47 protein-coding genes, 1 tRNA gene, 2 pseudogenes and 1 other annotated feature (1 of these 51 running past the window's edge) are annotated in these 47,366 nt (G+C 45.0%); of the genes and pseudogenes, 49 read left to right on the top strand and 1 reads right to left on the bottom strand.

All coding sequences use genetic code 11. The annotated features are described in order from the left end of the window. Positions 1 to 242 precede the first annotated feature (242 nt). Positions 243 to 467 (bottom strand): transposase domain-containing protein, encoded by a 225-nt coding sequence (locus LKD36_RS06445; protein WP_308459121.1) that lies wholly within the window; start codon positions 465 to 467, stop codon positions 243 to 245. Positions 468 to 902: 435 nt separating this feature from the next. Between LKD36_RS06445 and LKD36_RS06440 the strand changes: the two genes are divergently transcribed. From LKD36_RS06440 to LKD36_RS06200, 49 genes and pseudogenes are all read left to right on the top strand, one after another. Then, complete coding sequence (locus LKD36_RS06440; RefSeq protein WP_308459120.1) at positions 903 to 1,286, top strand: IS66 family insertion sequence element accessory protein TnpB; 384 nt, start codon at positions 903 to 905, stop codon at positions 1,284 to 1,286. Beyond that, positions 1,279 to 1,635 (top strand): IS66 family insertion sequence element accessory protein TnpB, encoded by a 357-nt coding sequence (gene tnpB, locus LKD36_RS06435; protein ID WP_308459119.1) that lies wholly within the window; start codon positions 1,279 to 1,281, stop codon positions 1,633 to 1,635. Before LKD36_RS06440 ends, tnpB begins: the two co-directional genes overlap by 8 nt. Before the next feature lie 273 nt (positions 1,636 to 1,908). After that, positions 1,909 to 2,310 (top strand): transposase, encoded by a 402-nt coding sequence (locus LKD36_RS06430; protein ID WP_308459118.1) that lies wholly within the window; start codon positions 1,909 to 1,911, stop codon positions 2,308 to 2,310. 6 nt (positions 2,311 to 2,316) lie between these two features. Further along, positions 2,317 to 3,336 (top strand): annotated as a pseudogene (gene tnpC / locus LKD36_RS06425) (IS66 family transposase); the annotation flags it as partial. Then, positions 3,319 to 3,543, top strand: a complete 225-nt coding sequence (locus LKD36_RS06420; RefSeq protein ID WP_308459130.1) for a transposase domain-containing protein — start codon at positions 3,319 to 3,321, stop codon at positions 3,541 to 3,543. The pseudogene tnpC and the gene LKD36_RS06420, both read left to right, overlap by 18 nt. 273 nt (positions 3,544 to 3,816) lie before the next feature. Further along, positions 3,817 to 4,344, top strand: coding sequence for a shikimate kinase (locus LKD36_RS06415; protein ID WP_308459117.1), 528 nt, complete (start codon positions 3,817 to 3,819; stop codon positions 4,342 to 4,344). Positions 4,345 to 4,399: 55 nt separating this feature from the next. Then, positions 4,400 to 5,629 carry a BaiN/RdsA family NAD(P)/FAD-dependent oxidoreductase gene (locus LKD36_RS06410; protein WP_308459116.1) on the top strand — a complete coding sequence of 410 codons (1,230 nt, stop codon included), beginning with the start codon at positions 4,400 to 4,402 and terminating at the stop codon, positions 5,627 to 5,629. A gap of 15 nt (positions 5,630 to 5,644) precedes the next feature. Continuing rightward, the gene (gene cmk, locus LKD36_RS06405) at positions 5,645 to 6,301 is read left to right on the top strand and encodes a (d)CMP kinase (protein ID WP_308459115.1); all 657 of its coding nucleotides are present in this window, start codon (positions 5,645 to 5,647) and stop codon (positions 6,299 to 6,301) included. Next, positions 6,292 to 7,144: pseudogene (gene ispH / locus LKD36_RS06400) on the top strand (4-hydroxy-3-methylbut-2-enyl diphosphate reductase). The gene cmk and the pseudogene ispH overlap by 10 nt, the downstream one beginning before the upstream one ends. Continuing rightward, entirely contained in the window at positions 7,125 to 8,204 is a 1,080-nt protein-coding gene (gene rpsA, locus LKD36_RS06395) for a 30S ribosomal protein S1 (protein ID WP_118769409.1), read from the top strand. Before ispH ends, rpsA begins: the two are co-directional and overlap by 20 nt. 130 nt (positions 8,205 to 8,334) lie before the next feature. Further along, on the top strand, positions 8,335 to 9,195 hold the full coding sequence (locus LKD36_RS06390; protein ID WP_118769410.1) for a YitT family protein: 861 nt from the start codon (positions 8,335 to 8,337) through the stop codon (positions 9,193 to 9,195). 2 nt (positions 9,196 to 9,197) lie between these two features. Continuing rightward, on the top strand, positions 9,198 to 9,710 hold the full coding sequence (locus tag LKD36_RS06385) for a transcription repressor NadR (RefSeq protein ID WP_308459113.1): 513 nt from the start codon (positions 9,198 to 9,200) through the stop codon (positions 9,708 to 9,710). A gap of 142 nt (positions 9,711 to 9,852) precedes the next feature. Next, positions 9,853 to 10,818: a DnaJ C-terminal domain-containing protein gene (locus LKD36_RS06380; protein ID WP_308459112.1), complete on the top strand. Its 966-nt coding sequence runs from the start codon at positions 9,853 to 9,855 to the stop codon at positions 10,816 to 10,818. Further along, positions 10,815 to 11,141: a NusG domain II-containing protein gene (locus tag LKD36_RS06375; RefSeq protein ID WP_308459111.1), complete on the top strand. Its 327-nt coding sequence runs from the start codon at positions 10,815 to 10,817 to the stop codon at positions 11,139 to 11,141. Before LKD36_RS06380 ends, LKD36_RS06375 begins: the two co-directional genes overlap by 4 nt. Positions 11,142 to 11,226: 85 nt before the next feature. Further along, positions 11,227 to 11,838 (top strand): Holliday junction branch migration protein RuvA, encoded by a 612-nt coding sequence (gene ruvA, locus LKD36_RS06370; RefSeq protein WP_118769414.1) that lies wholly within the window; start codon positions 11,227 to 11,229, stop codon positions 11,836 to 11,838. A 25-nt stretch (positions 11,839 to 11,863) separates the two neighbouring features. Further along, on the top strand, positions 11,864 to 12,865 hold the full coding sequence (gene ruvB / locus LKD36_RS06365; RefSeq protein ID WP_118769415.1) for a Holliday junction branch migration DNA helicase RuvB: 1,002 nt from the start codon (positions 11,864 to 11,866) through the stop codon (positions 12,863 to 12,865). Between the two features lie 48 nt (positions 12,866 to 12,913). After that, the gene (locus LKD36_RS06360; protein ID WP_308459110.1) at positions 12,914 to 13,342 is read left to right on the top strand and encodes a cell division protein ZapA; all 429 of its coding nucleotides are present in this window, start codon (positions 12,914 to 12,916) and stop codon (positions 13,340 to 13,342) included. A 68-nt stretch (positions 13,343 to 13,410) separates the two neighbouring features. Continuing rightward, positions 13,411 to 15,609 (top strand): U32 family peptidase, encoded by a 2,199-nt coding sequence (locus LKD36_RS06355; RefSeq protein ID WP_308459109.1) that lies wholly within the window; start codon positions 13,411 to 13,413, stop codon positions 15,607 to 15,609. A 2-nt stretch (positions 15,610 to 15,611) separates the two neighbouring features. Continuing rightward, positions 15,612 to 16,961 (top strand): FtsW/RodA/SpoVE family cell cycle protein, encoded by a 1,350-nt coding sequence (locus tag LKD36_RS06350; protein ID WP_308459108.1) that lies wholly within the window; start codon positions 15,612 to 15,614, stop codon positions 16,959 to 16,961. After that, positions 16,918 to 18,357, top strand: a complete 1,440-nt coding sequence (locus tag LKD36_RS06345) for a peptidoglycan D,D-transpeptidase FtsI family protein (RefSeq protein ID WP_308459107.1) — start codon at positions 16,918 to 16,920, stop codon at positions 18,355 to 18,357. The genes LKD36_RS06350 and LKD36_RS06345 overlap by 44 nt, the downstream gene beginning before the upstream one ends. Before the next feature lie 84 nt (positions 18,358 to 18,441). Beyond that, complete coding sequence (locus LKD36_RS06340; protein WP_118769420.1) at positions 18,442 to 18,888, top strand: NUDIX hydrolase; 447 nt, start codon at positions 18,442 to 18,444, stop codon at positions 18,886 to 18,888. A 13-nt stretch (positions 18,889 to 18,901) separates the two neighbouring features. Continuing rightward, positions 18,902 to 19,270 carry a hypothetical protein gene (locus tag LKD36_RS06335; protein WP_308459106.1) on the top strand — a complete coding sequence of 123 codons (369 nt, stop codon included), beginning with the start codon at positions 18,902 to 18,904 and terminating at the stop codon, positions 19,268 to 19,270. An 18-nt stretch (positions 19,271 to 19,288) separates the two neighbouring features. Then, complete coding sequence (locus LKD36_RS06330; protein WP_308459105.1) at positions 19,289 to 20,194, top strand: DUF2953 domain-containing protein; 906 nt, start codon at positions 19,289 to 19,291, stop codon at positions 20,192 to 20,194. 12 nt (positions 20,195 to 20,206) lie between these two features. After that, positions 20,207 to 20,605 carry a GerW family sporulation protein gene (locus tag LKD36_RS06325; protein ID WP_118769423.1) on the top strand — a complete coding sequence of 133 codons (399 nt, stop codon included), beginning with the start codon at positions 20,207 to 20,209 and terminating at the stop codon, positions 20,603 to 20,605. Positions 20,606 to 20,732: 127 nt separating this feature from the next. Continuing rightward, a complete protein-coding gene (rpmB, locus tag LKD36_RS06320) occupies positions 20,733 to 20,918 on the top strand; it encodes a 50S ribosomal protein L28 (protein WP_118769424.1) in 186 nt (61 codons plus the stop codon). Positions 20,919 to 21,283: 365 nt separating this feature from the next. Then, a complete protein-coding gene (locus LKD36_RS06315) occupies positions 21,284 to 21,640 on the top strand; it encodes an Asp23/Gls24 family envelope stress response protein (protein WP_118769425.1) in 357 nt (118 codons plus the stop codon). A gap of 11 nt (positions 21,641 to 21,651) precedes the next feature. Then, on the top strand, positions 21,652 to 23,319 hold the full coding sequence (locus LKD36_RS06310; RefSeq protein WP_308459129.1) for a DAK2 domain-containing protein: 1,668 nt from the start codon (positions 21,652 to 21,654) through the stop codon (positions 23,317 to 23,319). A 63-nt stretch (positions 23,320 to 23,382) separates the two neighbouring features. Continuing rightward, complete coding sequence (locus LKD36_RS06305) at positions 23,383 to 24,075, top strand: MBL fold metallo-hydrolase (protein WP_147356841.1); 693 nt, start codon at positions 23,383 to 23,385, stop codon at positions 24,073 to 24,075. Further along, positions 24,072 to 24,548, top strand: coding sequence for a ribonuclease HI (gene rnhA / locus LKD36_RS06300; RefSeq protein ID WP_118769428.1), 477 nt, complete (start codon positions 24,072 to 24,074; stop codon positions 24,546 to 24,548). The genes LKD36_RS06305 and rnhA overlap by 4 nt, the downstream gene beginning before the upstream one ends. A gap of 151 nt (positions 24,549 to 24,699) precedes the next feature. Continuing rightward, complete coding sequence (locus LKD36_RS06295) at positions 24,700 to 25,569, top strand: DUF5688 family protein (protein WP_308459104.1); 870 nt, start codon at positions 24,700 to 24,702, stop codon at positions 25,567 to 25,569. 85 nt (positions 25,570 to 25,654) lie between these two features. Then, positions 25,655 to 25,728 (top strand) — tRNA-Arg (locus tag LKD36_RS06290). 85 nt (positions 25,729 to 25,813) lie between these two features. After that, on the top strand, positions 25,814 to 26,878 hold the full coding sequence (locus LKD36_RS06285) for an SH3 domain-containing protein (RefSeq protein ID WP_308459103.1): 1,065 nt from the start codon (positions 25,814 to 25,816) through the stop codon (positions 26,876 to 26,878). 74 nt (positions 26,879 to 26,952) lie between these two features. After that, complete coding sequence (locus LKD36_RS06280; protein WP_308459102.1) at positions 26,953 to 27,390, top strand: hypothetical protein; 438 nt, start codon at positions 26,953 to 26,955, stop codon at positions 27,388 to 27,390. A 116-nt stretch (positions 27,391 to 27,506) separates the two neighbouring features. After that, positions 27,507 to 28,277 (top strand): pseudouridine synthase, encoded by a 771-nt coding sequence (locus LKD36_RS06275; RefSeq protein WP_308459101.1) that lies wholly within the window; start codon positions 27,507 to 27,509, stop codon positions 28,275 to 28,277. Continuing rightward, on the top strand, positions 28,267 to 30,237 hold the full coding sequence (gene ligA / locus LKD36_RS06270; protein ID WP_308459100.1) for an NAD-dependent DNA ligase LigA: 1,971 nt from the start codon (positions 28,267 to 28,269) through the stop codon (positions 30,235 to 30,237). The genes LKD36_RS06275 and ligA overlap by 11 nt, the downstream gene beginning before the upstream one ends. Before the next feature lie 17 nt (positions 30,238 to 30,254). Continuing rightward, positions 30,255 to 31,076, top strand: coding sequence for a mechanosensitive ion channel family protein (locus LKD36_RS06265; protein ID WP_308459099.1), 822 nt, complete (start codon positions 30,255 to 30,257; stop codon positions 31,074 to 31,076). A 68-nt stretch (positions 31,077 to 31,144) separates the two neighbouring features. Then, positions 31,145 to 32,689, top strand: a complete 1,545-nt coding sequence (cls, locus tag LKD36_RS06260) for a cardiolipin synthase (RefSeq protein WP_308459098.1) — start codon at positions 31,145 to 31,147, stop codon at positions 32,687 to 32,689. A 43-nt stretch (positions 32,690 to 32,732) separates the two neighbouring features. Next, positions 32,733 to 33,161 carry a CBS domain-containing protein gene (locus LKD36_RS06255; protein WP_118769434.1) on the top strand — a complete coding sequence of 143 codons (429 nt, stop codon included), beginning with the start codon at positions 32,733 to 32,735 and terminating at the stop codon, positions 33,159 to 33,161. Continuing rightward, entirely contained in the window at positions 33,158 to 33,595 is a 438-nt protein-coding gene (locus LKD36_RS06250; protein ID WP_118769435.1) for a GatB/YqeY domain-containing protein, read from the top strand. The genes LKD36_RS06255 and LKD36_RS06250 overlap by 4 nt, the downstream gene beginning before the upstream one ends. A 1-nt stretch (position 33,596) precedes the next feature. Then, a complete protein-coding gene (locus LKD36_RS06245) occupies positions 33,597 to 34,103 on the top strand; it encodes an NUDIX hydrolase (protein WP_308459097.1) in 507 nt (168 codons plus the stop codon). 112 nt (positions 34,104 to 34,215) lie between these two features. After that, positions 34,216 to 34,581 (top strand): hypothetical protein, encoded by a 366-nt coding sequence (locus tag LKD36_RS06240; RefSeq protein WP_118769437.1) that lies wholly within the window; start codon positions 34,216 to 34,218, stop codon positions 34,579 to 34,581. A gap of 259 nt (positions 34,582 to 34,840) precedes the next feature. After that, positions 34,841 to 35,084: a binding site (T-box leader), on the top strand. 102 nt (positions 35,085 to 35,186) lie between these two features. Next, complete coding sequence (locus tag LKD36_RS06235; RefSeq protein WP_308459096.1) at positions 35,187 to 36,266, top strand: ABC transporter substrate-binding protein; 1,080 nt, start codon at positions 35,187 to 35,189, stop codon at positions 36,264 to 36,266. Positions 36,267 to 36,269: 3 nt separating this feature from the next. Beyond that, positions 36,270 to 37,184 carry an ABC transporter permease gene (locus LKD36_RS06230; RefSeq protein WP_118769439.1) on the top strand — a complete coding sequence of 305 codons (915 nt, stop codon included), beginning with the start codon at positions 36,270 to 36,272 and terminating at the stop codon, positions 37,182 to 37,184. Between the two features lies 1 nt (position 37,185). Beyond that, entirely contained in the window at positions 37,186 to 37,992 is an 807-nt protein-coding gene (locus tag LKD36_RS06225) for an ABC transporter ATP-binding protein (RefSeq protein ID WP_118769440.1), read from the top strand. Positions 37,993 to 38,208: 216 nt separating this feature from the next. Then, positions 38,209 to 38,601, top strand: coding sequence for an A24 family peptidase (locus LKD36_RS06220; protein ID WP_308459095.1), 393 nt, complete (start codon positions 38,209 to 38,211; stop codon positions 38,599 to 38,601). 12 nt (positions 38,602 to 38,613) lie between these two features. After that, the gene (locus LKD36_RS06215) at positions 38,614 to 39,384 is read left to right on the top strand and encodes a PP2C family protein-serine/threonine phosphatase (protein ID WP_308459094.1); all 771 of its coding nucleotides are present in this window, start codon (positions 38,614 to 38,616) and stop codon (positions 39,382 to 39,384) included. Positions 39,385 to 39,401: 17 nt separating this feature from the next. Next, complete coding sequence (locus tag LKD36_RS06210) at positions 39,402 to 41,093, top strand: serine/threonine protein kinase (RefSeq protein WP_308459093.1); 1,692 nt, start codon at positions 39,402 to 39,404, stop codon at positions 41,091 to 41,093. A gap of 11 nt (positions 41,094 to 41,104) precedes the next feature. Beyond that, positions 41,105 to 41,359 (top strand): hypothetical protein, encoded by a 255-nt coding sequence (locus tag LKD36_RS06205; protein WP_308459092.1) that lies wholly within the window; start codon positions 41,105 to 41,107, stop codon positions 41,357 to 41,359. Positions 41,360 to 41,372: 13 nt separating this feature from the next. After that, positions 41,373 to 47,366: the 5' portion of a hypothetical protein gene (locus LKD36_RS06200; RefSeq protein ID WP_308459091.1), read on the top strand. The gene runs 189 nt beyond the window's last position; only the first 5,994 of its 6,183 coding nucleotides appear in the window; the start codon lies at positions 41,373 to 41,375; its stop codon lies beyond the right edge, outside the window.

Below are 47,366 nucleotides of genomic sequence, written 5' to 3'. Positions count from 1 at the left end.
TGCCGAAAGGGATGTCTGGGAATGAACTGTGTTTATAAGGGATGGGGCAAATCACAACCGATTTCGCCCCCATTTGGGCATAAAGCAGGGCTGCCGCCCAGCAAAAAATATTTGCTAGTGCGACAGCCCCTAATATACATAAACATGCAAACGGATTATTGTTGTATAGGGAAAGATATGGAGGGCTATCACGTACGCGTCAAATCCTGCGCTTACCTATAAATGAACGCCGCTAGCAGATATCAGCGGCGTGGTTTTCTGCATTCAGCCGGTAACTCTTTTGCCCATGGCAATAAATGAGTCAGCTTCGCAGAATCTATATTTTCTTTTTCATCACAAAGTTTGGGAAGCTCTGCGAGTAAATGCTTAAAATAATAATAAGGTCTCAGGTTATTGAGCTTTGCGGTTTCCGAAATACTGTAGATGGTGGCGCTTGCCTGTGCTCCCTGAATGGAGTCGTGGAACATCCAGTTCTTTTTGTCGATACAAAAAGCCCGGATAGAACGCTCTGCCTGTTATCCTTATATGAAGATAGATTTCTAAGGAAAGAACCGAAGGTGGGTTGAGTAAGAGGGCAACTTTCGGTGCCCCCTTATTCAGCACACTTTTGGTTTTTCCGAATTGAACAAAGTTGCGTCCGGTATATGGGGATTCAAAACATCATCTTTCCACAAACTGGACGCTGTGAAATTTTTTCTGTAAATTCAGATCTTCTATGATAATTGATGTGGCTTGACGGCAGTTTTCTGCTGTTAAGCCATATTTATTTAATAGTAAAAATAAGCTGGTATGTCAAGAACACCCAGAAAATCGTAAAGGTCAAACCACCCGCCTTTCACTAAATTCATTTTTAGTGCATACTTGAGAAAAACAATAGATTTTTTCAAGGAGGACTAAAGACTATGGATCAGTGCACTCATGAAGTCCGTGCAGAGTGCTGGAAAAAGATCATTCAAGCCTGTGGGCAGAGACCAGCAGGCCAGTCAGCCAAAAGCTGGATGGATGAGAATGGCATTAGTGAACAAAGCTATTATCACTGGCAGAGACGGTTTCGAAAACAGGCGTATGAAGAAATGAAGGAAAACACTTCAGTTCCTGCCGTGACAGAGAAAACAGAACTGACTTTTGTTGAAATTCCGTGCCACACTTCTGAGAGAACAAATACACACATGGCTTCCGACAAACTTGTTGCAACGATAAGGACGGCAACGTTACAGATTGATATTTCCAATGAAATCTCGGATGCTCTTCTGACCCGGATTATTCGGGAGGTGTCCCATGCTTGAAGATGCTGCGGGTATTCGGCGTGTTGTTCTTGCCTGTGGCACAGTTGATCTTAGAAAAGGCATTGATGGGCTGGCAACGATCATCGGCGATAAGTATGGTCAAAATCCGTTCGAAAAGGGAACGCTCTTTTTGTTTTGCGGAAAACGTTCCGATCGGTGCAAAGGACTCCTGTGGATGGGGACAGAATTTTTGCTTCTGTATAAACGCTTTGAAGCAGGACGGTTATCCTGGCCAAGGAATACCCGGGAAGCAGCGGACCTAACCGAAGAACAGTACAAGTATCTTATGATGGGGTTAAATCCCCTGGATCCCAAAATCAAAGATGTCGATCCGAAAAATATCTATTGAAACGTTTGTACAAAACAGAGAAATATATTTTCTGTTTTGGTACTGAAAAGAACAGCTATCATTTACAATGGATGACCGGATCAGAACAATTCGTTCGCCTGCTATCAGACAGGAACGATGCAATTACACCTTGAAAACACTATATTTTCAAAGGCTGATATAAGGATTCTGATGCTTTCCGTAACAGGAAAAAATGACGAACCCTGCAGGAGCACTGATTGGTATTTGCCAGGGATTTCTGTTATACTTCTCTTATGAAGAAAGGCGGATATCATGTGTAAAAAATTCACTCCAGATGAACTGAACAAGATGGACCATGAAGCCAAAAACGATGTCATCTACCAGATGCAGGATCGGCTTGACCGGTTGGAACAGAACTACGAAAACCTCGTTGAGCAGGTTCGACTTGCAAATCAGCAGCGTTTTGGTCGTCATACGGAAAAACTGGATGATATCGCCGGACAGCTTTCTTTTTTTAATGAGGCTGAAGCGAACTACGATGAAAAAGCAAAAGAACCAACTGTGGAAGAAGTCATTGACTCATCCAGAAAGATGCCGCGAAAGCCTAAGAAAAAAGGGCAGCGTGAAGAAGATCTGAAGGATTTTTCACAAGAAGTAATCCCTCATGATATACCGGAACAGGAACTGAATGAAGCTTTCGGTGAAGGAAACTGAAAAAGTATGCCGGATGAGATTTTCTGGCAGCTTCGTTTTGAACCGGCCAAATGGATTGCTGAAAAACACATCATAAAAGTGTATGTTGGAACAGATGGTGCGCATCAGGATGAATTTCTCCGTGGCGATCATCCGGAAACGATGTTCAGGGGAAGCATTGCAACATCTTCTCTCGAAGCCGCAATCATCAATGCCAAGTATGTAAACAGCAATCCTCTTGACCGTATTTCCAGAGACTTCCAGGTAAACGGTCTGAACCTGTCCAAACAGACGATGTCGAACTGGACGGTGTGGACAGCTGAACGTTATTTATCGCCAGTGTGTGATTTCATGAGAAAGCATCAGCTGGAAGCACACGTAAATCAGAGTGATGAAACACCTGTGGATGTAATCCATGATGGCAGACCTGCAGGCAGTAAAAGCTATATGTGGGTTCACATCACCGGAGAATTAAGTCCGGTGCCGCCGATCATTGTGTATGAATATCAGAAGACCCGACACAGCGATTACCCGAAAGCGTACTATAAGGACTTTGATGGTGTTCTTATAACAGATGGTCTGGAACAGTATCATAAGCTGGAGCGGGATCTGACCGGTGTAAAGAATGCGAACTGCATGGCTCATGCGAGACGTCACTTTGCAAATGCGATTAAGGCGATTGGAAAAAGCAATCCGAAAGCAGTCGAATCATCCGTTGCGTATAAAGCACTTGTACGAATCGGTGCTATTTATGATCTGGAGGGAGCTTTGAAGGAACTGGCTCCAGAAGAACCTTTAAAAGAGCGTCAGGCTTTCATCAAACCTCTGGCTGAAGAATTCTTTTCCTAGATCCGGAAGATACAGGCGGACCGGTTGGTGCTTCCAAAGAGTGAAACCGCCAAAGGCATCAACTATTGACTGAATCAGGAAGAATACCTGAAGGTGTTTCTGTCAGACGGAGAAGTGCCGATTGATAACCTGGCCAGTGAACGCGCGCTGAGAACTTTTACGATTGGCCGAAAGAACTGGATGACCATCAATACAGTACGAGGGGCCGATGCCAGCGCAATCATCTACAATGTTACGGAGACTGCCCGGGCAAATGGTCTGAATGTTTACTACTACATGAAGCATTTGCTGACAGAGCTGACGCAGGTTGTTCGTGCCGATGGAAGTATAGATGAAAAAGATTTAGAACCACTCATGCCGTGGTCAAAAGACCTTCCGGCTGAGTGTTACAAGCGCCGCAAATAAGCGGCACTGTATTTGGCGTGGAGCGAAAGATTTGACCTTTACTGTAAATCCAGCGTATCTGTTGCATTATAGCCCTTATAAATAAAGCAATCGAGCTATATCATTCTAGAAAGTAACTGCAAAAGTGTGGAGGAGGTGCGTTAAATAGTTGTCAAATTGTACCCGTATTTTGTAAAAATGACTTGAAAAATATCAGTTATATTGTTACAATTATTCTCTGCAGAAATTGGTTTTACTATCAAATATATGTGGAGGACGAAAAAGAAGAAACAGATGGATCAGTTTAATATTTTTCTGATTGGATTTATGGGAACTGGAAAAACGACCATTGCGAACTGTCTGAGCAGAAAACTGGACAGAAAAGTGGTGGAGATGGACCAGATCATTTCAGAACGTGCGGGCATGAGTATTTCCGATATATTTAAAACATATGGAGAACAGCATTTTCGTGATCTGGAGACAGGCATTCTGGTGGAAACGCAGTCCTGCATGCCTGTAATCGTATCTTGCGGTGGAGGGACTCCTATGCGGGAATGTAATGTGCGGGAAATGCGAAAAAATGGACGGATTGTACTTCTTACGGCAAAACCTGAGACAATTTTGAAGAGAGTAAAGAGTAATCACGATCGACCATTGCTTGAGAACAATAAAAATGTTGCTTATATCAAGGAACTTTTGGAGCAGCGTCGTGAAAAGTATGAGGCTGCCGCAGATTTGATAATAGAAACAGATGAAAAAACAGCAGACCAGATTTGCGAAGAAATGTTGAGTCGTCTAAGGAAAGACATCTCAGAACATTGACAAACCTTCCTATAGATAGTAGAATCTCCTTGTATTTTAAGGAGATTCTTTTTTTATGGATAAAATTGCGATTATCGGCGGCGGAGCCGCCGGCATGATGGCTTCCATCTTCGTGGCAAGACGGGGAGCGGAAGTACATGTGTATGAAAAAAATGAAAAGACAGGAAAGAAGCTGTATATCACAGGAAAGGGCCGGTGTAATCTGACCAATGCCTGCGATATGGAAGAACTTCTGGAAAGTGTGAAAAGCAATAAAAAGTTTCTGTACAGTGCTTTTTATGGATTTACCAATGAAAATGCCATGGATTTTTTTGAAAAAGAAGGGCTTAAATTAAAGGTAGAACGCGGAAATCGCGTATTCCCGCTGTCAGATCGTTCTGCGGATGTACTGGATACTTTGAGAAGATCCATGAAACAGGCAGGAGTCCGGGTACATCTGAATACAGAAGTAAAAAAAGTGTTTAAAAATGATACGGGATTTATTCTGCAGCTGGCAGATGGTACCAAAGATATGGCAGATAAAGTCATAGTGGCCACAGGAGGTATTTCTTATGAGAGTACCGGTTCCACAGGCGATGGTTACCGGTTTGCGGAAGAATTCGGATTGAAAGTGACAGAATGCTGTCCTTCGCTGGTACCTTTTAATGTGAGGGAAGATTGGGTGAAGGAACTGCAGGGACTTTCATTGAAAAATGTCTCAATATTGATAAAAGACGGGAAAAAGAAACTTTTCAGTGACTTTGGAGAAATGATGTTTACTCATTTTGGTGTGACGGGGCCGTTAATTCTGACAGCCAGCAGTGTCTGTGCCAGAAAAATCCGGGAGAAAGAGGTAAAGCTTTATCTGGATCTCAAACCAGCACTGACAAAGGAACAGCTGGATGCGAGAATTTTAAGAGAGTTTGATGCCAATGCCAACAAGCAGTTTCGAAATGTATTGCCGTCCTTCCTGCCGTCCAAACTCGTATCGGTCATGTATGAACTGTGCGGAATTGCACCGGAAAAGCGGATTCATGATATAACAAAGGAAGAAAGAGAACGTTTTCTATCCTGTTTAAAAGAACTGGAATTGACCGTAACAGGTTTAAGAGGATATAATGAGGCTATCATTACAAAAGGCGGTGTGTCGGTAAAAGAGATTGATCCGTCCACCATGGAATCAAAAACGGTTCCGGGACTTTATTTTATCGGTGAGGTGCTGGATCTGGATGCAGTAACCGGTGGATTCAATCTGCAGATTGCCTGGTCTACAGCAGTAGCCGCAGCTAATGCTGCTACAGAATAAATGGGGGAAAGACAGATGAGTTATAATATTGCTATTGACGGACCGGCAGGAGCCGGAAAAAGCACCATTGCAAAACTGGTTGCAAAAAAGTGTGGATATATTTATGTGGACACGGGAGCCATGTATCGAGCGATGGCCCTGTATCTTCTGAGAACCGGAGTGGATATATCTGATAGGGCTGCGATCGCAAAAGCCTGCCAGAATGCAGATATTTCCATTGCTTACCAGAAAGGAGAGCAGGTCGTCCTTTTAAATGGAGAGAATGTAAATGCTTATCTGAGAACCGAAGAGGTGGGGAATATGGCCTCCGTCTCCTCTGCGGTACCGGAAGTTCGGAAAAAACTGGTAGAGCTGCAGCAGGAGCTGGCAGCGAAAGAAGACGTGGTAATGGATGGCCGGGATATTGGAACCGTTGTGCTTCCAAATGCGGATGTAAAAGTATATCTGACCGCCAGCACTCATACCAGAGCCATGAGACGTTTTCTGGAACTTCAGGAAAAGGGACAGGTGGCAGATCTTGAGAAGATTGAGGCTGACATTGCAGACCGCGATTACCGGGATATGCACCGGGAGACTTCCCCGCTTCGTCAGGCGGAGGACGCAGTTTTAGTGGATTCTTCCGAGATGACGATTGAGCAGGTGGTAGAAAGGATTCTTTCATTATGCAGGTAACAGTGGCAAAGAGTGCAGGATTTTGTTTCGGTGTACAGCGTGCGGTAGATACGGTCTATGAGCAGGTGGAAAAAGGAGTTCGGCCAATTTATACTTATGGACCGATTATTCACAACGAAGTTGTCGTACAGGATCTGGAAGAAAAAGGGGTTCAGGTTCTGGAGAATCAGGAAGATCTGGAGCAGTTGAACGAAGGAACCGTGATTATCCGTTCTCATGGTGTGGGAAAAGAGATCTATGATCAGATCAGTGCTAAAGGATTAAATTGTGTGGATGCTACCTGTCCCTTTGTGAAAAAAATCCATCGTACCGTGGAAAAAGAAAGTGCAGCAGGACGGCAGATTATTATTATTGGAAATGATAACCACCCGGAAGTAGAGGGAATCAAAGGTTGGTGCCGTCATCCGGCTCTGGTCATTGAATCTGCGGAGCAGGCAGAGGCACTCAATCTGCCGGAAGGAACGAAAGTCTGTGTCGTGTCACAGACGACATTTAACTACAAGAAATTTAAAGATTTAGTTGAAATTCTTGACAAAAAGAGGTATGATAGGATTGTTGTAAATACAATTTGCAATGCGACGGAAGAGCGGCAGACAGAAGCGCGTCAGATTGCAGGAAAAGTAGACGCCATGATTGTGATTGGCGGCAGCCACAGTTCAAATACGCAGAAGCTATTTGAAATTTGTAGAAAAGAATGTGAGAATACTTACTATATACAGACAGTTCATGACCTGGATTTAGAAGTATTACGATCTACTGGGCTTGTAGGTATTACAGCAGGGGCTTCCACCCCAAAGAAAATTATCGAGGAGGTTCAAAAACGATGTCAGAATTAAGTTTTGAACAGATGCTGGAAGATTCATTAAAAACTATCAGAACAGGAGAAGTCGTAGAGGGCACGGTCATTGATGTCAAAGAAGATGAGATCATCTTGAACATAGGATACAAATCCGACGGTATCGTATCCCGTAACGAGTATACCAACGTACCGAACGCTGATCTGAGAACCATGGTAAATGTTGGTGACAAGATGGAAGTAAAAGTTCTGAAAGTCAATGACGGAGAAGGACAGGTACAGCTCTCTTATAGAAGAGTTGCAGCTGAAAAAGGCAGCAAGAGACTTGAGGAAGCATTTGAGAATAAAGAAGTGCTGACTGCAAAGGTATCTCAGGTACTGGATGGCGGACTGAGCGTAGTTGTGGATGAGACCAGAATCTTTATCCCGGCAAGTCTTGTATCCGATACTTATGAGAAGAATCTTGCAAAATATGCAGATCAGGAGATCGAATTTGTAATTACTGAGTTCAATCCGAAGAGAAGAAGAATTATCGGTGACAGAAGACAGCTTCTCGTAGCTAAGAAAGCTGAGATGCAGAAAGAACTGTTCGAGCGCATCCACGAGGGTGACGTTGTAGAAGGAACTGTTAAGAACATTACCGATTTCGGTGCATTCGTAGACCTTGGCGGAGCAGACGGTCTGCTTCACATCTCCGAGATGTCCTGGGGACGTGTTGAGCATCCGAAGAAAATGTTCAAAGTTGGCCAGAAGCTGAATGTTCTGGTGAAAGAGATCAGAGATACCAAGATTGCTCTGAGTCTGAAATTTGATGATACCAATCCGTGGCTGAATGCTGCTGAGAAATATGCAGTAGGCAACGAGGTAGAGGGAACTGTTGCTCGTATGACTGACTTTGGTGCATTCGTAGAGCTGGAGCCGGGTGTTGATGCACTGCTTCACGTATCTCAGATTTCCAGAGATCATGTAGAGAAACCGTCTGATGTACTGAAGGTTGGACAGGTTATCAAAGCAAGAGTCGTAGATTTTAATGGTGAGGATCGCAAGATCAGCCTGAGCATGAAAGCTCTGGAAGCACCGGTTGAAGAGGAAGCTGTAGAAGAGTAATTTTACAGACAGAATGACAGGAGACATGCAGAATGATTCTGCATGTCTCTTTTTTGCCTCAAATTATTGATGAAGATGGGTGTTTTATAGTACAATAAAAGAAAACTGAGACACTAATGGGGGAAGGATAATGAAGTTTGGCTGGAAAGAGGATGGAAAAAGAGTTTGCATTGTATGTCTGGCAGCGCTGATGATGGCATTGAATATCAAGACGTTCGTACAGACAGGTGGTCTGTATCCGGGCGGAGCTACTGGCCTGACGATTTTGATTCAGCGATCTGCAAAGATGTTTTTAGGGATTTCCATTCCTTATACGTTAGTGAATGTGATTTTGAATGCAGTTCCTGTCTATATTGGATTTCGGTTTATAGGAATAAAATTCACAGGCTACTCATGCCTGATGATTTTGCTTTCGGGTATTCTGACAGACTTGATTCCTGGATATTCCATCACATCAGATACGTTGTTGATCAGTATTTTTGGAGGAATTATTAACGGCTCAGTGATGAGTCTTTGCCTGTTCGGGAATGCAACAACCGGAGGAACCGATTTTATAGCAATCTTCCTTTCTGAACGAAAGGGTATGGATGCGTGGAATATTGTCCTTGGATTGAATGTCCTGATCCTGGGTGCTGCGGGTTACCTGTTTGGCTGGGACAAGGCTCTGTATTCCATTATTTATCAATATGCTTCCACGCAGGTGTTGCACACACTGTATAAAAAGTATCAGCAGCAGACTCTGTTTATTGTGACAGATCATCCGCGGCAGGTGTGTGAGGCAATCTCGGAAGTCAGTCACCATGGGGCAACGATTCTTCATGGTGAGGGTTCCTATGAATTGAAGGAACATGATATGGTGTATTCGGTGGTATCCAGCGCGGAAAGCAAGCATGTAATCAATGCGGTGCGGACGGTAGATCCGAAAGCATTTATCAATTCGATCAAGACGACGGAGTTGTCTGGAAGATTTTACCATAAACCGGAGGATTAACAGTGAGTGAAGGAGACAGAAGACGGGCACAGATCCTGGAAATTTTAAAAAAAAGTGAGCAGCCGGTGTCCGGAACGGATCTGGCAGGCAGACTGCATGTGAGCAGGCAGGTGATCGTGCAGGATGTGGCCCTTTTGAGAGCGGAGAACAGAGAGATCCTGTCGACTTATAAAGGCTATGTGCTTCCATCAGCAGAGAAGCAGAGCAGCTGTGTCCGGGTGTTCCGGGTGAATCATACAATGGAAGAGACGTTGGACGAGCTTCAGACGATGGTGGATTATGGAGGTACTGTTCTGGATGTATTTGTGGAACATCCACTCTATGGGCAGATCCGGGCGGACTTAATGGTGCATAACCGTCTGGAAGTGAGCCAGTTTGTGGAGAAAATGGCAGCCTGCAAAGCACATCCCCTGAATATGCTGACGGACGGCTGGCATTATCATACGGTGGCAGCACCGTCAGAGAAACACCTGGATCTGCTGGAAGAAGAACTTCATAAGAAACACTATCTTTAAATGTGAAAAATATATGAAAATAGCTTCTGGTGCTTGAAAATATAAAATACATATGTTATAGTTCATATAGAACAATAACAATCCCGGTCCTGTGACCGGGATTTTGTAAAGCCGGAAACGGCCGCGCCAGGAGGTGGCAGATATGAAAAGAGATTATTATGAAGTACTGGGAATTAATCGCAGTGCCGATGAAAAAGAAATAAAACATGCATACCGGAAGCTTGCAAAACAGTATCATCCGGACACCAATCAGGGAAACACACAGGCAGCAGAAAAATTTAAAGAGGTCAACGAGGCATATGATGTCCTCGGAGACGAGAAAAAAAGAAAACTCTACGATCAGTACGGATTTGCTGCATTTCAGGAAGGCTTTGATCCGGAAGCGGCAAAGAGAGCTTCTTCCGGTGGATTCCGTAGTGGTTTCGGTCGGGGTGGCTTTGGTCAGAACGGTTATCAGGAATTCCATTTTGAAGGCAATGATATGGATGACATGGGAGATATCTTCGGCGATATGTTTGGAGGAATGTTTCATGGCAGAGGCGGAAATTCAAGGCGGAGCAGCTATCAGATGAAAGGCGAGGACCTGCATGCAGATGTAATGGTCAGCTTTGATGAAGCTGCTTTTGGCGGTGAGAAACTGATTCATATTGGGACACAGGATGGCTCCGGACAGGTGCAGTCGCTGCAAGTCCATATTCCGGCAGGAATTGAAGACGGCAAGAGTATTCGGCTGCGGGGAAAAGGTATGCCGGGTATGAATGGCGGAGAAGCGGGAGACCTGCTTTTGAAGGTTCATGTGGGGACAAAAGCCGGATTCGAACGGAAAGGACAGGATGTCTATGCCAAAACGGAGATTCCGTTTACAACAGCAGTCTTTGGCGGAGAAGCAAAGGTAAGAACACTGGATGGAAATGTGATGTGCAGGATACCTGCAGGGACACAGTCCGGCAGCAAGATCCGTCTGAAGGGAAAAGGAATCCAGAAGATGGGAAATGCATCTGTTCATGGTGATTTTTATGTGGAAGTGCAGATTGAAGTGCCGAAAAATCTGAATGAGGCTTCCAAACAGAAATTAAGGGAATACGAAGAGTGTCGAAAGGCAGGATGATGAAAAAAATTGATAAAATGCTGGCGGCCGGATTACTTCTGGCCGCTGTTCTACTGGGAATCTTTTTGTTTGCGGGAAAAGAGGAAGGAACACGGGCAGTAGTGACTATAGACGGAACAGAATATGGAAGCTACGCTCTTGATAAGGAACAGACGATTGATCTGGGAACGGGCAATCATCTGGAGATCAGAGGTGGAGAGATTCGTATGACGGAGGCAGACTGCCCGGATCAGATCTGCGTGCAGACAGGCAGTATCTCCAAAGAGCATGAGATGATCGTATGTATGCCCCATAAGGTGATTGTAGAGATTCGAAAAGAATAAGTATCTGAAAATCGAACATATGGTTGCAGTTCTTCGGAATCCGTGGTATGATTTTGAAGAATGAGAAAACAGGAGAAATCATAAAATGATCGCGTTTTTAAAAGGAACCATAGAAGATATCACGGAAAACAGTCTGGTGCTGGATGTAAATGGCATCGGCTATGAGGTATTGGTGCCAGGACAGCTTCTCGACATGCTGGAGGGAATCGGTCAGGAACTGAAGGTTTATACTTATATGCAGGTGCGGGAGGACGCAGTGGTACTGTTTGGCTTCCTGACCAGGGATGATCTGGCCATGTTTAAAATGCTGATCGGAGTAAACGGTGTGGGACCAAAGGCGGGACTTGGCATCCTGTCTGCATTGGGAACGGAAGAACTCCGGTTTGCGGTGCTGGCAGATGATGCGAAGAGGATTGCAAAAGCTCCCGGTATCGGGGCAAAAACGGCGCAGAAAATTATTCTGGAGCTGAAAGACAAGCTGGATCTTGCAGAAGTATTTGAACAGAAGCTGAATGCTGACCGTCAGCAGGAAGCGGCTGTATCAGCAGGAAGTGGCATGGTTCAGGATGCTGTGGAGGCGCTTGTAGCGCTTGGCTATGGAAGTACAGAGGCGCTCCGCGCAGTACGTGCGGTGAAAGCAGATACAGTGGCAGACAGTGAGCAGCTGTTAAAAGAAGCATTGAAACATATGCTGTAGAAGAAACAAGGCGGTAGCAAAAGGGATGAATAATCGCAGAATTATCACAACAGAGGAATCAGAAGAGGATATCCGAATAGAAGGAACCTTACGTCCGCAGCATCTGAGTGAGTACATCGGGCAGGAACGGGCCAAAAGTACTCTGAAGATTTACATAGAAGCGGCAAAGTCCAGAGGAGAGGCACTGGATCATGTGTTGTTTTACGGTCCTCCCGGACTTGGTAAGACGACGCTTGCGGGAATTATTGCCAATGAGATGGGAACGCACATGAAGGTAACCAGCGGTCCGGCTATTGAAAAACCGGGTGAGATGGCGGCAATCCTCAACAATCTGCAGGAGGGAGATGTGCTTTTTGTGGATGAGATTCACCGTCTGAACCGTCAGGTTGAGGAAGTTCTTTATCCGGCCATGGAAGATTATGCCATTGATATTATGATTGGAAAGGGAGCATCCGCCAGAAGTATTCGTCTGGATCTTCCGAAATTCACCCTGGTAGGGGCAACTACAAGGGCTGGTCTTCTGACAGCACCGTTAAGGGACAGATTTGGTGTGGTTCATCATCTGGAATATTATACGGTACAGGAGCTGACGACGATTATCTTACGTTCTGCGGAAGTACTGCATGTGGAGATTGATCGGAACGGTGCGGTAGAACTGGCAAGACGCTCGAGAGGAACGCCTCGTCTGGCAAACCGATTGTTAAAGAGAGTACGTGATTTTGCCCAGGTAAAATATGACGGAAAGATCACAGAGAAAGTAGCGGTGTTTGCATTGGATCTTCTGGAAGTGGATCGTCACGGTCTGGATCAGTCAGACCGCCTGATTCTGCGCACGATCATAGAGAAATTCGCAGGAGGTCCAGTGGGACTTGATACACTGGCAGCATCTCTTGGCGAGGATGCCGGTACACTGGAAGACGTCTATGAGCCGTATCTTTTACAGAATGGTTTCCTGAACAGGACATCCCGGGGAAGAATGGCGACAGAGCTGGCATATGAACATTTGGGGATTGCTTTTCCGAAATAAATCGGTATACTAGTAAGTAACAAACCGTTTTGGAGGTGCTGGTACTATATGGCAAAGAAGAATACAGCAGAAGTGCTGATTAATGGGAAAATCTATGTGATCAGCGGTTACGAAAGTACTGCATACCTTCAGAAAGTTGCGGCATACTTAAATGAGATGGAAGAAAAGGTGACCGCAATGGACGGATACCGCCGGCTGGGATCGGAAGAAAAGCAGCTTCTGAAGAATATGAATCTGGCGGATGAATATTTCAAGGCCAATGATGCGAAAGAACAGCTGGAACGGGAACTGGAGAACCGCGATAAGGAGATTTATGGTCTGAAGCATGATCTGATCGACGCGAAGCTGGAGCAGGAGAAGCTGACGAAGCGAATCCACGAACTGGAGACGGAGCTTGCTGAAGAACAGAAAATGAAGGCAAGGCTTTCCCAGTCCGCTGCAGGACGGAAGATCCACAGACCGGAACAGAAGTTATAATTGACAACGATATCCATGAATGTAAGGCCAGCCCGAGAGAGCTGGCTTCTTTTACGAAAGGAAACCATATGAGGGAAAAAAAACTGGAGGTACTGGCTCCGGCCGGTTCATTTGAAAGCCTGCGGGCGGCAGTCAACGCGGGCGCAGATGCAGTCTATATGGGTGGCAGCCGCTTTGGTGCCAGGGCTTATGCCCAGAATCCGGAAGGGGAGAATCTTCTGGCTGCCATTGATTACGCACATCTGCATGGAGTCAGATTGTATCTGACGGTAAATACACTGCTGAAAACAAGAGAACTGGAGCAGGAACTCTACGATTATCTGCTTCCGTGTTATGAGCATGGACTGGATGCGGTGCTGGTGCAGGATATGGGAGTGCTGAAGGCAGTCAGAGAGTGGTTTCCGGATCTTCCGGTGCATGCCAGTACACAGATGACGCTGAATGGAGTCGGAGGAGTGAAAGTGCTGAAAGAACTGGGCGCAGAGCGTGCAGTCCTTTCCCGGGAACTGTCACTGAATGAGATTGCAGTGATCAGTCGGGAGACCGGCATGGAACTGGAAACCTTTGTCCATGGAGCTCTTTGTTACTGCTATTCGGGCCAGTGCCTGTTCAGCAGTATACTGGGAGGAAGAAGCGGAAACCGGGGGCGCTGTGCGCAGCCGTGCCGTCTGGCGTATTCAGCAGTGGATGAAAAAGGAAAGAACCTGACTGGAGAACAGACACTTTTAAGCCCGAAGGATATCTGTGCTCTGGATCTGATTCCGGAGATTGCGAAAGCTGGTGTCTATTCGCTGAAGATTGAAGGCCGTATGAAACGGCCGGAATATACTGCCGGGGTAGTACGGATTTACAGAAAATATGTGGACCAGTACCTGCAATATGGAGAGGAGAATTATAAGGTAGCAGAGGCGGATCGAAGAGAACTGCTTCTTCTGTTCAACAGAGATGGATTTTCGGAAGGTTATTATAGACAGCATAACGGAAAAAATATGATGGCTCTGAAGAATGCGGAGGCTTCTGAACAGGAAAAACGTGCCTATGAGGAGTTGATTGTGCGGATTCATAAAGAGTATGTGGAGACGGAGCAGAAAGTGCGGATCAACGGATGTCTGTCTGCCTGTGAAGGAAAGCCCATGTCGCTGGTACTGACCGCGGAGAAACATCCGGAAATTTCTGTCCGGGTAGAAGGAGAGGTTCCGCAGAAAGCACAGAACCGTCCCATGGAAGAGGCACAGTTTGCAAAGCAGCTGAGGAAAACGGGCAATACCTCATTTGAATGGGAGCATCTGGAGATTCATCTGGAAGGCAATCTGTTTGTCCCGGTAGGGGCTCTGAATAATCTGAGACGGGAAGCACTGGAAGCAATCCGGAAAGCATTATTGGAATCTTTCTTTCGTCCGATACCCGTTGAACTTCCAGAAGAAGGAAACACAACAATAAAGGAAAAGGCATGGAAGAAGACGGTACTGCATGTTTCTGTGGAGACAGAGGAACAGCTGGAAAGTGTATTATCTTATGTGCAGGAAGACGGTAAAGAATCTGGTATGGAAGCGGTTTATCTTGAAGCAGAGACGCTGGAAGACCATCTGGAGCAGGACATCAGGCAGATTCATGCAGAAGGAATGAAAGCATATGTGATGCTGCCTGTTGTATTCAGGGAAAAGACCAGAGAACGCTACGAGAAGAGACTGAATTTCTGGAAAGAACTTGATACAGACGGATATGTGATCCGGAATCTGGAAGAATATACATTTTTGAAGGAAAATGACTTGCTGAAAGGGATGATAACCGATCATAATGTCTATACCTTTAATAAACGGAGCAGAGAATACTGGAGAGATGCCGGAACTGTCTGGCAGACGAATCCGTTGGAACTGAATGCCAGAGAACTGAAAGAAATCTCGGCGGCAGACAGTATTCAGCTGATCTATGGACGTTATCCCATGATGGTAACAGCAGGATGTATTCATAAGACGCTGAACCGCTGCAAAGGTGTGCCGGAACAGTGGAGTCTGAAAGACCGGTACCGGAAGGTATTTCCAGTGAAAAATTATTGCAGGGACTGTTATAATGTGATCTATAACAGCCAGCCTCTCTATCTTCTGGATCGGAAAGAAGAGCTGGAAGCACTGCATGCTGGGGCATACCGGCTGATGTTTACGACAGAAAACGGCAGGGAGACATCCAGAATCCTTTGTAGCTGTCTGAACGGACAGCCGGAAAAGGGCGAATTCACAAGAGGACATTTTAAACGGGGCGTAGAGTAACAATGGTAAATGTAGTTACGGGTTTGACAAAATATGCATTGATTCTTTTTCTGGCAATCTATACGCTGCTGGGATTCCGCATGGCGGGTAAATCCGAAGAAGAAAGAGAAGCGGCTCTGTGGCAGCAGAATATCCTGTTTTTCGGGATGCATTTTCTGGGAAATCTGGTGCTTTATCTGAATACGAAGGGCGAAAGCCTGATCACATTTTACGCAGTGCAGCTGGGATTGTTTTCTCTGTTTTTAATTCTGCATCATCTGATCTATCCGAAAGCAGACAAGACTCTGAATCATAATCTGCTGCTCCTTCTGAGCGTAGGACTTCTGATGCTGGCGCGACTGTCATCGGAAAAGGCAGAACGGCAGCTGGAGGTGGCAATTCTTGCCATGGGACTTACGTTTCTGATCCCGTGGATCATACGGAAAGCAGGAAAATTAAGAGATCTGTACTGGATTTACGGAGCGGTGGGGTTCTTTTTGCTTGTGGCTGTACTGGTGCTTGGTTCGTTGAGCTTTGGTGCAAAACTTGCCATCACCATTCATGGAATTACATTTCAGCCGTCAGAATTTGTAAAAATACTGTTTGTATTCTTTACGGCGGGAATGCTGAAAGAGGACCATAGCCTGAAGCGTGTGGCGGTCACAACGGGCATAGCTGCTGCCTATGTACTGGTACTGGTCGGTTCCAAAGATCTGGGCGGTGCGCTGATCTTCTTCGTTACCTATCTGGTGATGCTTTATGTGGCAACCGGAAAAATACTGTATTTTTTTGCGGGGCTGATTGCGGGAAGTGCGGCTGCCTGGGCGGCATGCGGGATTTTTGCTCATGTCAGAGCCAGAGTGCTTGCCTGGAGTGATCCGTTTTCCGTCATTGAAAATGAAGGATATCAGATTACGCAGTCATTGTTTGCCATAGGAACCGGGGGCTGGTTCGGATCCGGTATCGGGCAGGGAATGCCATACAAAATTCCGGTTGTGGAGGAAGATTTCATATTTTCTGCCATATCTGAGGAACTGGGCGTCCTGTTTGCCGTGCTGCTGATTTTTGTATATATCAGCTGTTTTTATATGATTATCAATATTGCAGTCTGCCTGCAGGACAGTTATTATAAGCTGGTTGCACTGGGACTTGGTACAGTTTTGATGTTCCAGGTATTTCTCTCTATAGGCGGTGCAGTAAAATTTATCCCGTCCACAGGAGTGACGTTGCCGTTTATCAGTTATGGAGGAAGTTCTCTTCTGACTTCTTTTATGATGTGGGCAATTATTCAGGGAATGTATCTGAAACGAGGGGATGAGGTGGTGGAAAATGACAGTAAAGACAACAAAGAAAAAGCCAAAAAAGAAAAATAGCAGCCGGGAATATACGAATGTTTTAGTACTGTTTACCACACTTTTTGCATTGTTGGCAGGATATCTGGTATATTTTCAGGCCTTTGAAAGCCGGGATGTGATCAATAATCCATATAATGCCCGGATTGAGGCAATGGAAAACCAGGTGATCCGTGGAAATATCCTGTCTTCAGACGGTCAGATTCTGGCTTCCACGAAGGTAAACAAGGACGGAACGGAAAAGAGGGAATACCCGTTTGGCTGTACTTTCTCTCATGTACTTGGATACTCAGATTATGGAAAAACAGGAATTGAGAGCCTTGGAAATTTTCAATTGACCCGGTCAAACGCCTACTTTATTGAACGTTTTATCAATGAATTAAAAGAAAAGAAAAATATTGGGGACAGTCTGGTGACTACATTGAATGTGGATATTCAGACAGCTGCCCATGATGCGCTGAGCACGAAAAACGGCGCAGTGGTGGTGATTGAGCCATCTACAGGAAATGTGCTGGCGCTGGTGTCCAAACCGGACTATGATCCGGCGGAGATTGCAGCCAGATGGGATGAATTCAGCAATTCAGATGACGGTGTTCTTCTGAACCGGGCGACCCAGGGACTTTATCCGCCGGGGTCGGTATTTAAGACGGTGACCCTTCTTGAATATCTCCGCGAGCATCAATATGAGACCGGTGGTTTTTCTTTTGACTGCAAAGGAAAAGTGACAACGGGAGATACTTCCATCAGCTGTTATAAAGGAAAGAAGCACGGAGAACTGAATCTCACAAAGGCATTTGACAAGTCCTGTAACGGTGCGTTTGCGGAGATTGGACGGAATCTTGACATATCTGCATTCGAGTCTCTGGCAGATCAGCTTCTCTTTAACAAAGAACTTCCGCTTGATTTTCCGTACAGTAAGAGCTCGTTTTCACTGGAAGAATCCGACCCGGATGTGCTGAAAATGATGACGGCTATCGGTCAGGGAAATACGCTTGTGACGCCTATACACATGGCAATGCTGATGTCGGCCATTGCCAATGATGGTGTGCTGATGAAGCCCCGTTTCCTTGAACGGACAGAGAGCTATACCGGTACGCTGGTGGAGCGGTATCCGGAAGAAACATATGGAAGTATCATGACACAGGAGGAGGCGGAACTTTTGCAGCTGTTCCTGCGGACGGTTGTGGAGGATGGCACGGCATCCGCACTGAAGAGTAGTATCTATGAGGCCAGCGGAAAGACCGGAACCGCTGAGTACTCCAGTGACAAGAAGAAAAGCCATGCATGGTTTACCGGCTATGCGACCGACGGAGAGCGGAAACTGGCCGTAGCAGTGATTGTGGAAGGGGCAGGATCCGGAAGCGAATATGCAGTGCCCATTGCCGGAAAAATATTTGACGCGTATTTCGGGAAATAGAGGAGTTAGCCTTGTCAACCGATTGAAAAAATGGTATGCTAAATGCAGTTTTGAAAAGCACACCAGGTGACAGGAGGAATTGCAGTGATTGAAGCAACGAGCTGTGGCGGTGTGGTGATTTTTCGGGGCAAGATCCTTCTTCTGTATAAAAATTACAAGAACAAATACGAAGGATGGGTATTGCCGAAGGGAACTGTAGAGCAGGGAGAAGAGTACCCGCAGACTGCGACCAGGGAGGTGCGTGAGGAGACTGGCGTGGATGCTCAGATTATCAAGTATGTGGGTAAAAGCCAGTATACCTTTACTGTGCCGGAGGATGTGATTTCAAAAGACGTCCACTGGTATCTGATGATGTCAGACAGTTACTACAGTAAGCCACAACGTGAAGAGTATTTTATGGATTCCGGATATTACAAGTTTCATGAAGCATACCATCTGCTGAAATTTCCAAATGAGAAGCAGATTCTGGAAAAAGCGTATAATGAGTATATGGAACTGAAGAAAAATAATCTTTGGAAAAACCACAGGTAGAGAGGAGAGGTTGTTGGAGACGACAGCCTCTTTTTCAAAAAAGGAGGTGGCGGTTATCCGCTGGTATAAAAACTTATATCTTGGCCCGAATGCCGCTGCGCATATTGAGATAATCCGGAAAAAAGCTTTTGCGAACAGGCGGATGGCAGGTGTATATTATATTACGCTGGCGTCCACACCCGGCAATCTGCTGGATATTTTCCATAATGCACTGCTTTCAGAGAAGCTGTTTGCTTCCCGACAGTGCCAGAAGATTGTAGGAGTGGCTGAGGGAAAACAGGAAGCGCTTCGGCTGGTATCGGACATGATTCTGGAAATGTATGAAAAGACCGGGAAATTTGATGTGTCATCCTTTTTCCGAGAGGAAGATTTTGAAGACTGATGAAGGGGTACTGATAGCATGCTGCATGTGGGATTGTTAATTCTGAAAATACTGGGAATCCTTCTTCTTAGTATCCTGGGACTCGTCCTTCTTCTGCTGTGCATCGTCCTTTTTGTTCCGGTTGGCTATCGTCTGGATATGGAAAAGAGGGAAAGATTTCAGCTGAAGGGCAGAGTTTCCTGGCTGTGTTGGGTTCTGACTGCCATATTTTTTGTCAGGTGGGAGAACAGCGAAGATGATTTTCAGACAGAAAAGAAGATCTGCATTTTCGGAATTTCACTGAATCGGATACGGGAATGGAAAAAGAAGCACTGCCGGAAAAAGAACAAGCCTAAAGGAAGGCCGATGCAAAAAACAGAGAAATCGGAAGAGGAAAAAGCACCTGAAGTTGCAGTAAAACGGGAAGAACAGCAGGAAGAGAAGAAAACGGCTGATCTGCCTGCGGTTCGGGAAAAATCCAGAGAAAAGAAAGAACGGCACCGCCGGAAACGATGGAATCCCATGGAGACATTTCGACACATCTGTGATAAAATAAAGAACATTGGAAGTTTGGTGCGGAGCCTGTATAGAAAGACGAATGAATTTCAGGAATTCTGGAACCGGAAAGAGCATGTCCGCGCGCGGCAGGCTGTGCTGCAGGAAACCCGTTTTCTGTGGAAGAAATCAAGGCCTCGTAAAGTGGCCGGGAAAGTGACATTCGGATTCGAAGATCCCTCATGGACCGGCCTTGGCACCGGACTGCTGTCCATGCTGTATCAGTGGTATCCGAAAAGGTTTTCCATACATCCGGATTTTGAAAGAGAGATTTTGGAAGGAGAACTTCATATCAGGGGGCGGATACAGATATATGTACTTTGTTTGATAGCATTTCGCCTGTGGCGAAATCAGGATGTGCGTCAGATGTATCAGGAATGGAAACAATAACAGGAGGTTCTTATGAGCGAGAAAAATAACAATACCTTTGAATCTACAGTGTCTTCCCTGTTTCAGGGCATGGACCATTTTATTTCCAGCAAGACCGTTGTGGGAGATGCCATTACGGTAGGAGATACCATTATTCTTCCGCTGGTGGATGTTTCTTTTGGCGTGGGAGCAGGCGCAGCTGCATCAGAGGGAAAAAATAACGGAGCAGGCGGACTGGGCGGCAAGATTTCTCCGAGTGCGGTGCTGGTGATCAAGGACGGCAATATCCGTCTGGTCAATGTGAAGAATCAGGATGCAGTGACAAAAGTATTGGACATGGTACCTGATTTTGTCAATAAATTCACTTCCGGAAAGAAATCAGACCCTGAAGTTGACAAGGCTGTGAATGACATTCTGGACGGAGAAAAATAGGCGGAATCGGGCAAAATAAAAAAATATGTAAAAATGCAAAATTTTGCTTGCCAAGATGAAATATTTCTGATAGAATAACAGAAGTTGTGAGTCTCCGGGACTCAAATAACCCTAAGGAGGTGCAATGATGGCTAAATGTGCAGTTTGTGAGAAGAGTGTTCACTTTGGTAACAATGTGAGTCATTCCCATAGAAGATCCAACAAAATGTGGAGATCCAATGTGAAGTCCGTAAAAGTGAAAGTAAACGGCGGAGCAAAGAAAATGTATGTATGCACTTCTTGCTTAAAATCCGGTAAAGTTGAAAGAGCTTAATCGGCTGTCATATGATAGGAATGCATAGGGGGTGTCGCAGTGCGATGCCCTCTTTTTGCTTGCAAAATAAATTTAACAGGAAAAATAGCACTGGTAACCGCAGATAATGAAGACGGCGGAGAGAAGAATGCGGGGAAAGAGGTTGTCTGATGGCAGAAACAAAGTAAAAAATATGCCGATGCCGATCCAGAACATGACAAAACCGATAGTTTTTCTCATAAAAGCCGGTGAAACTCCTCTGTTTTGCTTGTTTTAGTATATGCAGCGGAAGAAGAAAATAGAAAAAGAGAAAAACTTATTTCATTTTTCTTCTGTATCGGGTATAATAATTGCAGTTATGTAATTTAATTGGGAGGTATCATCGTATGCAGGGACAGATTAATACGAATTTAGGAAATATTTCAATCGATTCGGATGTGATTGCAGCTTATGCGGGGTCTGTAGCGCTCGGATGCACCGGTATTGTCGGAATGGCATCCCTTGATATGCGTGACGGACTGATGAAACTTTTAAAGAAGGACAGTATTACCAGAGGCATCGAAGTTTCTATTGAAGATAATGAAATCTGTCTGGGATTTCATGTGATTGTAGCTTATGGAGTAAATATTCCGGTAGTATCTCAGAATCTGATGGATTCCGTCAGATATCAGGTGGAAGAATTTACCGGCATGAAGATTGACAGAATCGATATCTTCGTGGAAGGTGTAAGAGTGATTGATTAAGGAGGAACTTCATCTTGATGAGGACAATAGATGCCCAGATGATTAAGAAAATGTTTCTGGGTGGAGCAAAGAATCTGGAATCCAAAAAAGAGTGGATTAATGAACTGAATGTATTTCCGGTGCCGGATGGTGATACTGGTACAAACATGACCATGACGATCACGGCAGCAGCCAGTGAAGTTTCAGCGCTGGCAGACGTGAACATGGAGACACTGGCAAAATGCATCTCTTCTGGTTCTCTGCGTGGGGCAAGAGGAAACTCTGGTGTTATTCTTTCTCAGCTTCTCAGAGGTTTTACCAAGGGAATCAGAGACCATGAGAAACTGGATGTGGTTGACCTGGCAAATGCCATGGACAAAGCAGTAAAGACTGCATACAAGGCAGTTATGAAGCCGAAGGAAGGTACGATTCTGACAGTTGCCAAAGGTGCGGCTGACAAGGCCGCAGATCTGGCATCTACGGTAGAAGATGTGGAAGAGTTCTGCCGACTTGTCATCGAAGAGGCCGAAGAAGTACTGGCACAGACTCCGGAGATGCTTCCGGTACTGAAAGAGGCAGGTGTTGTCGATTCCGGCGGACAGGGACTGGTAGAGGTTCTGAAAGGTGCCTATGATGCACTTCTTGGAAAAGAAGTGGATTATTCTTTTGATACTAATGCGAAAAAGGCTGCTCCGGTGAAGATCAGTGAGCAGACTCAGGCAGAGATTAAATTCGGTTACTGTACAGAGTTTATCATTATGCTGGACAAACCGTATGATCAGCAGAAAGAGCATGAGTTCAAGGCATTCCTGGAATCCATCGGTGATTCGATTGTCGTAGTATCTGATGATGAGGTTGTCAAGGTACACGTACATACGAATGATCCGGGTCTGGCAATCCAGAGAGCACTGACTTATGGTGCACTTTCCAACATGAAGATTGACAATATGCGTCTGGAGCATGAAGAAAAGCTGATCAAGGACGCTTCCAGAATTGCTGCAGAGGAAAAGGCAGAAGAGAAGAAATCGGAAGAACCGCGGAAAGAGATGGGTTTCATCTCTGTATCCGTCGGAAAAGGCGTAGGCCAGATATTTAAAGATCTCGGCGTAGATTATCTCATTGAGGGCGGACAGACCATGAACCCGAGTACAGAGGATATGCTGGAAGCCATTGACAAGGTAAATGCGGATAATATTTTTATTCTTCCGAATAACAAGAACATTATTCTGGCGGCAAATCAGGCAAGTTATCTGACCGAGGATAAGAAGATTATCGTAGTTCCGACCAAGACTGTACCGCAGGGAATCACTGCCATGATCAACTATATTCCGGAGGAGACACCGAAGGAAAATGAGCTTCGTATGGCAGAAGAGATCAAGAATGTCAAGACCGGACAGGTAACTTATGCAGTTCGTGATACAAAGATTGATGATAAAGAGATCCATGAGGGCGATATTATGGGTATCGGCGATGCAGGCATTCTTGCAGTCGGCAAGGATATTGCGGGGACAACGAAAGCTATGATGGCGGAACTGGTGGATGAGGATTCTGAGATTATCGGTATTTATTACGGTGAGGATATCTCGGAAGAAGATGCACAGAAGCTGGGAGACGAGCTTGCAGCCCTGTATCCAAATACTGAAGTAGAAGTGCATGAAGGTGATCAGCCGATTTATTATTATGTGATTTCTGTAGAATAAAGCAGATAAAGAAAATGAAGAAAGAGGCGGCAGTTGTTGCTGCCTCTTTTTGCAGGGGACATCATGAAAATTACATTTATTTATCACAGCAGTTTTGCCGTGGAGCTGGAAAACTGTGTACTGGTTTTTGATTATTACGGGGAGGGACAGCTTCCGACGATTCCGGAAAATAAAAAAATTTACTTTCTGAACAGCCATGCGCATCCGGATCATTTTAAAAGAGAAATACTGGAACTGAAATCGGAGTATCCGACAGCGGAATATATTCTTTCACGAGATATCCGGTTCCGGGAAGAGGAACGGAAACCCTGGATTCACAGTGTGAGAGCCAATATGGAATATGAGATCGGTCAGCTGAAGGTTCGAACTTTAAAATCTACGGATGTGGGTGTTGCGTTTGTGGTGGAGACAGAAGGTAAAAGAATCTATCATGCGGGTGATCTGAACTGGTGGCACTGGACTGGAGAGAGTAAGTATTGGAATAATAATATGGCGGCTAATTATAAGAATGCCATTAATCAGATCAAAGGTGAACATTTTGATGTGGCGTTTGTCCCGGTGGATCCAAGACTGGGAACTTCCTACAGCCTGGGCATCCGGTACTTTCTGGAAAATACCCATGTGGATGCTGTATTCCCCATGCATTGCTGGGGACAGTATGAAGTCTGCAGAAAACTTCAAAAGGAGCCGGAATTAAACGGCATGCTGGAACATTATTATCCGATCAAAGATACAGCGCAGGAGTGGAATCTATGAAAGTAAAAATTTATACAGATGGTGCGGCACGCGGCAATCCTGACGGACCGGGAGGATACGGAACCATTCTTTCTTATATGGACTCCAAAGGAGAAGAACATATCAGGGAGTATTCTCAGGGATATAAAAAGACTACCAATAACCGGATGGAACTGATGGCGGCAATCGTCGGTCTGGAGGCGTTGAATCGGCCGTGTGAAGTGGAGCTGTATTCAGATTCCAAATATCTGGTAGATGCCTTTAATCAGCACTGGATTGATTCATGGCTTAGGAAAAACTGGGTCAACAGCCAGAAAAAGCCTGTAAAGAACCCGGATCTGTGGAAGCGGCTGTTGAAAGCAAAAGGACCCCATCAGGTCACATTTATCTGGGTCAAAGGCCATGACGGCCATGCGCAGAACGAGCGCTGCGATCAGCTGGCAACCACAGCAGCTGATGGAGACGGACTGATTGACGACGTGATTCTTGAATAAAGATCAGAGAACTGTAAAAAGAAGTTGCAAAAAACAGAAAGGTCATGTAAACTGATAGACAGGTATAGAACATTCTTGTGCAGTCGCACAAAACTTTCCCCAATGATAAAAGCATCGGACAAAGCATAATCCGATAGAAGAAACGGAAAGGATGAATATGACATATGAGAAGTTTTTAGATTGTCTGGAGCAGGAACTGCATGACCTTATGAAGAACGGTGAGGAGATCCGCCGTGTGGAGGTTCTCAAAAATAACAGCGTCCGTCTGGATGGATTTTCCTATCGGATGCCGTACCGGAAGGAAGAACCGACTGTATATGTGAATCATTATTATCGGAAAAATATGGATATGACAGATATCCGGGAGATTGCCACTGCGGTTCTTCAGATTCAGCGGGAAAGCAGAAAACTTCCCTCAGAGGAATTGAACGAAGTGCTTCATTTTGACCGAATGAAAGACAGAATTTTTTATCGGCTGGTATCAAGGGAACGTAACAGGGAATTGCTGGAGAAGACACCACACGTGGACTGGATGGATCTTTCGCTTGTATTCTATCTGAGGATTCCTGATCATATTATCAGGAATGCGACAGCCCTGATCAGCCGGACGCATATGGAACGCTGGGAGAAGACAGAGGAAGATCTTCTTCTGACGGCATCGGAGAATATGCGCAGTGTACCGGTATTTCTTCATCCGTTGGAGCAGCTTCTGGAGGAGTACGGCCTTGATCTTTCCGGGAGTGGTCTTTATGTTTTAAGCAACAGCCGGAAAGAGTTCGGAGCAGCTGTGATCGTGGATCAGGATGTCCAGAAAATGTGTGCGGAGCGTTTCGGACAGAGTTATCATGTGATTCCGAGCAGCATTCATGAACTGATCCTGATTCCTTCTGATCAGGAAATGTCACGGAACGATCTGGATGCAATGATCCGGGACGTGAACCGGCGTTGTGTGAGCAGAGAAGAGTTTCTGTCAGACCATGCATATTACTATGATGCGGACGAAGAACGACTGAAATTTTAAAAAATCGTAAATATTACAATTTTATTACAAAAAACATTTGCTTATTTCCTCAACATGGTGTATTATAGTTGAGGTAATAAGCCATGCACCTGTAGCTCAGCTGGATAGAGCACGGGCCTCCGACGCCCGGTGTCGCAAGTTCGAATCTTGTCAGGTGCATTTTTTGTATCCAAAATCCAAAGGATTTGGTTATGAGGGAACTGATGTTGTGTGAAATACACGGACTAGATTTGGAGGAAATGGAATGGAACAAAGAAATATGAGAGAATTACTGGAAAAATATAAGTATTATGTGATCGGTGCTGCAGTGGTGCTGGTTGTGATCATTGCGCTTGTGGCGGGCGGCCGGAAGACAGAAACGGTACCGGAAGAACCGCAGGAAACCCAGGAGGCAGCAGATCAGCAGACAGCAGATCAGCAGGAGCAGGAAGAAGAACCGAATGAGTTGGAAGAAAACAGTCATTCATCAATTGAACGTCTGGTGAGTAAATATCTGGATTGTATCGTAAATGGTGATGTGGATGCGCTGGAATCCATCGTAGATGAGTTATCAGATGCAGACAAAGAAGAAGTTAAAAAACTGGATAAAGCATATGAATCTTATAGTGACCTGAAATGTTATACAAAGAAGGGCCCGGACGAGGATTCTTATATTGTATTTGTATGCTGTGATATGAAGATTGCCGGAGTGGAGACGTTGGCGCCTTATATCAGCTGCCTGTATATCGGACCGAAGGATGAATCCGGCAACCGTTATATCCGCTATAATAATGTAGAGGAGGATCAGACACTGCAGGCTTATGTGCAGGAGCTGGAACAGGATCCGGAAGTAAAAGCCCTTTACGATGACGTCAATGCCCGCTATCAGGAAGCACTGAACAGTGATCCGACTCTGGCAGAATTTGTTCAGAATGCGACCGGTAAGGCAAATGAGAATACGGAAACTGCTGAAGAGGAAGCTCCTGCAGCAGATGAGGCCGCTGAGCAGGAGGATGCTCAGGAGGAGACTGGGGAAGAACCGGCAGCAGAAGAGCAGAACGAAGAGCCAGCAGAGGAAGAAGAACCGGCAGCAGAAGCACAGAACGAAGAGCCAGCAGAGGAAGAAGAACCGGCAGCAGAAGCACAGAACAGAGAGACCCGTGTTACGGAGAGTGTCAATATCCGTTCGGAGGCGTCTACGGATTCTGACCGTATTGCCCTTGCATATCAGGGAGATGCCATCACACAGATTGAGTCCTATGATAATGGTTGGAGCAAGGTTGAGTACAAAGGTGAGACCGGTTATGTGAAGACCGAATTCCTGGAGTAATGAATTTTTGAAAAGTGAATAAATATGGAAAAGCTCCATACCCTAGTAGCAATACAAGGGAAAGGAGCTTTTTTATGTTTTCAGATGCGGACAGAGCTGTGATGAAGGAAAATTACCGGAACAGCCGGATGGGACGGGAAGCCATCAATGTGATGATCAGTAAGGTGGAGGATGATGATCTGGCGTTGGATCTGAACCGCCAGGCATGTAAATTCATGCAGTTTGAGGAGAAGATCCAAAAAGAATATATGAAGGCAGAAGAGCCGCTGCCGGAGGAAAATCTGGTAGGAAAGACGATGCTGTGGGGAGGTATTCAGATGAATACCCTGTTGAATGCCAGTACCAGCCATCTGGCCGATATGATGATTCAGGGAAATACAAAAGGTATTGTAGAGCTTATGAAGGCAGTGAAGAGTAATCAGAGTGTGCAGAAAGAATATTATGAAATTGCGCAGGAACTGATGGATTTTGAAGAGAAAAATATTGAGAAACTGAAAGCGTATCTTAGATAGTCACTGGTCATTTGAAGGAAAATTTGGTATGATAGAATGGCGTGGGGCAATATGGAGCCCCACGAAACAGAAGCTGAAAAGAGCGGCAAAAAGTTCCGGGAAAGGAAGTACATACCATGATACGTTTAAATAAATATATGAGTGAGGCGGGTGTCTGCTCCCGAAGGGAGGCAGACCGGCTTATCGAAGCTGGAAAAGTGACCGTTGACGGCATGAAAGCGACTGTCGGCATGCAGATTGAGGAAGGGCAGAAGGTGTGCTTAAACGGCAAACCGGTAGAGAAGGATAAGAAAGACAAGCTGATCCTTCTGGCAGTCAACAAGCCAAGAGGAGTAGTCTGCTCCGAAAAGAGTCAGGGCGGTGATGTGAATATTATTGATTTTCTCCATTATCCGAAGCGGATTACTTACGTCGGACGTCTTGATAAGGATTCTGAAGGGCTGCTTCTCATGACGAACCACGGAGACATCATCAATAAAATGATGCGGGCAGCCAATGGTCATGAAAAGGAATATGAAGTGACGGTAGATAAAGAATTCAACGACCGTTTTCTGAAAGATATGGCAGCAGGCGTCCACTTAAAAGAACTGGATGTAACCACCAGACCCTGTCAGGTGGAACGTCTGGGCAAGAAGAAATTCAAAATTATTCTGACCCAGGGACTGAACCGCCAGATCCGCCGCATGTGTAAAGAGCTGGGATTTCATGTAACCGGTATTAAGCGCGTCCGGATTATGAATATTCATCTGGGACACCTGACCACAGGTGGGTACCGGAATGTGACAGAGGCAGAGATTCAGGAACTGATGTATCTTCTGGAGGACTCATCCAATGAACCTGGTTATCCCCAGGAACTTAATGAGGAGGATATGCAGGATGACGAATAAGGAGCAGCAGATTGCACGTATGAAGGAGTTGGGAGAACTGCTCCGGAATGCGTCGAGGGCTTACTATGCAGAAGACCGGGAGATTATGAGCAATCTGGAGTATGATAAGCTCTATGATGAACTGGAGGCATTAGAGAAAGAGACCGGCACGGTATTGTCTGGAAGCCCCACCATGACAGTAGGATATGAAGCGGTGGATGAACTCCCCAAAGAACGCCATGCGTCACCGATGCTTTCACTTGATAAGACCAAGGATGTGGGAGAACTGGCGGCATTTGCCGGAGATCATGAGGTATTGCTGTCCTGGAAACTGGATGGGCTGACGGTTGTTCTGACCTATGAAAATGGCCAGCTTGCCAAAGCTGTCACCAGAGGAAATGGTGAAGTGGGAGAAGTCATTACGAACAATGCAAAAGTTTTTAAAAATGTTCCGCTTACGATTCCCTGCAAAGAACAGGTGATTCTTCGAGGTGAGGCAGTGATTCGTTATTCTGACTTTGAGAGAATCAATGAAGAGATCGAGGATGAAGCAGCCAAATATAAAAATCCGCGAAACTTATGCAGCGGTTCCGTCCGTCAGCTGAATAATGAGATCACGGCAAAGCGAAATGTCTATTTTTATGCATTCGCACTGGTTCAGGCCGAAGGTGTGAAGTTTGATAATTCCAGAGAAAAGCAGTTTCTGTGGCTGAAAAGCCAGGGCTTTGATGTGGTGGAATATAAGAAGGTGACTGGTGTCCAGGTGCCGGAGACTGTGCAGTGGTTTTCAGAAGCCATTGTACACAATGATTTCCCATCCGATGGACTGGTGGCAACCTATGATGACATTGCATATGGGCAGTCTTTAGGAAGAACAGCAAAATTTCCAAGAGATTCCTATGCATTCAAATGGCAGGATGAACTGCGGGAAACCCATCTGCAGGAGATTGAGTGGAGTCCGTCCAGAACCGGCCTTATCAATCCAGTGGCCATCTTTGAACCGGTGGAACTGGAAGGGACAACCGTCAGCCGTGCGTCTGTTCATAATGTGAGCATTTTAAAAGGATTAAAGCTAGGTATTGGTGATGTGATCACCGTCTATAAGGCCAATATGATCATTCCGCAGATTGCAGAGAACCTGACTGGAAGCGGAACGGTAGAGATTCCGTCTGTCTGTCCGGTGTGCGGTGGTGCCACGGAAATCCGGAAAACCAATGATGTGGAATCCCTTTATTGCACCAATCCGGAATGTCCGGCAAAGAAAATCAAAGCATTTACATTATTTGTAAGCAGAGATGCCATGAACATTGACGGTTTGTCAGAGATGACGCTAGAGAAATTCATTGACAAAGGATTTATCAAGGAATATGCGGATCTGTTCCGTCTGGATCGCTACAAAGAAGAGATCGTCGGGATGGAAGGCATGGGTATAAAATCCTATGAAAACCTTATGAACAGTGTGCAGAAAGCAAGACATACGACTCTTTCCAGAGTGATCTACAGCCTTGGTATTCCGAATATTGGACTTGCCAATGCGAAGATGCTTTGCAAAGAGTATGATGACGATGGAACGAAGCTTCGGAAAGCAACGGCGGAGGAACTGAGCCAGATTCCGGGTATTGGCGGCGTAATCGGTGCCAGCGTGGAGGCTTATTTTAAAAATGAGGAGCACAACCGATGGCTTGACGATCTGCTGGGAGAGCTGGACCTCTATAAAGAGACAGTAGATGAGAGCCAGCAGAACCTGTCAGGAAAAGTATTTGTCATCACCGGAAGTCTGGAGCAGTTTGATAACCGGGCGGCCCTTAAAGATTTTATTGAAACAAAGGGCGGTAAGGTGACCGGCAGCGTGACATCAAAGACGGATTATCTCATCAACAACGATGTGATGTCCAATTCTTCCAAAAATAAAAAAGCAAAAGAACTGGGCGTGGAGATTATTTCCGAACAGGATTTTATCGACCGGTTTACAAATGATTGATAAAGGAGGTATAAGCTATGGAAACAGAAATGACGAACTGGATTGACAATGTATGGCCGAAATTTCTGGATGCGGGGCTGTCCATTGTATGGGCAGTGATTCTCCTGATTATTGGCATTAAAGTTATTAATGTGGCAAGAAAACTGTTAAAAAGTGCACTGGAGCGTTCCAATATTGATACCGGAGTCGTGCAGTTTCTGGACGCATTTGTAAAATTTGCAGCCTATGCGGTATTGATTCTGGCACTGTTAGGACATTTTGGAGTGCAGACAACTTCTTTTATTACTATCCTTGGTTCTGCTGGAGTAGCCATTGGCCTGTCTTTGCAGGGCAGCCTGTCCAACTTTGCAGGCGGTATCCTGATTCTGATTCTGAAACCCTTTGTGGTGGGGGATTATGTGAGCGCCTGTGGCTGTGAAGGAACGGTAGCAGTGATATCCCTGTTCTACACAACCTTACATACGGTGGATAACCGAAATGTTGTACTGCCAAATGGTAGTCTTTCCAACAGTAATATCACGAATTATTCAGCCAATGAAATTCGCCGCGTGGATATGAGCGTAGATGTGGGATATGGTTCTGACCTGAAGAAGGCAAGAGAAGTGATTATGGACATCCTGAATCAGGATGAACGGATTTTGAAAGATCCGGCTCCGATCGTAGCAGTGGATAATCTGGGAGACAGCGGCGTGAACGTGCTGATCCGTCCGTGGGTCAAATGCGAGGACTACTGGGCAGTGAAATGGAGTGTGCTGGAAGCTGTTCATAATCGACTGAATGCCGAGCAGATAGACATCCCGTTCCCGCAGATGACTGTACATCTTGATCAGAATTCATAAAGTTTTAATGGAAAACCACTGGAAAAAGGGATATACTGGTATCGGATAGTTAGACATGAGGTGAGTGAATGAAAGCGCATATGAGGAAACTCCTGAAGATATTTACCAGTCGTGTAGTTGTGGTAGGCCTGGCTCTGCTGGTGCAGTTGTCATGGTACCTGTTGTTTCTGAACAGACTCGCGAATTATTCAATTGTCGTTAATGGTTTTTTTCGTGTGCTGAGTGTGATTATTCTGTTGTATCTGATCCGGAAGGATGAAAATTCTGCTTACAAAATAGCCTGGATGATCCTCATTATGATGATTCCGCTTTTGGGAGGCATCCTTTATGTAATGATTGGCAACAAAAAGCCGGGGAAAAAACTGGCTGCAAAGATGGCAGTTGTCAAAGACAGTATGACAGATGCATTGAAGCAAAATGAAGATATCCTGCAGGAAATCGAGGAACAGGATGCCAGGGTTGCCGGAAATATCCGGTATATTGGAAATTATGGCCCCTATCCGGCGTGGAAAAATACGACAGTTGAATATTTTCCGGTGGGTGAAAAGATGTTTGATGCCATGTTAAAAGATCTGCAAGCGGCAAAACATTATATTTATCTGGAATATTTCATTATTGCTGAAGGTGTCATGTGGGACATGATTCTGGAGATACTGGAACGGAAAGTAAAAGAAGGTGTGGATGTCCGGCTTATTTATGATGACGTAGGATGCGTGTCATTGCTGCCAATACATTATACAAAGATTATGGAATCTAAAGGTATCAAATGCATGGCATTCAACCGTTTTGTACCGTTTTTGTCTCTTGCCATGAATAACCGTGACCATCGGAAAATTTTGGTGATTGATGGTCACACAGCTTACAATGGCGGTATCAATCTGGCAGATGAATATATCAACCGGAAGATGAGGTTCGGACATTGGAAAGATACAGGGGTGCGGATTCATGGTGAGGCCGTCTTCAATTTCAGCATGATGTTTCTGGAAATGTGGAATGCATTCCGGGAGCCGGAGACGGATTTTAAAGCCTTTGATCCCCATCGGTGGCATCCGGAACCTTTTGAAAGCGACGGCTATGTGGTGCCATACTCCGATACACCGCTGGATTTTGAAGAACTGGGGGAGAATGTCTACATCAATATCCTGAATCAGGCGAAGGATTACGTCTATATAGCAACACCCTATCTGCTGATCAGTGATGAAATGGAAAATGCACTCTGTACGGCAGCCAAGCGCGGTGTGGATGTAAGGATTCTGATGCCTGGTATTCCGGACAAACCGATGGTATTTTATATGGCGAAATCTTATTATCCGCCGCTTCTTCGGGCAGGCGTTAAGATCTATGAATACACGCCGGGATTTGTTCATGCAAAATCCTATGTGTGCGACGACCGGATTGCGACAGTAGGAACCATCAATATGGATTTCCGGAGTCTTTACCTGCACTTTGAGTGTGGAACACTGCTGTATGGGTGTAAAGCAGTGATGGATGTGAAAAAGGATATGGAGGAGTGTTTCCCGAAGTGTCATGAAGTAACCATGGGAGACTGCAGACAGGGTGTGATTGGAGATCTTCTTACTTCCGTACTCCGTGTACTGGCTCCGCTGATGTAAAGTATTGTAAAAACTATAATTACGACAGGATGAAAAGAGAAGGATGAATGTTTTATTTTTTCTGACCCCGAAAAGTGAGGTGGCCCATCTCCAAAAGGAATGGACCCTCAGACAGGCCATTGAGAAACTGGAACGGAGCGGTTATACCGCCATTCCTATGATCGACCGGGAAGGACACTATGTGGGAACAGTTACAGAAGGGGATATTTTATGGACGCTGAAAAAGCGCTATAACATGAATCTGAAGGAAGCGGAGAATATTCCAGTGACCAGTGTAGAACGGCGCATTCCGTTCAAACCGGTTTCCATCGACGCAACCATGGAGGATTTGGTACAGATGGCCATGAACCAGAACTTTGTTCCGGTTATTGACGATAAAAAAATATTTATCGGCATCGTAACCAGGAAGGATATCATCCGTTTCTGCTACGAGGAGTATGCCAGAAGGCTTGAGGAGGAAAAGAAGTCATGAAATTAAAAGATTTACAGGATGCAATGATCGCAGCAATGAAAGCAAAGGACAAAGCGAGAAAAGATTCCATTTCCGCACTGGTATCTGCAGTGAAAAAAGCAGGTATCGACGCAGGCTGCCGCGATGATATCCCGGAAGATATGGTAAGCCAGGTCATTTTAAAAGAATTGAAAAGTGTAAAAGAGCAGATCGACACCTGCCCGGCTTCCAGAGAAGATCTTCTGGCAGAGTACAAAGCACGTTACGAAGTGATGAGTGAGTTTGCTCCGAAGCTTTTAAGTGCAGAAGAAGTAAAAGAAATTCTCACCAGCAAATTTGCTGAAGTGCTGGCTACCAAGAATAAAGGCATGATCATGAAGACCGTTATGGGCGAACTGAAAGGCAAGGCTGACGGTAAAGTCATTAACCAGGTCGTTGCGGAGCTGACGAAATAAGATGCCAACATTACCAATGAGTCTTACCACGCTGTGTTATCTGGAGCAGGGCGACAGCTACCTGATGATGCATCGGGTAAAGAAAAAGAATGATGTGAATCAGGATAAATGGATTGGTGTAGGCGGTCATGCGGAGGATTATGAAAGTCCGGAGGACTGCCTTCTTCGAGAAGTGTGGGAGGAGACGGGCCTTACCCTGACCGATTACCGGTTCCGGGGTATTGTAACCTTTTCCCTGAAGGATGCAGAGACCCAGTATATGTGCCTCTTTACAGCCACCGGATGGGAAGGAAAGCTGAACTACGACTGCGTGGAAGGTGATCTGGAGTGGGTCAGAAAAGACCGTATCAAAGATCTGAAACTGTGGGAAGGCGATAAAGTTTTCTTCAAATTACTCACGGAGGAAGTACCATTCTTTTCCCTGAAACTGTACTATGAGCAGGATGAACTGAAGGAATGCGTACTGAATGGAGAAGTGCTGGACTGGAAGAATTTTCTGACTGATTAAAAACTATATTTGAAATATAATTTTGAGATATGCTCCTTGTTTTATTTTGCTTCATGTGATAAGATAAATCTATCAAAAAGAAACATATAGTAAAAGAAAAGGAGGAGCTAGTATGTCGGAAGATACGAAAATGATTATGGAAGAACTTGCAAAAATCCATGGTCGTCTTGAAAAGATGGATGGTCGCCTTGACAGAATGGATGACCGTTTTGATCAGATGGATGGTCGTCTTGACAAAATGGACAGAAGAATGGATGAACTGGAAAGTAGTACAAAACAGGAAATTCGGTCGCTCAAGACATATATGGAAAACGAAATTGAAACAAAAATCAATATTGTGGCTGAAGGCCATTTTGATTTAATGAGAAAATTTCGACAGGTTCAATTGTGTAATGAAGAATGGGAAATGATGAAAATCCGCGTATTAGCTTTAGAACGTGGTGTTCGTGAAATCAAGGCAAAAATGCAGGTCGCATAACGGGTCCCAGGTAATGAGTATGATGGAAGCGATCGTCTGTGAAAGGAACGTCCGCAGTCCCGGTACTTCACAAGAACGAGCGGAACGCGATGTTCGAGTATTAGTACCGCTGGATCGAGGACTTAGCGCGAGCGGTTCCGCTCACAGACGGTCATTTCCACTTATCTAATTACCTGAAAAATTGAAAATTTTTTGAAAAAACAGTTGACATTTCACCTCAAGAGGCATAGAATACAAACAAGTTCAAACCAATTGTATACCAAAACCGATGAGAAAGAGAAGTAAGCTTTCCAGTAAAGTCACAGAGAACCGCAGGTGGTGGGATTGCGGTACAGAACTGATTGCTGAATGGCCTTTCGAGGGCGGCCCGAAATGAGAAGAGTAGGAACCGTCGGGAACCAAACCCGTTATCAATGAGGAGTGTATGACAGTACACCGAAAGTGGACAGCAATGTCAAGTTGAGTGGTACCGCGATTATAAGATATTTATAACCGTCTCAAGCAGAAAAAGCTTGGGACGGTTTTTTTGTATGATAAAAAGCGAAGGGCAGCCGTTTCAAGCCAGCAAATAGGCCCTGGATTTTTGAATTGTGGAGGAAAAGGACATGAAAAAGAAAGTAGTAAGCGTATTACTGGCAGCAGCAATGACAACAACCCTGGTAGCTGGATGTGGAAGCACTGGAGCAGCAGACACCGCAGCAGATACTTCTGCAGAGGAGACCACGGAAAGCACAGAGGATACCGAAGCAGATGCGGCAGATGCAGAAGAGACCGCCAATGCAGGTGCTACCTACAAAGTAGCAGTTGTAAAACAGATGGATCATGCATCACTGGATGAGATTGCAAACGCAGTAGAAGAAGAACTGGATGCAATCGCAGCTAAGAACGGAGTTACCATTGAATATGAAACCTATTCCGGACAGGGGGATCAGTCTACACTGACCCAGATCGGAACCCAGGCAGTAGCAGATGGCGTAGATGCCATCATCCCGATTGCAACTCTGGCAGCACAGGTGATGGCAACCTGTGCAGAGGATACCCAGACACCGGTTGTTTATGCAGCAATCTCTGATCCGGAAGCAGCAGAGCTGACTGGCATCGATTATGTAACCGGTACTTCCGACGCATTGAATACCACCTTTATCATGGATATGATGCTGGCACAGAACCCGGATGTACAGAAGGTTGGTCTTCTTTATTCCCAGTCTGAAGCAAACTCTACCAAACCAATCGCAGATGCAAAAGCTTATCTGGATGAGAAAGGTATTGCATACGAAGAGAAAACTGCAAACACCAACGATGAAGTAATCACTGCAGCAAGCGCACTGATCGCTGATGATGTGGATGCAGTATTTACCCCTACGGATAACGTGATCATGGCAGCAGAGCTGGCTATCTATGAGAACCTGGCTGAAGCAGGAATCCCTCATTATACCGGAGCTGATTCCTTCGTAAGAAATGGTGCATTCGCTACCTGTGGTGTCAATTATACCGACCTTGGACATCAGACTGCTGATCTTGCATATGATGCAATGACGAAAGGCATGGATGATCTGGAAGACTACTATCTGATGGACGGCGGCATCATCACAGTCAACACCGAGACTGCCGCAGCACTTGGAACTGATTATTCCGTATTTAATGACATGGGAGAAGTGGTAGAAGTTACCACAACTGAGGAGTAAATTATGATTTATGTGATTCAGACAGCCCTGGAGCTGGGCTTTATGTACGCACTGGTAGCCATGGCCCTGTTTTTAAGCTACCGGATTCTGGATATTGCAGATTTGACGACAGACAGCGGATTTGTACTGGGAGCAGCTGTGTCGGTAACAGTAGCGGCAGCAGGACATCCGTTTCTGGCTATTCTGGCAGCAATGGCTGCCGGAAGCTGTGCCGGTTTTGTCACCGCATTTTTGCAGACTAGACTGGGAGTTCCGTCGATTCTCGCAGGAATCGTAACTAACACAGGACTTTATACGGTGAACCTGATGGTCATGGGCTGGAGTTCCAATGTGAGTCTTCTGAAACAGGATACTTTATTTACGCTTCTGAAGAACACGGGAATTGGAGGAAGCTGGTATAAGCTTCTTCTTGCTGCCGGAATCACAATTGCAGCCGGAGTTTTTCTGGTATGGTTTCTGGGAACCCGTATCGGACTGAGTATCCGGGCAACCGGAGATAACGCGGATATGGTGCGTGCCTCATCTGTGAATCCGGTATTTACTATTACCATTGGCCTTTGCATTTCCAATGCATTGACTGCTCTGTCCGGAGCTGTTGTAGGGCAGTATCAGAAGTCCGCAGATATTAACGGCGGAACGGGAATTGTAGTCATTGGTCTTGCCTGCCTGATTATTGGTGAGACTCTCATTGGCCGCAGATCCATGGGAAGAAATGTGATCGCAGCCATCGTGGGAAGTATTGTATATCGTTTTATTTATGCAGTCATTTTAAAGACCGGCATCGTACCGATTGAGTGTCTGAAACTGGTGACCGCTATCGTGGTAGCACTGGCCATTGCCGGACCGGCACTGAAAGAGGGAGCCGCATTTCAGAAACGGAAAATGAGCGCATCCGCGTCCAGAAAGGGAGGCAACTGATATGTTAAAACTGGAAAATATCAAAAAGACCTTCAATCCGGGCACGGTGAATGAAAAATGTGCGCTGCAGGGATTATCCCTTCATTTAAAACCAGGTGATTTTGCAACGATCATCGGTTCCAACGGAGCCGGAAAATCCACTATGATGAATGCCATTGCAGGTGTATTCTATGTGGATGAAGGTTCTATCACTCTGGATGGACAGGACATCACGTTTATCCCGGAATATAAGAGAAGCCGTGTCATTGGCCGCCTGTTCCAGGATCCGCTTCGCGGAACGGCTCCCCATATGACGATTGAGGAAAATCTGGCACTGGCCTATTTAAGAGCTTCTAAGGGAACCGCTCCCTTTAGCCGGATCTCCAAAAAGGATAAAGAGTTTTTCCGGGAACAGTTATCCCTTCTACATATGGGACTGGAAGACCGGATGAAAAATCCAGTAGGCCTTCTTTCTGGAGGACAGCGTCAGGCACTGACGCTTCTTATGGCAACCATGGTACCGCCAGATCTCTTACTTCTGGATGAGCATACCGCAGCTCTTGACCCTGCAACTGCAGATAAAGTGCTGAAGCTGACTCAGGAAATTATTGAGAAAAATAATACTACTTGCCTGATGGTAACCCACAATATGCATCAGGCATTGACGATGGGGAATCGGACGCTGATGATGGACGATGGAAAAATCGTACTGGATGTGGAAGGCGAAGAGCGTGCCAATATGACGGTGAACGATCTTCTGGAAAAATTCCACAGCAAGGCAGGAAAAGATCTGGATAATGACCGAATTCTCTTATCCATGGAAAAATAAAAGCGAAACTGTTCGGAAGATACATTCTTTCGGACAGTTTTTTTATGCAAATCTAAAAGTTTTATAAACAGTCGAAAAGTAGTTGCAAAAACAGAAGCTTTATGCTAAAGTCAGTCATAATAACAACGCAAGTCAAAATTCGGCCATATCGGCCAAAATTTTCCAAACAACAATGAAATTAACTGTGGCGCAAAAGAACGGGGGAAAGTGCAAAGTGTGAATAACATTATTTTTCTTTTACTGCTGGGTTGGATTGCAGTAGAAGATTTGAAACATCGCAGGATTCCAAACTCTTTGGTCATCTGTCTGTTTCTATGGGGGATTTACAGCAGAGGGATGACAGGAGAGTGGAACTCGTCGGTAAAAGGGGCATTACTGGCAGGCGGAAGTATGCTGATTTTTTATATTGTATTCCGCAGAGGAATCGGTGCCGGGGATGTGAAATTACTGACAGTGGTGGGATTTTACGTGGGGTGCGAAAAAATCTGGGAGCTATTGTTTTTGACTTTTCTGATGGCAGCGGTATGGGGAATATTATGCAAAAAGGAGGTCCCTCTGGCAATCTGCGTATTTCTGGGCGTAGGCTGTCGGATGTTGGGACTAATTTGACAGGGGGATTTTATGAGGTATTTATCTGCTTTTTACACAGATATTGGAACACAAAAAAAGAGTAATCAAGATTCGCTGTTAATCCAGGAAGCGAATACAGCAACAGGAACGACATTGCTGGCGGTTTTATGTGACGGGCTTGGCGGTTTGCAAAAAGGAGAGATTGCCAGCGCAGAAATGATCAAAGCATTTTCCGCCTGGTTTCAATATCAGTACCCGGTTCTTTTGAACCAGAGATTTACTGCGGATGTTTTAAAAGAGAGCTGGTCAAAGCTGGTATCTGAAACTCATCGAAAATTGACTGCGTATGGAAAAACACGTGGTTTATCGTTGGGAACGACAGTAGAAGCAGTTCTTTTTTGCGAAAAACGATATTATGTATTTCATATTGGAGATTGCCGGGTTTACAAAAAAACAGGAGTTTTGCAGCAGATTACGAAAGATCAGACCTATATTCAGCAGGAGATGGATTATGGAAGAATGACTCTGGAGGAAGCAATAAAAGATCCGAAAAGAAATATGCTGCTGCAGTGTGTGGGGGCAGGTAATTATCTGGCACCGGATTTCATACAGGGAGAGTTGGCACCGGAACAGGGGTTCCTGATCTGCAGTGATGGTTTCCGGCACGTAATCAGTACAGGAGAAATTGCAGAAGGCATGCGATTACCGTCTTCGTATCATGAAGATCTCATGAGAAAGCGGCTTGAGGGGTTAACGGAACTTTGCAAGCAGCGGGGAGAAAAGGATAATATCACTTCGATCTGGATACAGGTCTGCAGGTAAGATGAGGGAGTGTATACATGCTGAAGATTGGTGATTTACTGGGTGGAAAATATCGAATACTGAGTGTTGTCGGACGGGGCGGAATGAGCACCGTCTATTTGGCGCGTAATGAACGGGCAAATAAAAACTGGGCGGTAAAAGAAGTCAGAAAGAGCGGTGTAAATCAGGATCAGGTTGTAGAGCAGAGTCTCCTGACAGAGGTGGAGATCATGAAGCATCTCAATAATCCACATCTGCCAAGTATTATCGACGTGATTGATATTGATGATACATTTGTAATCGTTATGGATTTCGTGGAAGGAAATTCACTGGAGAAGGTACTGGAACATGGGAGCGTGTCGGAAATACAGGTGATTGACTTGGCAAAACAGCTCTGTGATGTATTGCTGTATCTTCACAGCTGCAATCCGCCGATTATTTACAGAGATATGAAACCATCCAATGTAGTACTGAGACCGGACGGAGTGGTGATGCTGCTGGATTTCGGTACGGCGAAAGAATATAAATATGATGAATCGGGAGATGCAACCACTTGTCTTGGTACAAGAGGATATGCAGCACCGGAACAGTATGGAGGACATGGAAGAACGGATGCCAGGACAGATATTTACTGCCTTGGAGCAACTCTTTATCATCTGGTGACAGGAAAGCACCCGAGCAGTGAACCATATATGAAACCAGTCAGAAAAATCAATCCGAAACTTTCAGAAGGTCTGGAAAAGATTATTCAGAAATGTACCAGACAAAACCCGGAAGAACGTTATCAGTCCTGTGCGGAGCTGAAATTTGATCTGGATCATGTAGAAGAGATCGGAAGAACAGCCCAGAGAAAAAGAAGCAGAAATTTAGGACTGTTTTTTGGCGCGGTTCTGATGGCAGTATTCGGAATTTCCGGTATGACCGGATTTAAAATAGCTGTCTCCAATGAGACCAGATCCAGCTACGACTATTATATCTCACAGGGTGATGCGGTGGCGGAAGACGACAAGGAGCAGGAACTTTCAGAAAAGACAGAGATTTATAAACAGGCCATTCAGGTGGCACCGGCCAGAAGTGAAGCATACAGGCATCTGCTGGACACGATCATTCAGGATAACCGGATTGATATAAAGGAAATACAGGCAATGCAGACGCTTCTGGGACAGATGCTGGAAGGAAATCCGGCTCAGAGTTATTTTCAGAAGCGAAATGAAAAAGAATTTGATGAGTTCGCTTATGATCTTGGTGTAAATTATTATCTCTATTGTACAGATAATGGAAAGAGTCTTTCTCTGGAATGGCTGAAGTATGCAGCTGACAGTACAACCCTCTCAAAAGAAAAAAGAGGAACGGCGGAAAGTCTTTGGACAATTGCAAAGTCTCATGGAGAACTGACAAAGAAGGTGAACTCGGAATATACCTATACAGAATATTGGACAGACCTTAATGGACTGGTACAGGATGATCTTGTGACAAATGCAGGATATTATATTGCCCTTGGTATTTACCGATATACAGCAGGAGAGATCAAATCCCAGATCAATAAGTTCAAAGCGCAGGGCGGTATTGAAAAAGCAGAGATAGAGCAATTGCTTGATCGGATTGAACAGGGAACAGCGCAGATTGAAACAGAAAATAACCTGGATGAGGAAGACCAGAAACTGATGGAAGAAATCAGAAACCAGGTGAAAGGAGCCAGAGATATGACGGCCATGGCATACGGTGCTTAAGGAGGAAACATATGGGAATGGAACGAATACAGACATATAACGCCGGGTTTTATATATGTCTGGTTATCACGATATTTGGAGTAATACTTGCGATTTTGTTTTTCTTTACCCTTCATATTAAAGATGCATGGAAGATGAGTTCAGGAAGAGCCAGAAATGAAAGCATTCGGAAGATAGAGAAAGCGACAGAAGTAATGATGAAAAGAGAAAACTGCTTTACTCTCACTAAAAATATTATGGTGATTCATACAGAGGAAAAAATCTAAGGAGGAGAAGAAAATGCATAAGAGAATTCTGGCACTGATATGCACGGCTGTGTTAATGTCAAATCTGGTTTCTGTTGAGAATTGGAGTATGATTACCCGTGCTGAAGAGCAGGAGGAACAGACAGAAGAGGAAACAGGATCTGCGACTGTCACGGTTACTACACAGGAAGGAAAAACAGCCGAGTGTGCAGTAAAAGTGACCAAAGATGTAGCCTCCATTACAATTGAACAGCCAGCAGAAGCAGAATTTTATCCGGCATTTACAGACAGTGTGCAATTTACAGCAGCTCTTAAACCGGATGAAGAATACTGTAATGATCCAATGATCACATGGTCAGTCAATGAGGGAAGTACCGCTTCAATAAATTCATCCACTGGAGAACTGACATTTCATGAACTGGCGGATGACGAAGAGACGGTAACCGTTACTGCAAAAGCCGGTGATAAAGAAGACAGTGTTCAGATTATCCTAAAAAAAGCAGAAATTACAGAAATTTCTGTCGATGATATCAATGTTACCTATGGAAAAGAAGCACAGTTGACGGCAACTGTAAAGTCTGGTGATGAAACAGTCAGTGAAGACAAAATGCCTCCGCTTCATTTTGAGGAGACAGATGGGACGGAAATAGCTGAAGTAACGAAAGAAGGAAAGCTAACTGCACGTGAAGTAGGCGCTTTTAAAGTAAAAGTATCCACAGATGGAAATGGTTACTTTAAGTCCGCTGGAAGTTCCGAGAAGGCGCTGACCATACATCCGGCAAAACTGCAGGTAAAGGTTACGGAAGGTACGGCAGGGGGACCAATTGTAACAAAAGTCAGCGATGGAACAACAGCACTGACAACAGATAATATCACCGCAATTGAAAATGCATTTTCTCTTGAGGGGATTGTCGATGACGAGGAAGTGTCTCTGAAGGTCGGAGATGATGCACCCTGGAGCAGCCTTTCTTATGAAGAGAATAAGCTGGGCAGCAATACGGTATCACTGAACAGCCTGAAGGACAGTTTCGAACTGGAAGGAACGGACAGTGCTAATTATGTGCTGGATGCCGATGTTTTCGCTGCAAATGATCTGAAGATAACTGCAGAGATTGCACCGAAGGCACCAGAGACTTCTGATTATGATATGACTCAGACAAAAGAAGATCAGACGTTTGCCCTTACGGATGATGAAGTAAGCGGTATTCTTCTTTCTGCAGGTACAAAAGGAACAGATGAAGCCTACTGGTATAACGAAGCAGGACTTCCCTTAACGGTTGATGAGGGCTATCAGCTGCTGACAGATCAGTATGTGCAGTATACGGACAGTCTCATAACAGAGTCCGGCAAGACGTATTATGTAAAGCAGACAAAAGAAGACAATACCGTATGGTATTATGGTCCCTATACCATTGAATTACAGTGTGATGGGGATGAGTCGACTTACCAGATTGATGAGATTAAGAAGATCAATTTTGGAAAAGATAGTACAGAGTTTACCATTATTATCAAAGATACAGATGGCAGTGGTGTAGATGCAGATTCGATCCGTTATTTTATCGGAGACAACAAGACGATGAAAGAAGACGGAACACTTCCGGCAGAAACAGATTCTGCATGGAAAAAATCCGCCACAGTATCACAGGATGGAGAAAACTATAAAATAACAGTGACCGTTCCGACGTCCGGATTTCTTTATATTCAGGCAGCTGACAAAGTGGCAAACAACAGCTTTGGAGGACCGTTCTATCTGCTGATTCTGGAAAATACAGCACCGACGGTTACTGTGACCTGCCAGGATCAGGGCTGTGATTTTGATGCGCCGAGAAATGCACATACCCTGAATATTACGGCAGAAGATGCCAAAGAAGACGGGACAGAACCGTATTCATATTCCGGAATTCAGTCACTGACTTACAGTCTGAGCAGACAGAATAAAGATGGAACATCAGGAGATATTGTCCTGACAGCAGAAGATGCGGAAGCCTTCATGCCTCTTACGATGGATGTTGTAAAAGCATCCAGAACAAAGGCAAAAGATCAGATTGTCCTTCAAAATGATGACCAGGGACAGCCTTTGAATGGCAACTATATTCTGACGGTAACAGCAGTTGATTTCTGCGGAAATGAAACCGTAAAATCCGACTGGATTCTGAACTTTGATAATGAGACTCCGAAGCTTGTAGATGCTTCCTATGATGGATATACCCATATAGGTACAGATGGAAATATATACTATGGGCAGAAGGCGACTGCACATCAGATGCAGTTTACCATTCAGGAGAAGAATTTTGATCCAGATCTTGATAATGATTCCAGTATCGTGGTCAAAAAGAACGGTCAGCAGATCACAGAAGGATATACGGTGACATGGGAACATGACGGAGAACTTCATAAAGCGATCGTAAATCTGACGGGAATCAATGGGACAGAAGAAAATGATGTTTACATCGTAGAGAGTCATTATCAGGATCTGGCAGGAAATCAATTGGATTATGAAGGTGCATCTATGGTGATGGACAAGGTGAGCCCGGTAGTTACTCGGATCGTAACCAGTGAAAATCTGAATGGAGAACAGGATGGCAGTCCGTACGATGGAATCGATTATTATATTAATAAAACAATTACGACTGTAATTACAATTGAAGACGAAAACTTACCGTCTGATTCCACGGAGATCTGGCAGACTTCCATGAAAAAAGACGGAAATGATGTGGAAGGGGATTTACGGACTGCAGAATCCGGACAAATCACATTTACAATGGAAGCAGACGGCCGATATTCCGATCTTAAAGCAGCAGGAACGGACATTGCGGGAAATCCGCTGGTTCTGGCTGAAAATGGATATGAACACGAAATGTGGGATGGGGCAGAAGCAGAAAATGGAACGGTCAACCTCTCTTATGCAAGAGTCGTGGATACAGTCGCACCGGTTGCTGTGATTACTTATACTTCCAAAGCCGATCCGAATGGATATGGCACTGAGTACTACTACAGCAAAGATGTTACAGCAGAAATTGCAGTAACAGATCAATACGGTGATAATTCCTGTGGCATTGATTTTACGAAGCTGTTTACGATATGCCGGAAAGACGGACAGGGAACGGTGGAGAATATCAGCAGTGAAAAGACGATTTATGAAATCAATAAAGTAGATGGAAGATATGATATTTGCATTTATGGAACAGACCGTGCGGGAAATGCCCTGGGTGTCAGGGAGCAGACTCCGGGGACGATGGACGGATTTAAGGAAAATGTGTCCGGTAAAGACGGAGACGCCATACCATATACTATTATCCGTGATACAACCCCACCGGTCTTTACTTTCCAGGTAACTCCAGATGCAGCGGTTACCAATCAGAAGAAGCAGGAGGATGGACGTTATTATTTTAACGGAGATTATCGGGTTACTGTTGTAGTGGAAGATACCAACTTTGATGCAGGGAAGGTTTTTCTTAATAAAGGAATGACAGCGGCAGGTGCTTATGATGCTTCTGCAGCTACAATATCTGATTACAAAAAACTGACTGGTGATACATACAATAACGGAAACAATATCTATACAGACGGTGAAAGTATGGAAGGAGTGTTCCGCTATGCGGTCTATGGAAATGATAAAGCCGGAAATGCCCTGGTCATGAAAAAGGGAAGCGGCATCAATGAAGATATGGAAGGAAATGCCAGCTGCTACATTATAGTTGATAAAACAAAGCCGACAGGAACTCTTACCGTAGGAAACGGAAAAGAGACATACTATCAGATTCAGGTACAGGATGGTGCGGTGGATCAGGCAGCGCCGTATCGGACAGAAAAAGAGGCATATATTCAGATTACATCAGACGACTTCAGCCCGGTACAGATTGCATACACTACGGATCGGCTGGAAAATGATGAAGTAAAAGAGGCAGTAGAGATAAAAGGAAATGGTTTCTCTTATCAGCAGAACAGAGAGAACAGTGTCAGTGGAGAACAGATTTTCAGAATTTCCGGTATCAGTATGACTGACCGTGCAGGAAATATGAGTTTCCTTGCAAAGACCAATAAAATTTATCTGGATGTGACACCGCCGACCATGGATGAACTGGCTCCGACCATCTCTGTAGTGGCAACCTCTGAGAGTGATGAGCGTGGAACAAAAGGAACCTCTCTCTTTAAGGATGATGTACCGCTTCATATTAAGGTAACCGATCCGTATGGTGGTTCTAAGAGTTCCGGACTGAGTGAAGTAACGTATCATCTGTATATAAACGGATCAGAAGTAGCCGGTGACAGACAGGTACTGAATCCAGAGTCCACTACAAAATGGAATGAGAATTATGAGGATTCTTCGTTAGTCTTCAATATTGACAGAACAATTACCGTGAATGCATCCAGCCATAACTATAATGATATCCGTGTTGTGGTGAATGCAAAGGATAATGCGGGAAATACCAATACCAGAAACTATACATTTGGAATTGATGTGACAGCGCCGACCATTGAAGTGGAATACGACAACAATGATGCGCAGAACGGACGGTATTTTAAAGCGGATCGTGTGGCAACCGTAACGGTGACGGAGCGTAATTTCAGTTCTGATCTGATTGATATTTCCACACAGTCTTCGAATATCAGCAGCTGGAGCTACAGTAAAGGCAGCGATGCCAATGGTGACGATGATAAGTGGACAGCGGAGATTACTTATCATGTGGATGGCGAGTATACACTTGATATTTCAGGAGAAGATCTGCTGGGACAGAGTGCGGAAAGTATCAGCTATTCCGGAACAGCACCGCAGGATTTCGTGATTGATAAGACCGCTCCGGTACTGACTCTGGAATTTGACCGGAATGATCCGGCAAATGGCAAGTATTACAACAGTGCAAGAACAGCAACTCTCTTGGTTGATGACGTGAATTTTGGCGGACAGGCAGACATTACCGTAAATGCGTCTGGTGGCGGAGCAGCACCGGCATTTACATTCACCGGAAAATCTTCTTCCGCAACATTTCATGCGGACGGAATCTACAGTTTTGCCGGTACCGTCACGGATATGGCGGGAAATGTATCACTTCCGATAGACTGCGAAGAGTTTGTCATTGACCAGACAGCACCGGTGATTACATTCCATGATGTGGAAGATATGACAGCTTACGGTAAAAGCGACAGTGCGTTTGCACCGTATATCACTATCGATGATACGAATTTTGATCCAACTGGTGTGACAGTTACCATGTCAAGAATGAAATGGGATTCCGAAGAGGAGATGACTGATTTCGGAGGATTGAATGGAAGTACCTGGCAGCTGAAGGAGCTGGAGCAGATGCCGGAAAATGATGCGGTCTATACACTGAACGTGAGAGTACAGGATATGGCGGGAAATCCGAACAGCGATGAGACTTACGTTACATTTTCACTGAACCGTTATGGCTCTGTCTATGTACTTGGTGAAGAGACATCTGCTTTGCTGGAACAGTATTATACAAATGAGGTTCAGGAACTGACACTGACAGAATACAACCTGAGTAATCAGGCAGATTCCTGGATTGATGTGTCCAGAAACAGTGAAGAAGAAACGCAGCTGACAAAAGATACAGACTACAGTGTACAGCAGCAGGGTGACTCTGGAAACGACTGTAACTGGAAACAGACAGCATATCAGATTCATGCATCCAATTTCGAGGAAGATGGAACTTATAAAGTTCTCGTATATTCAAAAGATACACTGGAAAATGCGACGACCAATGAAAATCCGGCATCAGAAGAATATGCGTCAGTGATTGAATTCTGCAAGGATACGGAAGGCCCGACTGTAACTTTGACGGGTGTGGAAGAAGGCGGATTCTATAATGAAGCCAGTATGTCGCTTCTTGTTAATTATTTCGATAATAACGAAATGGAACGACTGAATATCCAGGTAGTCAATGGGGCAGATGAGAATGATGTGATAGACAGCGTGGAGTACCTGGCAGATGACGGAGTTATTGAAGCGGCATCCGGTAAAATGGAATATGCACTGAAGGAAAATGCAAAGGTTCAGAAAGTCATT

Origin of the sequence: Hominiventricola filiformis, assembly GCF_020686965.1 — a bacterium.
Lineage (GTDB): Bacteria > Bacillota > Clostridia > Lachnospirales > Lachnospiraceae > Hominiventricola > Hominiventricola filiformis.
The sequence above is the reverse complement of the archived record's forward strand: the minus strand, read 5'-3'. Positions and strand labels throughout refer to the sequence as shown.

What these genes read in the sequence shown, in the direction of transcription:
- LKD36_RS06445 (WP_308459121.1), bottom strand. Translation starts at nt 467, where the DNA reads ATGTTCCACGACTCCATTCAGGGAGCACAGGCAAGCGCCACCATCTAC.
- LKD36_RS06440 (WP_308459120.1), top strand. Translation starts at nt 903, where the DNA reads ATGGATCAGTGCACTCATGAAGTCCGTGCAGAGTGCTGGAAAAAGATC.
- tnpB (WP_308459119.1), top strand. Translation starts at nt 1,279, where the DNA reads ATGCTTGAAGATGCTGCGGGTATTCGGCGTGTTGTTCTTGCCTGTGGC.
- LKD36_RS06430 (WP_308459118.1), top strand. Translation starts at nt 1,909, where the DNA reads ATGTGTAAAAAATTCACTCCAGATGAACTGAACAAGATGGACCATGAA.
- LKD36_RS06420 (WP_308459130.1), top strand. Translation starts at nt 3,319, where the DNA reads ATGACCATCAATACAGTACGAGGGGCCGATGCCAGCGCAATCATCTAC.
- LKD36_RS06415 (WP_308459117.1), top strand. Translation starts at nt 3,817, where the DNA reads ATGGATCAGTTTAATATTTTTCTGATTGGATTTATGGGAACTGGAAAA.
- LKD36_RS06410 (WP_308459116.1), top strand. Translation starts at nt 4,400, where the DNA reads ATGGATAAAATTGCGATTATCGGCGGCGGAGCCGCCGGCATGATGGCT.
- cmk (WP_308459115.1), top strand. Translation starts at nt 5,645, where the DNA reads ATGAGTTATAATATTGCTATTGACGGACCGGCAGGAGCCGGAAAAAGC.
- rpsA (WP_118769409.1), top strand. Translation starts at nt 7,125, where the DNA reads ATGTCAGAATTAAGTTTTGAACAGATGCTGGAAGATTCATTAAAAACT.
- LKD36_RS06390 (WP_118769410.1), top strand. Translation starts at nt 8,335, where the DNA reads ATGAAGTTTGGCTGGAAAGAGGATGGAAAAAGAGTTTGCATTGTATGT.
- LKD36_RS06380 (WP_308459112.1), top strand. Translation starts at nt 9,853, where the DNA reads ATGAAAAGAGATTATTATGAAGTACTGGGAATTAATCGCAGTGCCGAT.
- LKD36_RS06375 (WP_308459111.1), top strand. Translation starts at nt 10,815, where the DNA reads ATGATGAAAAAAATTGATAAAATGCTGGCGGCCGGATTACTTCTGGCC.
- ruvA (WP_118769414.1), top strand. Translation starts at nt 11,227, where the DNA reads ATGATCGCGTTTTTAAAAGGAACCATAGAAGATATCACGGAAAACAGT.
- ruvB (WP_118769415.1), top strand. Translation starts at nt 11,864, where the DNA reads ATGAATAATCGCAGAATTATCACAACAGAGGAATCAGAAGAGGATATC.
- LKD36_RS06360 (WP_308459110.1), top strand. Translation starts at nt 12,914, where the DNA reads ATGGCAAAGAAGAATACAGCAGAAGTGCTGATTAATGGGAAAATCTAT.
- LKD36_RS06355 (WP_308459109.1), top strand. Translation starts at nt 13,411, where the DNA reads ATGAGGGAAAAAAAACTGGAGGTACTGGCTCCGGCCGGTTCATTTGAA.
- LKD36_RS06350 (WP_308459108.1), top strand. Translation starts at nt 15,612, where the DNA reads ATGGTAAATGTAGTTACGGGTTTGACAAAATATGCATTGATTCTTTTT.
- LKD36_RS06345 (WP_308459107.1), top strand. Translation starts at nt 16,918, where the DNA reads ATGACAGTAAAGACAACAAAGAAAAAGCCAAAAAAGAAAAATAGCAGC.
- LKD36_RS06330 (WP_308459105.1), top strand. Translation starts at nt 19,289, where the DNA reads ATGCTGCATGTGGGATTGTTAATTCTGAAAATACTGGGAATCCTTCTT.
- LKD36_RS06325 (WP_118769423.1), top strand. Translation starts at nt 20,207, where the DNA reads ATGAGCGAGAAAAATAACAATACCTTTGAATCTACAGTGTCTTCCCTG.
- rpmB (WP_118769424.1), top strand. Translation starts at nt 20,733, where the DNA reads ATGGCTAAATGTGCAGTTTGTGAGAAGAGTGTTCACTTTGGTAACAAT.
- LKD36_RS06315 (WP_118769425.1), top strand. Translation starts at nt 21,284, where the DNA reads ATGCAGGGACAGATTAATACGAATTTAGGAAATATTTCAATCGATTCG.
- LKD36_RS06305 (WP_147356841.1), top strand. Translation starts at nt 23,383, where the DNA reads ATGAAAATTACATTTATTTATCACAGCAGTTTTGCCGTGGAGCTGGAA.
- rnhA (WP_118769428.1), top strand. Translation starts at nt 24,072, where the DNA reads ATGAAAGTAAAAATTTATACAGATGGTGCGGCACGCGGCAATCCTGAC.
- LKD36_RS06295 (WP_308459104.1), top strand. Translation starts at nt 24,700, where the DNA reads ATGAATATGACATATGAGAAGTTTTTAGATTGTCTGGAGCAGGAACTG.
- LKD36_RS06285 (WP_308459103.1), top strand. Translation starts at nt 25,814, where the DNA reads ATGGAACAAAGAAATATGAGAGAATTACTGGAAAAATATAAGTATTAT.
- LKD36_RS06280 (WP_308459102.1), top strand. Translation starts at nt 26,953, where the DNA reads ATGTTTTCAGATGCGGACAGAGCTGTGATGAAGGAAAATTACCGGAAC.
- LKD36_RS06275 (WP_308459101.1), top strand. Translation starts at nt 27,507, where the DNA reads ATGATACGTTTAAATAAATATATGAGTGAGGCGGGTGTCTGCTCCCGA.
- ligA (WP_308459100.1), top strand. Translation starts at nt 28,267, where the DNA reads ATGACGAATAAGGAGCAGCAGATTGCACGTATGAAGGAGTTGGGAGAA.
- LKD36_RS06265 (WP_308459099.1), top strand. Translation starts at nt 30,255, where the DNA reads ATGGAAACAGAAATGACGAACTGGATTGACAATGTATGGCCGAAATTT.
- cls (WP_308459098.1), top strand. Translation starts at nt 31,145, where the DNA reads ATGAAAGCGCATATGAGGAAACTCCTGAAGATATTTACCAGTCGTGTA.
- LKD36_RS06255 (WP_118769434.1), top strand. Translation starts at nt 32,733, where the DNA reads ATGAATGTTTTATTTTTTCTGACCCCGAAAAGTGAGGTGGCCCATCTC.
- LKD36_RS06250 (WP_118769435.1), top strand. Translation starts at nt 33,158, where the DNA reads ATGAAATTAAAAGATTTACAGGATGCAATGATCGCAGCAATGAAAGCA.
- LKD36_RS06245 (WP_308459097.1), top strand. Translation starts at nt 33,597, where the DNA reads ATGCCAACATTACCAATGAGTCTTACCACGCTGTGTTATCTGGAGCAG.
- LKD36_RS06240 (WP_118769437.1), top strand. Translation starts at nt 34,216, where the DNA reads ATGTCGGAAGATACGAAAATGATTATGGAAGAACTTGCAAAAATCCAT.
- LKD36_RS06235 (WP_308459096.1), top strand. Translation starts at nt 35,187, where the DNA reads ATGAAAAAGAAAGTAGTAAGCGTATTACTGGCAGCAGCAATGACAACA.
- LKD36_RS06230 (WP_118769439.1), top strand. Translation starts at nt 36,270, where the DNA reads ATGATTTATGTGATTCAGACAGCCCTGGAGCTGGGCTTTATGTACGCA.
- LKD36_RS06225 (WP_118769440.1), top strand. Translation starts at nt 37,186, where the DNA reads ATGTTAAAACTGGAAAATATCAAAAAGACCTTCAATCCGGGCACGGTG.
- LKD36_RS06215 (WP_308459094.1), top strand. Translation starts at nt 38,614, where the DNA reads ATGAGGTATTTATCTGCTTTTTACACAGATATTGGAACACAAAAAAAG.
- LKD36_RS06210 (WP_308459093.1), top strand. Translation starts at nt 39,402, where the DNA reads ATGCTGAAGATTGGTGATTTACTGGGTGGAAAATATCGAATACTGAGT.
- LKD36_RS06205 (WP_308459092.1), top strand. Translation starts at nt 41,105, where the DNA reads ATGGGAATGGAACGAATACAGACATATAACGCCGGGTTTTATATATGT.